Origin of the sequence: Pseudoxanthomonas sp. PXM01, from assembly GCF_014851815.1 — a bacterium.
In the GTDB taxonomy this organism is placed as follows: domain Bacteria; phylum Pseudomonadota; class Gammaproteobacteria; order Xanthomonadales; family Xanthomonadaceae; genus Pseudoxanthomonas_A.
This window is the reverse complement of sequence record NZ_JACVAJ010000004.1, coordinates 54,984-112,654: the sequence shown is the minus strand read 5'-3', so window position 1 is coordinate 112,654 and position 57,671 is coordinate 54,984. Positions and strand designations below refer to the sequence as shown.

The window sequence follows — 57,671 nt, the reverse complement described above, 5'->3', positions numbered from 1 at the left end:
GACCAGCGACCAGGGCGTCACGGTACGCATGGATGCCGTGGGCAACACGCGCATCGAGCAGTCCGGCGATGCCGCCAAGGGCCTGACCGCGGCAGCGCCGACCGTCGAGCGGCGCGTGGCGCAGGGTGAGGGCGGCTACGTGGTCGACTACGTCATCCGCAACGCCGGCATCGACGAGCGCGGTATCCCCGGTGTCCGCATCGCGTCGGTGGAAGGTCTGCTGATCGAGACCGATCAGTACGGCCGCTACCACCTGGCAGGCGTGTCGGGCGGCGCATGGGAGCGTGGCCGCAACTTCATCCTGAAGGTCGACCCGTCCACGCTGCCGTCCGGTGCCGAGTTCACCACCGACAACCCGCTGCTCCGCCGGATCACTCCCGGCGTGCCGGTGCGCTTCGACTTCGGCGTGAAGCTGCCGGAACAGGTGATCGAGGGTGGCAGCGAGCAGGTGGAGCTGGAGCTGGGCGAGGTGTTCTTCGCACCCGGCAGTGCCGAGGTCCGCGTGCAGTACCAGCCGGTGATCGAAGCGATGGCTGCCCAGGTGCGCAAGCACGGCGGCGGCGAGGTGGTGATCAGTGCCAACGGCGATGCCGAGGCCTTGGCGTTCGAACGCGCCAACGCGGTCAAGGCTGCACTGCTGGAGATGCTGGAACCGACCGTCGCGCAGGCGCTGGTGGTCAGCGTGCGCGGCAACGTCGACGATCCAGGTTCGCTGGTCGTCGGCGTGGATGAAGGCGGCGCGCTTCTTGGCACGGTGCTGTTCGACACCGACAAGGCGGCGATCCGTCCGGAGTTCGAACCGTTGCTGGACAAGGTGGCGGCGGCACTGGAGAAGCGGGGCGGCGGCAGCATCGCCATCGTCGGCCATACCGATGTGCGGGGTTCGCATGCGTACAACACCGCCCTTGGCATGCGCCGTGCAAAAGCGGTCTACGAGGCCCTTGCCAAGCGACTGAGCCCGGAGGTGCGCGCCAACGTTCGCGTGGAATCCAGTAACGATCCGACAGCCCCTGTCGGCGTGCGCAAGTGAAGGGGCGGATCATGAAGAAGCGTATGAAGATGAAGCTGCTGGACTACACGCTGATCGGACTGTTGGCGGGTGCCACCCCGGTCGCCGCTGCGCAGGCGCCTGTGCCGGCCCCGGCGAAGAACGGCCAGGCGGCGGCAACGGTGGAATGCGATGGCCAACAGTGCGCCGGCGAGGAGGGCCTGCTGTTCCGGCTGCGCACGCGCAGCTACGACAGGCCGGTCACCCAAGGCACGAGCGAGCAGTCCTCGTCTCCGGCCCTGCAGCCCGATCGCCGCGTGACCGTGGCGACCGAGCAGCCTGGCAAGGCGACGGCGATGGGCAAGTTCTCCATCGACCTGCCCGGCGGCGGCGCCATCTGGGCGACCGAGGATCCCACGCTCGGCCAGCCGGAGCTGTCGGTGTCCGCCCCGACGATCGTGTCGTTCGACGGCCAGCGCATCACCAAGCCAGTGCAGTTCTACGTGCGGGGCAACTACCCGGCCTTCATCAAGCGCCTGGAAATCTCGCTCTATCGCAGCAGCGATGCCGACCTGATCGAGCCGATCGCCACCGTGCCGCTGGATGTGGCCGGCGTGACCCAGGCCGATTGGGATGGCGCCCTGCCGGCCAGGTATCCGTTCCGCAAGGGCGACGAACTGGTCTACGTGCTGCGCGCCTACGGTGAGGGCGACAGCTTCGATGAGACCTATCCGCGCACGCTGCAGCTGGTCTCTCCGGAAGAGGCCGAGCGCGGCGCGAACCTGCTGCGCGACAGCGCCGAGCGTGCGCTCGGCACATCGTTGTCGAGCGAGCAGGCGCAGGCGCAGCGTCAGCTGGACGACGTGTTCTCCGGCAATGGGTTGCGTCAACAGAACATCCCGATGTACGGCTCCCGCATCCGCATCCAGGGCCGCAATATCCCCGACCGGGCGCAGCTGACCATCAACGGCGAACAGTATCCGGTGGATCTGGAGCGCAAGTTCGTCGCGGAGTATCTGGTACCGGTGGGCCGCCACCGCTTCGAGATCGGAGTGGGCGAGACCGGCAACGGTGGCGGCAGCGGACGGGCCGCGACGCACGCGTTGGACGTGGACGTGACAGGCCGCTACTTCTTCGGCGTCGGCCTGGCCGACGTCACCGTCTCGCAGAACAAGGTCAGCGGTTCGGGTGCCGCGTTCGCCAACGACACGCGTTACCAGGACGACGTGATCAGCGACGGCCGCCTCGCGTTCTATGGCAAGGCCAAATACGCCGGCAAGTACCTGGTCACGGCGCAGGCCGACACCACCCAGCGCGATCTCGAGCGACTGTTCGACGGCTTCACGAAAGCCGATCCCCAGGACATCTTCCGTCGCCTCGATCCGGACTTGTACTACCCCGTCTATGGCGACGACTCCACGACGTACCGCGACGTGGACACTATGGGCCGCTTCTACCTGCGCGTGGACTGGGACAAGAACCAGGCGCTGTGGGGTAACTACAGCACCGGCATCACCGGCACCGAGTACGCCCAGTACCAGCGCTCGCTGTACGGCGCAGCATTGAACTGGCGCTCCAATGCGACCAACCGCTGGGGCGATCCCGGCAGCGAAGTACGCGTGTTCGGTTCCCAGGCGGAAACCGCGCCGGGCCACAACGAGTTCATCGGTACCGGCGGCAGCCTGTACTACCTGCGGCACACCGACCTGTTGCCGGGCTCCGACGTGGTGACGCTGGAGATCCGCGACCTGACCACCGGACGCACCGAGAACCGCGTGGTCCTGCAGCGTGGCACCGACTATGAGATCGACGAACTGCAGGGTCGCGTGCTGCTGACGCGCCCGCTGGCGCAGATCACCCGTGAGAACGCGCCTACGCTGACCCGCGACACGCCGCTGGACGGTTTCGAGCAGCGCCTGATCGTGGACTACGAATGGGTGCCGTCGGGCTTCGATGCCGACGACATCACCGCCGGCTTCCGCGGCAAGCACTGGTTCGGCAATCACGTTGGCGTGGGGGCGACCTACGTGCAGGAGAACCGTGCGGGCGAGGACTACACGCTGGCGGCCGGCGATCTCACCCTGCAGGCCGGCAAGGGCACCTACATCAAGGCCGAGTACGCGCAGACCGAGTCGTTCGGCGCACCGGTGTTCTTCTCCGACAACGGCGGCCTGAGCTTCATCCAGCAGAACGACACCGCGCTGTTCCGCGAAGGCGACGCCAAGTCGCTGGAAGCGCGCGCCAACTTCAAGGAGCTGGGCTGGACCGAGCAGGACTGGAGTGTCGGTGCGTGGTGGCGCAACACCAGCGCGGGCTATTCCATCTCGCGCTATGACACCGGCCGTCCGGTCACCGAATACGGTGCCGAGCTGCTGGGCCAGTTCACGCCCAATCTGGGCCTGTACACGCGCTACACCCGCGCCGAGAGCGGGGTGGAAACGCTGACGCAGGCGCAAGCCACGCTGGAATGGCGCGTCAACGACGCCAGCACGTTCAGTGCGGAAGTCCGCCGCGTGGATCAGGAGGGCACCGCGGCCGATGCCGCCGGCACGCTGGGTGCGTTGAAGTACCTGCACCGCTTCGGCAGCTCGCTGGAGCTGTACGGTATCGGGCAGGTGACGCTGGACGACGATGGCGGCGAGTACGCCGACAACAACGCACTGACCCTCGGCGGCAAGTACCTGTACGGCAACCAGTCGTCCGTGGGCGCGGAAGTCACCACGGGCGACCGTGGCGAAGCCGCCACCGTCAACGCCGAGCATCGCCTGACCACGGAACACTCGATCTACGGCGCGTACACCTACTCGACCGATACCACCGACTACGATTCGGTGTTCAACCGCAGCGCCCAGAATGGCTGGACGCTGGGCCAGCGCTGGCGCCTGTCCAACCAGGTCAATCTGTACAACGAGAGCCAGTTCCTGAAGGAGCGTGATGCTTCCGGGCTGGCGCATACTTTCGGCATGGACTTCTATCCGGCCCAGGGTTGGAACATGGGGTTCACGCTGTCCGATGGCGAGTTGACCAACACGGCGGGCGGCAATGTCGATCGCCGTGCGATCAGCGTGTCGGGTGGTCGCACGTCGCCGGATACCGACTGGCAGAGCAAGCTGGAGTGGCGCGAGGACACCGGTGCCGAGCAGCGTGAGCAGTGGGTCAGCACGAACCGCCTGACGCACAAGTTCAACGAGAGCTGGCGCATCGCGGCACGGTTGAATTACGCAGACACCGACGATCAGCTGGATCCGCTGGCCAGCGCCCGCTTCATCGAAGGCAACGTGGGCTTCGCCTACCGTCCCTGGGACAACCAGCGCTGGGGCCTGTTCGGCCGTTACACCTATCTGTACGACCTGGCCACACTCGGCCAGATCGGCGGCGCGGACTACGACCAGAAGTCGCAGATCCTCTCGTTCGAAGGCGTGTACAAGCTGGACCAGCGCTGGGAATTCGCCGGCAAGCTGGCGCGCCGCGAAGGCGAAGTGCGCATGGGGCGTGGCACGGGCGTGTGGCTGGATTCGGCCACCACATTCGCGGCGGCGCAGGTGCGCTACGACCTGCGCACGCAGTGGCATGCCTTGGCGGAGTACCGCTGGCTCGACGTGGATGACGGTGGGTCGAAGCAGGGCGTCCTGCTGGGTGTCGATCGCGACCTCAGCAAGAACTTCCGTATCGGTGTGGGTTACAACTTCACCGACTTCAGCGACGACCTGACCGACTTCGACTACGACCACAAGGGCTGGTTCCTGAACCTGGTCGGCACGTACTGACGTCCGGTCCGGTCCGACGGCGCGGCGCCTCAGCGAGGCGCTGCGCCGCGAGAAGGCGCGTCATCGGGACGATGATCTGGGTGGGGCCCCGCCTGGGCCGCGTCCGGTTGATAGTCCCGCACCAGCGTCGCGCGGATCGTGGTAGTGCTGGCATGGCGCGCACCGAGGTGCCGACTGGCTTCCACCAGTGCGTCCTGCAGCAGGGTTTCGGCCTGACGCCGGTCTGCAACCGACGTCGGGCCGGCAAGGCGGGCGCGTTGCAGCAGCGCCTGCGCCAGCAGGTGCCGGGCACCGGGTGACGGCCAGTGACGCTGCCCGGTGGCGTGGATCACTTCCTGCAGCAGGCTGATCGCTTCGCGCAACGGGAGTGGCGCGGACATGGCAGGCGTCTGGTGGGCGAAGGCCAGCAACGCCATCGCCTGCTCCTCCTTCGCATCCAGTGTCGTGGGATGACGCGGACCCAGCGTGCTTTCCAGCAGCTGGACCGCCTGTCGCGAAAGGGCTGCGCCCTTGCCTGCGTCGTCGCGTGATGCGACGCGGGCCTCGAGCAGCAGCAACTGTGCGTACTCCGGGTGCCGGGCACCGTACGTGGCGAGGATGGCCTCGTGTGCCGCCTGCACGGCGGTGGTCGCGAGGGGGGTGTTGCCGGGGGTCCGCGAAGCGACGTCAAGCTGCAGGCGCAGGCTTCGTGCGGTATCGGGATGGTGCGGACCCAGACGCTGGCGACGCGCATCGAGCAGTGCGGTGGCCCGTTCGGAAGCTTCCGCATAACGCTCCCGGAGCATCAGCAGCGGGAGCATGGCTTCACTGACGCTCTCCTTCACGGCCGGCGCGCTTGCGTGCGCTGCGCGGGCCGCGTTCTGCAGCTCGATGTCCGCGGCCGCCAGGTCCAGTAGCTGGAGATGCCACTGTGCGCGCAGCACGAGCAGTTCCACCTGCATGTCGAGGGCGGTCTGCGAGGACGTGCCGGCGGCGCTGCGCTGTGCGAAGGCGAGTGCGTCGAATGCGGCGTCGTACTCGGACAATCCCCAGTGGGCGCGTGCCAACTCGACCAGCAGTCCGAGCGTGGAGGGGTCTGCGCTCGTCTGCGTGGATGTCGAGCGCTGCAGTCCCTGCGTGGCGACATCGCGTGCTTCCGCGTGGCGCGCCTGCAGATTGAGCAGCATGGCCAACATGGCCTGGGTGTCGGCATCGCCGGCCGCATCGTTCGACAGCAGGCCATGGGCTTCGCCCGCCAGCGCCAGGGCCTGTCGGTAGTCGCCCAGTGCTGCGTAGCTACGTGCCAGAGCAGCGAGCGCCCTCGCCTTGATGGCGGGGCTGGCATCCAGGGAAAGCGCGCGCAGGCCTGCTTCGGTCCTCCCCAGCAGATGGCGGGACGACGGGCGGGTGTCCGCCAGTCCCGACAAGGTCACGCTGCCGAGGGTCTGTTCGAACACGGAGGACACCGCCTGGGCATCGTGCAGCGTCTGTCGGTCCTGGCGATGCAGCCAGCCCAGCACGCCGGCGCCGGCGGTGCCCACGACCAGCACGCTGGCCGCCAGCGCGCTGGCAAGCGCGTTCCGTTGCAGGAAACGTCCGAACACATAGGTGCGCCGGCCGCCACGTGCCACCACCGGATGCCGCGTGAGCCAGCGTTCCAGGTCTTCAATCAGCGCATCGACGCTGGCGTACCGGTCCTCCGGCGCCAGTGCGACGGCCTTCATGGCGATGGCATCCAGGTCGCCCTGCAGCCGCTTGCGCAGGCGTCGTGGGTCCAGGCCGCCCCGTTTCCTCGCCAGTTCCGGTGAACTCGACATCGCCAGCGCGGACGGCGCGCGGGCAGGCATCGAAGGAAGTCCGATGAGGCTGGCATGCAGGGGAAGCAGGGGGCGGGGCCAGTCGCCGACGAGCAACTGGTAGAGCATCACGCCGATCGAGTAGACATCGCTGGCCACCGATGCCGCCGCACCCGACAGCACGTCCGGTGGTGTGTACCCATTGGACACGGCGATCCGTGGGGCCGCCGCGCCATGCAGGCTGCCGGTGACGGCCGACAGCCCGAAATCCACCAGATGTACGCGGCCGTCGGTCGACACCAGCAGGTTGCCGGGCTTGATGTCCTGGTGCAGCACGCCGTGATCGTGGGCATACCGCAGCGCCTGGCATGCCTGTAGCAGCAGGCGGATGCGCTCCGCGAGCCCGAGCCGCTGCTGGTCCGCCCACAGGTCCATGGCGGTGCCGTGCACGAGGCGCATCGCGAACCAGGGCCTGCCGTCGGCCTCGACGCCGCCATCCAGCAAGGGCGCGATATGCGGGTGATCGAGTTGCGCAAGGTGGTTGCGTTCGCGCATGAAGGCATCGATCAGCGCAGGCGACGAGATCTCCGCGCGCATGCACTTCAGCGCGACCTGCTTCTCGTACTGGCCATCGGCACGGCTGGCGCCGTAGACGGTTCCCATGCCGCCCGACCCGAGGACACGATCGATCCGCCACGGGCCCAGCCGGTTGCCCACGCGCGCCGATGCGTCATCGTCGTCGCCCTCCGTCGACACCTCGCCTAGGAGGTCGAAGGCCGCGACTTCGAGCGGATGGGTCGCCGCATCGGCGGACAGCAGGCGCAGCAGCGCATCGTGGAGGGCTGCGTCGCGATCCTTCAAGCGTGCGAGGGCGGCGGAACGCTGCGACGGCGCCAGGTCGACGTACTCGTCGAACAGATCCAGCGCACGGGCTTCCAGGTCGGACATCAGCGACAGTCGGTCAAGGGCAAGGACGTCGCGCACAAGGCAGGCGAGGCGGCCACGGACCCATTGACGCGAGGGTATCGCGCTTTCGCGGCGGGGTGCCTGAAGGCGGGAAAAGATGGCGCGCCCGGAGGGATTCGAACCCCCGACCAATGGCTTCGGAAGCCACTACTCTATCCGGCTGAGCTACGGGCGCACGGGACCGGCATTCTAGCCGCAAACCGGTGCGATGGCCCAGTTCCGCCTGTGCGACGCGTAATCCAGACGCGCAAGCCGGCCTGTTACCCTTTTGCGCATGGGATACGAGCGTTACGAAGAGGCCGGAGGTCCGCGTTGGCGCGAGCGCCTGGGCCAATACTGGAAACTGGTGCGCGGCGACCGCCCGATCGGCGTGCTGCTGCTGCTGTGGCCGACGTGGTGGGCGTTGTGGCTGGCCGCTGGCGGCATGCCGCCGTGGTGGACGCTGTTCGTGTTCACCGCGGGCGTCTGGCTGACACGATCGGCGGGGTGCGTGATCAACGACTACGCGGACCGCTGGCTGGATCCGCAAGTGGAACGCACGCGAGGGCGCCCGCTGGCGACCGGCGCGGTCTCGGGACGCGAAGCGCTGGCCGTGTTCGCGGTGTTGATGCTGGTCGCATTCGCGCTGGTGCTGACATTGAACCGGCTCACCGTCTGGCTGAGCGTCATCGGACTGTTCCTCGCCGCAAGCTATCCCTATCTCAAGCGCTACACCTATCTGCCCCAGGTGTACCTGGGTCTGGCATTCGGCTGGGGTATCCCGATGGCGTTCGCGTCCGTGCAGGGCGAAGTGCCGGCCGTCGCATGGGTGCTGTACGCCGCCAACATCCTGTGGGCCACGGCGTACGACACCTGGTACGCGATGGTGGACCGGGAGGACGACCTGCGTGCCGGATCCAAATCCACCGCCATTCTGTTCGGCGATCTCGACCTGGCCATCCAGGGGGTGCTGTATGCCCTGGTGTTCGTTGCGTTGTATCTGGTCGGGCGGCAGGCGGGGCTGGGCATCTGCTACTGGGCAAGCATGGGTATCGCCTCGTTGCTCGTCATCTCACAGTTCTGGATGGCGCGTCATCGGGAGCGTGAGGCGTGCTTCCGGGCCTTCCTGCACAACAATTGGGTGGGTGCGGTGGTCTTCGTCGGACTGGCGTTGGATCTGGCCCGCCGAACGGCGTAGCCCGTAGCCAACAAGGTGCGAATAGCGTGATACGGTTCACACTTGTTCGATGTGACAGCACGCAGCGCACGACATGGCAAAACAAGACAGGGGCACGGGAATCGCAGGGTTCCTTTCTGTGAGGTGTGGGCGCTGGATGGTCGGCGCGCTGTTGGCGGCATGCCTGGGCAACACCGCGGCGCAGACCGTGCGATGGGAGGATTACCGCGGCAACGACCGTGTCGGCACTGTCTATACCGGCCCGGTGGGCGCGCCGACGTTCGCCAACAACACCGGCACCGGCGCGGTCCGCCTGAATGCGCTGCGCGCGATCGCCGCCAACCCCGCCAATGCCGTGCGCACCGGCACGGCGGCCGACATCAACTACCGCGCGGCCGCCAACAATCTCTGCAACCTCGATTCGGCGGCCACCAGTGTCGCTTCCTGCAACCTGCAGGCGATGGGGCGCGTGTCGTATGCGCTGATCCAGTTCCCACAGGCGGGCACCTACACCGTCAGCATCGCGCACGACGACAACGTCGAACTCGGCTTCTCCAGCGACTACGCCAACACGGCCTACCGGACGGCCTCGTACGACATCCCGGTCGGCACGGTCAACGACTGGACCGCCAACGAGGACACGTACGTCAGCCTCGGCAGCTTCACCGCGGCCAACGCCAACAGCTGTGCGCTGGTGCGCATGTACTGGCTCAACCACGGCGGCATCAACCATGCGCGCCTGCGCTGGACGCTGCCGGGCAGCGGCACGCCGGCCATCATTCCGTCGACGGCGTTCCGCGACCCCGCCGCCGCGGCCAGCGCGACCGGCTGCAACGGCTCGATCACCGGCAACGGCACCACCATCACGCTGAACAAGGTGCTGGGTGCGCCTCGCGCCGATGCCGGCGACCAGTTCACCGTGCAGATCGGCACGACGTCGACGGCCGGCACGGTGCGCGAAGCCACTACCGCCGGCACCGGCACCGGGCAGCAGGCCAGCACGGGCGCGTTGGCGGTGACCACCGGCACGACCTACTACCTGCGCGACACCATGGCGGCCGGTAGCACATCGACGCTCGCGGGCGCGTACACGGCGGCGATCGCGTGCACGCGCAATGGCGCGGCGTTCACGCCGGCTGGAGCATCGCCGACGTGGAACGTCACGCCGGCCGCCAACGACCAGATCGTGTGTGCGATCACCAACACCGCGCGTCCGATCCTGCGGCTGCGCAAGGAGCTGCCCGATGGCCGTCTGCAGGCCGCGGACCAGTTCGCGCTTGCCATCGCAGGCGCCGGTGCGGGCGCCGGCGCGTCGGTGACGACAACCGGTGCAACCACCGCGCCGACGCAGGTGGCGATCGTCAGCCCGGCGACGGCGGGCACCAGCTACACCTTCTCCGAAGCCGGGGCGGGTGGCGCGAACCTGGCCGACTACACCACGACCTATGCCTGCACGAATGAACGCAGTGGCGGATCGGCGCCCACCGGCAATGGCGCCTCGTTCGCGTTCACCCCGGCCGCGGGCGACCAGCTGAGCTGCGTCTTCCGCAACGTGCGGATCCCGAGGACCGACCTGTCGATCACCAAGGCGGCCAGCCCTGCGACGGCGCTCTCCGGCAGCGTGGTGACCTACACGGTGACCGCCAGCAATCCCGGCCCCAGTGCCGCCAACGGCACGGTCATCCGTGATACCCCGGGTGCTGGCCTCAACTGCACGGATCCCGTCGGCACGGCGGTGTGCGCAGCGTCCGGCGGTGCGAGCTGCCCGGGAGCCACCGTGCCGGTCGCCAGCCTGACGGGGGCGGGCGTGACGATTCCGGTGCTGCCCGCGGGCGGCCAGATCGTGCTGACGCTGCAATGCCGCGTTACCGCCACCGGCCTCATGCCCTGAAGATGTGGTCGCGTGCGATCACGGCACACGGGCGCACACCCACGCATCCACGCGCCTGACACCCGCGCCGAGCAGGGCGCGGGCCGCTGCCTGCAGGGTTGCTCCGGTGGTCATCACGTCATCGACCAGGGCGACATGGCCGGGTAGCGCGGCCTGCGGCACGACCCTGAAGGCGCGGGCGACATTGCGCTGGCGCTGACCAGCATCGAGCTCGGATTGCGGTGCGGTCGCACGGACACGATGCAGCAGGTCGGGCCGCAAGGGCAGGGCGAGCGCGGCGGCGAGGGGGCGTGCCAACTCCAACGCCTGGTCATACCCACGCTGGCGTATCCGATGCGGATGCAGGGCCACGGGCACGATCGCGTCCGGTCGCGGCGCCGACGCCAGCGGTCCGGCCATCAGCTCCGCCATCAATCGCCCGGCCGCCAGGTCGCGATGAAACTTGAAGCGCGGCACCAGCCGGTCCAGCGGGAACCCATAGACGAACACCGCCCGCGTCTGCGTGAGCGCCGGAGGGCGCCGCAGGCACTCACCGCATTCGCCGTTCGCGGCCATCGGCAGGCCGCAGCGCAGGCAGCTTGTGAGGTTCCAAGGCAGCTGTTTCGTGCACGATGCGCACATATCGGCGCCATTGTGGCCGCGTTCGCGGCAGATCAGGCACCTCGGTGTAGACAGGGGCAAAAGGTGAGAACGCTGCCCTCGCTAGATCAGTGACTTACACACCTAACGTGGATGCCGCGAAAGCTCAAACCGGAGCCATAAGGCGAGATTTATCCGGATTTTCTGCCCATAAGTCGAGATTCCTTGATCTGCTCAGGCGGAAGCCCGCGCGTCAGCCGGAATTTCGCCGGATGTTTGGTTGAGCATGGCGTCGAGCATCACGTTCAGCGCTGTCGCTACCTCGGGCTGTGTGCTGACCAGCTCCATCATCTTCCTGCCGAGCACTTCCACCTGGGCATCCCCGCCCATTCGGTGTCGCACCAGCAACTTATGTGCATGTTTGCACACTTTGAGTGCATGCCCATCTAACCGCTTGAAGTGGCCCGCGGCGATTCGCGATACCTGCGACGGGTGCACGCCATTGTCGCGCGCTATGGCGCTACGCGACGCCAAGCGTTCGGCAATTACTGTGTTGAGCGCGGCTAGGCCGGTAGCACGATCCATATGGACATTGTGCAAATTTGCACGTAATATGCAAGCGTGCCTACAGAGGAGCCGCCCAGATGGCTGACCTTCGCTACCGCAGGGCCCGAAATCTCGCCGACTCCTACGGCCAGGTGTTCACGCCTGCAGTCGTGGCTGACCTTCTGATTCGGTCGCTCCCTGTGCCGGTCGACGGCGTTAGGTCACTTCTGGATTTGGGCGCGGGGCAAGGCGCACTCACTGACGCGGCCCATCGCGCGCATCCTGCAGCGAGGGCTACGCTGCTGGAACTAGATCCTGTCCTTGTGCGTGGACTCACGCAGAAGCCCAAGCGCAATCGACGTGTCGTGCAGGCTGACCTTTTGCAGGGTCAATGGCGGCCGGCCACGGCTCCCAGCTGGATCCTGTCCAATCCACCGTTCGGCCACATGGCCGTCACCGAGGAGCTGGCGAGCGAGGTTGCCCAGTCCGCGCTCGGTTTCGAGCCGGAAGGCACGTGGCTGCGCGGGGACGTCGCCTTCCTGGTCAAGGCGTGGAACATGGCCGCCAAGGGCACCAGCTTGGGCTTCATCGTGGCCTCGCCCATCCTGTGCGACCCGATCTACTCGGGTATCCGGAGCACACTGGCCCGCGAGATGGGCGAGTTGGTCGTAACCCAGCTTCCGGAGAAGGTTTTCGACCGCGCTCAGGTATGCGCTCACATGATTTCTGGGCGGAAAGCAGTTGCCCGCAAGCGGGGCATCGTGCTGCGCAAGGCGACCGTGGAAGGTGAGATCGTGGACGAGTTGGTGATCGATCAAGTCGCGGCGCGAGCCAGCCTGGATATCGACTATCACCGAACCATTGAGCGTCTGGGCGTGGATCTCTCACGCATGCGCGAAACCCTGTCCTCCGCCGGCGCGCTGATCACTCGCGGTAGCCGCTCAAATGCGGACTACAAGCGCTTGGGTCTGGAGGCCTTCCATACGACCGATCTGGACGTGCGTGGAGGCGATGTACACCTGACAGGCGGCGAACCCACCGGTCACCAGATTGCACGGGCTGGCGACATGCTGATTGCGCGAGTGGGAAGTCGCTGCATTGCTCGGCAGGCGCGCGTAGATGGCGGTGCGGGCCCCTACACCGACTCCGTCTATCGCGTGACAGTACCGCTGCAGCACCGCCAGCGTGTGTGGAAGACGCTATCCAGCTCCTTCGGAACGGAGTGGCGATTGGCGCACGCTGCTGGTAGCTGCGCCAAGCACCTCACGGTGCAAACACTGGCCTCAATGCCGCTGCTGCCCGCCTAAGCGAGCGTCACCGCAGCCAGTTCGGCTTCCTGAGATCCTTGGAGTGACCTCCGACTCGCCAGGGACGATCACGGCTGGGCTATATACAAGCTCCAGCGCGCTTGTGTTCAACCCAAAGCAGTGCCGCGGCCATACTACACATCGCCTACTGACGTCCGACCAAGTATCTGTGGATGACGCCGACGCCTTCGGTACCCCCTTCCTGGCGTACCGGAAAGTCATACTTCAGTCTGATGTTCTCTCGACAACAAGCGAACAAAGCCATTCCAATCGAGCTCGGCTTTGAGCCTAGAGGTGCAATGATGAGCCGTTCATCATCAGCTGTTGCCTGGAACGCGGCCTTCAGACACTCATAAGCTGCCTTGGGATTGTTGGCGCCAGCGAACGCGACCTCACACATTCTCTGCCTAATCAATTTCTCATGCGGCAACAGCGCGTGCATCTCCCATGTAGTTCGATAAGGGGGAACGCCAAAAACAAGAGTTGAGTGACGGATGAACGTTCCGTCATCGTCCTGCAGAATTCGGTCAAGGCGATCGGCCTCGAATCCTAAGCACGCAACGAGCCTACCGTGCTCGTCCTCTCTCAACTCACTCGCAAAGCCTGGAACCGATTTGATTCCACGGAACCGAGCCGCGAAGTTGAATGCAAGCTCCATGCCCACTGCATCGCTTGACGGTCGATAACGCTCTGGTTCCGCGTAGATGAAGCCCAGTTGGCGTGTATTGTGATCTGGTCTCAGGAATGCTGTTGTCAGCACCAGCATCTCAACGGCGTCTAATGAGGTCGCATCAAGAAGCAGCATGTTGCCTGGGAACGCTTCCCGGATGCCTTGCAGGTCGGATGCCCTAAAGGAGTTAGGACCGATCTGGATTCGGAACGTCTCCGGTTCGTAGCTAACTTCAAGCGTTTGATCTGCACTTGCACGCACGAGATCCAACGAGCGACGTCCACGATCATCGAACGGTGGAGCTGCAAACGCCCAATCAAAACGTTCGGGAGCGTGAGCTGCCCCTGGTGCCAGCTGGCGCATGTCAGAGAAGCTGATCATTCGAACAGATCTCTAGCACGGCCATGCGGCTCCTGGAGGCTGTCCCACTTTGAGATGTAATCCTTAAGAAGTTGTTCAAAGTGGCTATCTGAACCGGTAAATATCAGATTGACCTCACCGGCTTTTAGGCTGAGCTTTCGTCGCTTCCTATAGCTGATACCGAAGTGCGCGCTATAGATGGCATTTGGAACATAGTCGTGTTGTGCTAACGAAGAGTCGGCTTTGTTCTTCGTGTCGGTGTCTTCATAGAGGACGGACCAGATCTTGGCTTCTCGAAGTAGTGCCTTGGTCTCACTGGTCAGAGCTTCTTTGTCCGCACCATCAATAGAGAAGTGGTTAATCTCTGGTTCGCTAAGAGAGGCTCTGCGGTGGGCAGCTTGGAAAAGTCGTCCCAGTCTCTTGAGTATGGATTCAAGATCCCGGCCACGTAGTCCGAGATTTGCCACATCCTTCAGCAGTGCCGAGCTCGTGTCTTTGGCCGCGAGCGCTTGAGTTTCTTCCGGGACGAACTCGCTGCCGAAGGGCGCGTCCAGCTGGATGGTTGTTTCCAGCAACGCCGTGTGGCAGAACTCCATAAAGAAGCGAATATTGGGCGCTGCCATCTGACAGTAGCGATCGAAGCCTGCATAGAGAGGATTCGCGCGTAGCGGAAGTCCGTCGTACAGGTAGAACAGTGCGCCATGAAGATTGTTGCCGATCCAGTCAAAAAATGGATTCGCTCGGCCAAGTACTGGGTCATAAGCCTTAAGGTTGGCAAGCACATCCTTTGGACGCGGGGACTCGCGGTTGAGAAGGAAGCCAGCAACAACACTTGCTGCTGGCTGATCATTCCGCCAGAAATCATCTGGCTTCAGCTGATCATCTTTGTGCTTCTTGAGTCCGCGCACCACCACGTCACGCCATCTGCGCAACAAGGGCGCGTCCGCGCCAATGTTGGCCGCAATCTCGGAGGCATTCCTGCCTGGCAACAAGACGCTGGCAGCTTCGCGAATCGCCTGCCTGTACGATTCTGAGCGTCGCTCATCAAGTCTTGAGGGGTCACGTAAGCGATCAATGTCAAATGATGGACAGTGAACATCGACCTTCTTACTGAACTTCATGAGCAGAAGCTCTGCGGCCATGATTCTAAAGTCTGCGATCTCGCCGAGCCTTGATTCCAGATCTAGGGTTCGAATGTCGTGTGACTCGACTATCTGCTCATTTCCGTTGGTGACAAAGTCCTCGACAGAGTCTCGTCTCATTGCCACGCTGAACGAATAACGCGCCTTCGGATGCTTGACCAAATCGCAGATGATCCGCTGCTGAAACGGCTTCAGGTTCTCGAACTCGTCTACAAAGATGCGAATGAACAGACGCTGGAGCCGTTCATCTGCATCTGCCAGATCCTCCGCGAGCTCCGAAAGAGCGTCGTCGATTCGGAAGAAATCTGGCTCCCCTTTGTCTGGATTCTGCAACCAACGGCTAAGCTCGAATCGTCTCTTCTTGGCAAAGGCACGGAGCTGGCCATAGTTCTGGACCTCTGGCCCAAGAAGCGCGTTCACGCTTTCCGGGAGCGGACGCGATAGCAGATCTATGCCGCCGCCTGCAAGAGGGGCAGAGCTAAGCGATTCAACAAAGTAACCAAACTCTTCAAGAACAACTGCGGCGATGTAGTGTATGAACGCCATGCTCGCGCGGCGCTCGCTTCCGAGCCAATCGGGCTTGATGAGGTCGCAGAAGCCAGTATCAGTGCGCCAGTACAGCCCGATTCCTTGCCCGAAGATGACAGGATCGATGTCTCTCTTGCTGCGGCTCAGTTGCGTTCTATGAGAGAAGTACCTGAGAAAGATCGTCTTTCCGCAGCCTCGGCCCCCAATTACACGAACCGACTTCCTGTCGCGCTGTAGCGTTAGGCGATCAAAGAAGAATGGGACGATGAACTCATTCGTCACGTCCGCATCCAATAGCTCGGCACGGTTATTAACGAACTCGTCGACGATGTTTGTCGGATTCATGTAGTCGATCGCCTTCTTAGCGCCGAAGTAGCGGCGTCCACTGGTCACTTTCTGCCCAGTACGCCTTCAAAGTATTGTTTGGCGGTCTTCCTGGCAGAAGTACGGTGAGCTCAAGCGAGTGTGTGCCCTCGGCTCCTAGCGCCTTGGCTCGAATGAGCTCTTGATAGAACCTGCGCGCATCATTCGCACTATTGTAATGATCCCGACCCCAGGCGCCGGGAGTTGTCACGGACTCACTAAAAAATGCTGAGCTACCGCCAAGTGTTTCAACGGGTCGAACTTGTATCCGTGGGTTCTGTGCTTCAGTTGCCTGTATTCCAGACTCTGTCGCAAGTAATGGTACGTAGATGCATTCCGTTGTCGCAGGCAAGTTGGCTATGTTGTAGGCACGAGCAAACCTGTTGATCTGTGTGCCAGTACCTAGTAGGTCATCCAGCAAGATGAGCAGTCTAGGAGGATTGCGCCAGGCGTTCGGTGAATCGGCTCGAACAAAGAAAGGGTCCGCGATACGAGCCTGGATGCCAAATTCACGCAGGATTGATTCGCCACTGTTGCCGGGACGGGCGTCGATTCTTCGACCATCGACGGGCATGAATCGAACAGATGCTTGCTGCGCTTGAGCGGGTAACCTAAACGTGTCTTCCATTGCGCCGATGCAACGAAAGTTCCAAAGCCCTGATGAGCGAAGCAGATCGGGAATGATCACCTCTATGATCTGCCGATAACTGGATTTCTTCATTCGGTCGGTTCTAATGACCGATGCGCTCAGCATCTGCGCAGCAAGGTACTTTTCTTCTTCAGAGTTGAAGTTTCGCGTCCAGGCGTCGAAGGCGGTAGGCGTAACAATGTCTATGGCGCCCACAGCCACCAAGCTTCTAAATCTCTGAAAGACCTGCCTGGACAGACCTTCATAACCTCCTGGCACCTCAAACGCCATAACGATCCCCTTCCTTAGAGGTCAGACTATTCCACTTTGCAGCATGCCCCAAATGCGGAGTTCGGCACTAGGTTAGGTGGCGAACCCCGAGAAGCGCGATCTTAGGGTGGCGTCGCTCGGGTAACAAGTGAGCAAGAGCGCCCAGTGGCAAGTAGTTATCATCTCTGGATCTCCGGGCCTGATCAGTCCAAAGATCTGCGACGAAGCCGCTTTGCCAGATTCTCTCGGCATAGTTGGTCGGCCATGGCCTGCAGAAGATCGGTTGAGACCAGCTCCTCTGCATCTAGCGCGGGGGCCGTTTGGCTCCCTTCAGCTGCTTCCGCCGTTTCCTCGCTTGCCAGTTTCTCCAGAAAGGCCTCACGCCAGAAACGCGAGGCCAAAGCTTTCCCTCGCGGAGGCTGTTCGGCCCAGAGTGGGTCGTGTCCCGCAATTGCCTTTATCACACGATGAGCATTGGCGAGTTGGACGTGGGGGGCGGCATTGAGAAAACTCGCCAATGTCATCCTAGGCGAGCCTGTAAGCACTCGCCCTCGGGCGGCATGAAAGAGCGCACGCGCCTTTGTCACATCCTCTACCGCATATGGCCCGCCTGATACCGGAATATGGACCGATGGTAGATTCTGGGAGGCGAAAAGCCATTCAAGCAATTTGGGAGTGACGCCAAGAAAGCCAGCTGCATGCTCTGCCGACAGGCCGGCATGTTGGGAAGGGACAAGCCTGTCTAGTTCATTACGATGCAGCACAGCGATACCGGGACGCTTAGTACCGCCGCGAATGAACTTCAGATCGATAGCCTGCTGCAAGCCTGACAGCGAACAGCCGGTCTGAGTGGCGAGATCTTCCAGTCGGACCCACTCACGCTCCCAATCACGGCGCTCGCGCTTCTTCGTGGTGACGTCCGGCCGCGAATCCGCTTCCAGTGCTGGTTTTGGAGAGATCACGAACTGATCCGACTCCCCTCGACCAGCCGCGGCGATCGCTTCACCGATAAACGCCAGTTCTGGTATTGAGCGAAGGTCGTACTGGTGATCGTAGTACCAGTTATAGGCCTTCTGGCTACCGGGACCTTTGCCGGGCACCAGGGCTTTACCGTCTTGCAGGATTGCCTGCACTGCACCCAGTCCCTTCTTGAAGGCGTGCATAGCCCGGGCAACGACTTCCATGATCTCCTCTCTCATGCGCCGCTCGCCTATGGTCAGGCCTTGCTGCACGGCCACATGCTTATGCAGGGCGCGAATCAGAGTTAGAAAACTCCCCAGATCCAAACCCTCGAAGTGAGGCAAGGCCCGAGTGGGCTGCGCCACGGTCCTGTTCTCGAATAGCCGGGACCGAATGCCCTGCATGACCGCTCGCAGCTGATGCGAACAGGGCTCTGGTCGCTCGTTACACATCAAAAGCCACTGACATCGGCACACCCCAACACCAGGTCGCGCCATGGAGAGTCCCTTGTGACAAACTTCGCAGTGGTCGATCAGGGGCAGCCCGTGCTTTGCGCAGTGACTCATGCAGCGCAAATGCCAGCTTGCATCGAAGATTCCGTCCTCTTCCACACAGGCTGGACAGATGCGGTGATGGTCGAGCAGCAGCTCGCGCGCCTTGAGCAACTGGCCCATCACCCGATATCCCTCCGGCTCCTTGGTAATGGCCAGGCGCTGAGCTTGTTCCGCGGTCAACCCGGCTACTGTCTGCAACATCTGCTCCGAGCCGCCACGATTGATGAAATAGGCCGATTCACCTTTGGGCATGAACATGGTTGGCGACCGGTAACCATTGGCCTGAGTCAAACGCAGGACGTACCCAATGGCCGTCTCGCGGTCATTGGGTAAGGGCGTGGCCACCAACAGGCCACCCACCTGCGTGATAGCGCTAGCGCTCACGCCACCGCCCGAGCCAGCTCGCGCCGCACTGCACGCCGGCGCGGCGGCCTGGGCGACTGCAGAGTGCCCAGATGGGTCTGCAGGTCCGCCTCTTCGAGGGGGACGCGGGCGGCCAAGGCCATCGACTGCGCACACAAGTGGGCCGTAGTGGCCGGATCGAGAGTGCCCAGGAACGGACCCTGCTGGATGGGCGATTTCTCGGCGTACCAGATGGCGGTGGTGAAGGCATCGTGCAGGTCCTGGACACGGATCGCGGTGCGGTTGTCCCAAATGGCGTTCTTCGCGGCACGATCGAGCAGCTTGGACAACAGTCCGATCCGTCCGCCGGTGGCCAGATACATGCGCAGCGCCATGTCAGGGTTGGACAACTGCGGCAGCTCGAAGGGCGCCAGCTTCTCCTGAATGGCATGCAAGATCGAGCGGAACACCTTTTGCGAGTGCGGGTTGGTCCAGTCGTAGACCGGCACCTCAATGGTCGGATCGAAGCGATTGCTCAGCTGTTCGCTGCGGAAGATCAATTCCTTGGAGCTGGGCAGACCCACACAGATCAGACTGAAGGTATTGGGCTCGACCAAGGCCTTGAGCCAATCGGTGGTGCCGGCGAGCAGAGCGCGCTGACCCTTGTCGATCAGGTGCTGGAACTCGTCCAGGATGATCATCTTGGTCTGCGCTTCCTCCAGCAGCGTCAGCAGCCTGGCCAGCATGTTCGAGTAGGTACCCACCATCCACAGCGGGTCACCCAGTGCGCGCAAAAGCGCTTCCATCAATCCCTTGATGGTACCGCGCACCGGTGCCTGCACGTAGATCACCTCTTTGCGAAGCCCCTGATCGGTGCGTTCGGCGGGATAGCCGGACTCGAATTCTCGGAACGCGAAGGACTTGCCAGTACGCGAATAGCCCACGAAGTGCTTGCAGGCCGGCGTACTGGTGCTGGCCGTTTCCCTTAGCGTGCGGCGCAGCTCGCGCTGGATACCGGAATACGAGGGCGTAGCGATGCAGAGATTCTTGACGATATCCATGTGCTTCAACAGAGGCAGTTCGGGGTTGATCTGGGTGTTCATGCGAAAGCTTCCTTCTTGAATTGGTTGGCGATTCCGGCATCCAGTGTCAGCAACAGTTCGTCGGCGAACTCGGTGCTGGTACGGGCGGGCTGTGCAGGCGGCGAGAACGGAGCGGTAGGCACCTCAAGTCCCGGCGTGCTCTTGGACGACGGAGCGGACTTCTTGCGGGTGGGCTTCTTGGCTGATGCCGGGGCCGGCGCGGGCACTTCAAGCGGGTCCTGCCCTTTGAGCCAGCGATGCAGCTTGCTACGCGATTTGCCGGGGTTGAGCAGCATGTCCTGGGCAATCAGCTTGCGAATGCGCTGCTTGGCATCGGCCAAGCTGACGTTGTCCTGAGATTCCTCGGACAGCAGGTTGGCGTACTCGCGGCACTTGCGGTGCTGCCAGCGCGTCATGCCATTGGCATAGGCCGCATCCACGGCCGGAACCTTCAAGTACTCACCCGTGTCCGGGCACACGGCATAGAGGTAGCCCACGTCCTCGTCGTTGGTGATAACGCTGATGACGAAGCGATCTCCGTGCCGATGGCGAAGCGCGGCCAGTGCGTCGCTGTTGTAGAGCAAGCTATCGTTCTGCACACCCTGATGGCCCAATGTGCGCTTAAGCGGCTTGCCAAAGGACGCCTCCATGGACTCGGCAGAGTCAGGAAGATGGCGATCCACTTGCCCGATCAGCCGTGCCCACTTGGCTGCAGGCTTCTCGCCCAGGGCGCTGTGTCGACGCTGGTGGTAAAAATCCACCGTCCAGATCTTCAGCACACGATTCAACGATTCCAGAGTGATGACTGCGTGCTTGGCGCTGTCGTAGTCGCCCCGCTCCAAAACGTTGGAAAACGTTCGCCCCGGAATCTCGCTGAGCAGGTCGCTCATGACGGTGCGGAAGTAGCGCTCAATCTTGCCCTTGTACCAAGGTTGGCGCCGCGGACAGGTCTGAACCGTGGTGCCGAATCGACCGGTGGCGTGGTCCAGACTGAAGCCGTGAAACTCAAGGCCGTTGTCGACCACCAACGTGCGGATCACACCCCAAGCGGGCCAGGCATTGAGCAGATCGGGATCTTCATCCTTGGGCAACATCGCATGCCGCAGCGCCCGCATCACCGTCATGGCACTGGGATCATCGAAGCTGAGCGAATAGCCCAGGACCATGCGCGTGCACTCGTCCAGGATCACCGTCAGCCACGGACGCCCCAGTGGAAGGCCGGTCTGCTCATCGACAACGAACACATCCAGTCGGCAATGGTCGATCGACGCTCGTTCCAATGGCAGGGATGCCTGCTCGCCGAGCCCTGAGCTGCGGAACTTCACATCCGCAGACCGCTTGCCATAGCGTGCTGCCCAGACGTCGTAGGCAGGGATCTCCCTGATGCGGGTACGCAGACAGCTGTAACCCACCCGAGGCAGGTGTTCTGAGCTGATGCGCTGCAGGTTGGCAGCGTCAATGTGCTGGTTGATCGCGGCCAGCACGGTTTCCATGTTGCGTCGCTCCGGGGCCAGATACAGCTCTTGGATGCAGCGCTCGACCAGATCCTCCACCTCCGGATGCAGGCGACTTTCCCGGTTTCCCTTGAGTGCGACGCGATCCAGCAAGGCATTGATGCTCTCATCGCACTCGCGGTACTGCCGCCTCCAGCGAGACACCGAGCTGGCATGCGGAATACTCGGCATGAGCTCGCGTTCCGGCGCGCCCAGGCCCGTCCAGATCGCCTCGATCAACGGCTCAACCACCGCCCGTGTCGTGACCACCCCTTCCAGTCGCTTGACGAAATGCAGGCGTAGGGCGGCGAGCTTCTGCTGTGCTGGCGTTACTGCCGCCAGCAATGCATTGTTCAGAACACGCATCGCCGCCCGCGCACCCGAAGTGGGCTCTGCCAGGGACTTGAAGACCAGGCGCCCCTTCTTGTGATGACCGAGCAACTCGCCAAGCAGCAGTTCCTGGCGACGACCGTTGTCGGCGTTTTCGAACTCGATGCGCTCGTCTTCAAGCACGCGGGTAATGTGATGTCGCTGGCCATCGAGTTCGAAGCGCTGGCCCATCGTGAAGCTACCTACGCCCATAGCCAGCCCCCCTGTACAGGGGTGGTGAACACCGGGGTTTCCATACTCAGCTTCGTGCCGAAGTCCGCATGCAATCGGCCCCGCATCAGCTCGCTCGCCAGCGCGGCCGCCGTGGCTGGGATGTTCCAGCCGATCTTGCCGAGCGAGATGCCCTGCTGCTGGAAGACACGCTGGAAGACAACCAACCGCAGCTGATCGCCCACGGTCTGGCGTCCACGCTGGATCAGCGCCCACGCATTGGTCATTCGCTCGCGTTGGGGAAGGTCCTGCTCCGTGACCAGGCGATAGCCGATGCCCAGCGGAGCCAGCAACTCTGTGAGCTGCTGCGTGCGCCGCCGGCAAGCCGCGTCCACGTCCTTGGCGTACTTGAGCTCCAGAAACCAGGGTTTACCGCAGTAGGTGACGGCAAAGTCCGGGAAATGCCGGCTCATGCCCTTACCGCTGTCGAACTCCATTTGCACCGGCTGTTCGGCAAAGGCATCCACCAGGGGGCAGGCATCGAGCAGCAACGCCACCTGGTGTTCCAACGCCGACTCCAAGTGAACGGAGCGGCCCATCTTCAAACTAGTAAATCGATAGATCGGGCGCATCGCGGCGCGGCTGAGCAACTTGCGAGCCCTAACCTTGCCTTCTTCCGGCCACCACCAATACACGCCGGCAGCTAAATCTTCGGGGGGCGCCCAGCGAATTGGCGCCCGCGGAAACACGGGGCCACCGTGGCCCCAGTAGGAGTTATGTAGTGTCATTGGATCGTCCTGATCGGCTGGGGCTACCAGCCGAAGAAAAAGGATGTCGATCCGGGCAAAATCACGGTACTCCCCTGTTGACAAGGGGGTACGCGCACGCGTACGATTACTACATAGCCGCCAAGCTTATGCAGTAAACCGTGAGGCCAGACGAAAGTCTGGCCTTTCGCGTTTCCGGCCCGGGGAAACGTCAGTACGAGGCGGGCTATCTCATCATCTACTCCTTTGGTGGGATTGGGCTGCCGCTTCTCGGCGGCAGCGGGGTTGTGGACGTTGCAGCTTCGGTGCGGGCTATCCAGTCAGCTACCTCTCGGGTAGCTGCACACCAGCCCTTTCGGCCTTCCTGAAGGAAAAGCCTGACAGGCGCGCCATGACGTCGATGAGCCTGCCGAAACGCGTCCGCTGACGGATATCCCAGCAGTCCACGCAAGGTCCGGCCGCTCAAGACCGGCCCAAACTCTGTGAGCATCCAGCGCTCCAGTTCCTCGGCGCGCGCGGCGATGGTGTTCTCCCTCGTTGTCACGGACTGGCACGGATGGTTCGGTGTTGAGACGATAGAACGTCCCCGCGCGCAGCCATTGGCACACTCTTGAAAACTTCGTCTCCACAAGATGACCTCGATGTGGTAACGCCCATCACGGTGCCGCCCGAGTTTCATGTGGGCTTCTGGAGCAAGCCTTTGAAGCGCCCAGTGGCACTGGCGACTTTCGCCGCCGCTGCTTCGGCGACGGGCATCTGGAATCCCCACCAATTGGAGAAGGATCTGCTCAAGCGATCGGGGAGCTATCAGGCTGCCCAAGGCAAACTACGCCGACTGCTTCAGGGTATGCCCGCGGTGAAAGCCAACGTAGTGGCTATGCAGCTGGCCTTGCCGGGATATCCGATCGTCTACTGGGCCAATCACCCTATCTTCCACCTCTTGGAGACGGACATACACGGACGTGTGTTCGACCAGGTGCTGATGTATGCGCTCAATAGCGTGCCCGGCCCCTTACGCAAGCATCTATGGCCACGAAGTAAAAGCGAGTTGCCAGGCTCCGTAGACATGCACATCGCACCTTTGCCTGACGTAACGGCTCTGAGCAATGCCTTTACTGATCGATATGGCAGCAACAAGACGCCACCGCTCGCATCGTTGACGCTGAGCTTGGCTGCCAATCTGGAGGCTCAACGCGCACGCAACGGGAAGCTGGCTTCGCAGACCGCCTTTGACACTTGTGTCTCCTTTACAGCTGCAGCGCTGCTTCACCCGCCCTTGCTAGCGGCATACCACGATCTCAGTGAGGTGATGATGGAGCGTGTATGGAAGCCTGCTGATCTAGAAGATTTCGCGGAAACAAACAAGAAGCTATTGCCGCTGATGACAGACCAGCTCCAAGAGAAGGGTGAATTGCACTATGCGCCGGAACTTCTGGAGATTGCAGGCATCAAGTCAAAACCTAAAAAGGTCTCCAAGCGGTCCCCTCGCAAAAGAACGAGCGGGTAGCGGACATGAAGTTGCCATACCGCGGCTAGGATTGGATTGCCTGCTCGATGCGAAACCACGGATGATCATGAGACTGTCTGATTGATGTGGTTGGAAAGAAGGGCTGATAGGCCAGATAGTGTTCTAAGAAATGAACGCGACGAATGTCGTTGTCAGTTAGCGTGTACTCTCTCTCGCCATGCGCGAGCACCTTGAGAAGAAGTGGGAAAAGCACGCTGGCGTACGCTAGATGAGCGGCCAGAGACCAACCCAGTGGAACAGCACTTCGCTTGCCTCCATGGGCAGCCGAGCCCCTCGCCGCGCAGAAGTCTCTCGCCCACGCATCCATGAGCGTAGGTGACCTAGGCCTGATCTCGTCCCAACGCTTGCGCATATCGCCATCGTCTGGTTGCTGGGCAAGCAGCGGTCTAAGGTGAAGCTCAAGAGCATCACTGAAAGCATCCACTGTCACATTGATCTTCAGCAGTCGCTCGAACGCAGACTTCATCATCACCATCTCCGCGTGGAGGCCAGCATCCTGCGAATCGGTATTGGCCAAGTTGAACTCCAGTACAGAGTCGAGCCATCTGGTGCTGGGTGAAGACATGATCAGCTTGACGAGCTTGGCTTCTACTTCAATCACTTCCTTATGTACATGTAGCGGACAAGAAAAAGAAAACTCTCCTTCGCCCCAGCCGTTCAAAGAATAGCCATCTCGTCTCCGCGCGCTATAGGCAACGGAGCGCGACAAGGGGGCTATGACGAGGCGAAAGTTGTCCGAATTGCAGTAGACAGAGTTGGGACAGAAGAGGCGACGCCTCGAAAGGGCGCCGAAACACAGAGCTTCACGAGCTTGGGCTAAGCGATCGATGATCTGCGCGTCCAGCGGTTGACCAAGTTTCCAGTCATCTACCTCGATAAGCACAGCGCAATCGACGGGGGTGCCAGGATGGTCATGGTAGATGCTAAGCGCTTGGTCAAACTCATTCTGGCCCAAACCTCTAAGACGACTTGGCTTGTTCCCGCGCTCGAAAGCCGAGAGCCGAATTGGACCAAAGTCGCCCTTCCGGACGCCCATCAGCCATGGCAGGAATGCAAGTTGTGGGTATGTAGTGGTCGAGCTCTCATCCATAGGGACTCCCGTGCGCGTCTGCTTTACGAGCATACGGAAGTAGAGCGGTGGCTGCCTCAATAGACCATATGACAGGCTGCTTCGAGAGAGGCGGTCTCACCTCTTGAGACTGCCGCTCGTAGGATTTCGGCATGATGCTCCCTCCCTCCTGTCGCTGGGCCGACGCCGCCGATGGTGGCGCCTGTCTGTATCGAAATTATGGGTGTATTGCGAGTATCCAGCCGGACGGCACCACGAAGTTCAAATATTGGCAGAAGGAGTTTCACTTCAAAGCTGCCAGCGTAGCCCAAGCCAAACGGTTCATAGAGCGGTGGATCAACGCACGGAACAGCCCACGTGCCCATGAGTGTGCGCACTGGAGAAATAGGCACTTCAGAGCTGCGCAACGGGCGCCAAGCCAAAAGCGAACAACCGAAACGCAACACCTCAATGTCTTGAATGCGCAGTCTGGATCAGGCGGTTCGTCTTCCTGGATCGTCAAGATGAATGTCCTGCCAGACGAGTTCGATGCGATCTCGGATGTAGGACAACCCCTACATGTTTTCACCCAGTCGCCCGGCTTGAACGTGACAGCTGCTTCGTCGCATGCTTGGCTTGCCTAGCGCGGAACCAGTAAGGTCGCTCATCCGCGTCATGCGCCCCTTCGAGCAGGGGCGCCGGGCAAGACTTGGAGGATATGACAGCTACCGAGCGAGTCGTCTTAAGAGAACCGACGCTCTGTAATGTGCTGGCGATCCTCGGCAGTCAGGTCATCAATGTGGACGTATTGGCCACCTTCTGCGAGCGGAGGATTGATCAGGCTTACGGGTTGGGCTGCATGTTCTTTGGACAGACGCGGGGAGATCAAGCCCTGTACAGAACCATCACTCTCGATCCGCCAAAGCGCAACACGGAAGAATGTGCGTGCAGAAGGCGCGCCAGCAGGGCTTGGGAAGGTCATGTACCAGCCGTCGGCAGAGAGATACTGATAGGAAGCATCTGACATGATCATGGTCTCGTTTCGGGGGAGACCCATATAGCGGCATCGCGGTGCCCGTCTTGAACGACTCAGGCGTGACCAGCAACCTCTAGATGTTCAATATCCGGGAGTGGCATTGCGCATCGCATCGCCAAGCTGACGTCGGAGGGGTCGACGACTCTGCTCTTCCTCAGATAGGCGTTGGCAAAAGCCAGGCGCAGCAAGGACTTCATGGGTCTGACCGATCCTGCAGACCCGGCGAGCGTCTTCGCCGTGCGGAGTGGAAGCTCCGGCTCGAATCGCTTTCCCCAGGCCATCTGCTTCCTGAGATCTCGATAGATCGTCCCAGCAATCTTGACGCGCTCGGCGCCGGTGGGACTGGGTACATAGAACGTGTTCAGTCGGGAGAGAATCGGTACCGGAATCAGGGACAGGTAGTTAGCGGTGACGATCCAGTTGATGCGGCTCGCATCCAGTTGTACCTGCAGGCACGACTGATCACAGAAACGTTTGGCTGTCTCGACCTCAAGCAGCTGGTATAGCGCATTTGCCGGAGGATGCCTGGCGTCGCTTGAGGCCTTATCCAGCTCGTCGACCACGAACACCGGATTGGCCGTGTCACCTTGGACTAGCAGGTCGAAGACCTTTCCAGGGCTAGATGTGTAGTAATGCTGCTCCAGCCCGATGAGTGACATAGGGCTAGTTGCGCCCTCCATGCTGATCATGTCAAAGCCGGCACCCAACAGCTTAGCCAGGCGCATGGCAAAGTACGTTTTCCCTACTCCCGGATCGCCTGCCAGAAGCATAGGCGGTAGCTGGAAGCTGCCGTCACCCGCGACCTGAAGCGCCAGCATGCTCCTGACAGTGGCAATCACCTGTTTGAAGTTAGGCATCTGCTCTTCTAGCTCATCTAGCGCCTTGCCGAAACTGCGCGGCACCTCGACGAGCCGGCGCACACCAAGTGGTTGGCTCTTACGCAGAAGCGTCAGCATTGCCTCATAGTTCTTACGACGATCATTGTTTCGAGAGAGGCTTTGCATGCTGCTCTCTACCTGCTGCACGTCCTGTTCGCTATAGACCTGCACGGTGGGGCGCTGACGCCGGGAACGCTTGCGCAGGACAGGGGCTTCATGAGGTGCCTGCGGTACGTCAGGCGTTGATGTGGCTTGCGCATTGATCGGTGGTGGCGGGGCCGCTGGGGCGTTGGCCAGTTGCTCTGGTATCAGGACGAGGTAGTCACCAAACGTGTATCCGCTTGGGATCGGGTTCTTCGTTGTCATGGCTAACGAGGCAGTGAAGTTCAACTCAATTAGATCACTTCTAAAAACTCCTTGTGCCCCCGTTTATGGGATGAAATTTCACATCCAACATCACGTGACGTGATGTCATTGCACGTCATCTTCAGTTGCTTCTCTTGGATGGAATCAGCGCTTTAAAGCACGAGTTGGACGGTAGTTGTGCGCATGGCAATGCACTACAGTGCGCTTCGTGTCGGGTCGGGACCAGCTCGTGACCAGCGAAGAAGACAAGCCACTGACGGAAGCTGAGCAGGCAGCCTATGACAACTGGCTGAAGCAAAAAGTTGAAGCGGCGAGGAACGATCCGCGGCCATCGGTCCCGCATGAAGAAGTGCTTGCTGATCTGAACACGCTACTTGAAGCGTTGGCAGCGAAGAAATCAGAGCCTAAAGATGGCGCCTGAGAGGGTCGTACGTCGGCGCGACTTACTATCACGCTCCTAATGCAGTAGATCTGAGTCAGAGATCAAGGGTGAATCCGCTTGGCACAATGGTGCTGAACCAACCACCGACCATCCTTTGAAATACGCCTGCTGGCTCCGGTTGGAGAAGGGAGACCAGCATCATTCCCTCTAATGATGCAAATATGATTTGTGCAAGCTCGCCTTCCTGCATCCCAGTCGGCAGGCGTAGGTCTTGCTTGTGCCTGAGAAGAAGGCGTTGCAGCCACTCGACGTTCTGCTGCTTAAACCGTTCAAGCTCCTCTTTACAGGAACTCTCATGGATGAACCCTGGTACTCCTGAGCGTGCTTTCCTGTCATCCGTACGAACTGACGACGAGATGGCCCGAGCTACTACCGAAAGGGTGAGCAATGGCACCATCTTGTGCGGATAGTTGATAGGGTGAATGATCGCTACGTTGAGACCATTAGGATTCTTGGTACCAATGAACTCACTTCCCACGTTGAAGAGCCTTTGCCTCAACACGTCGGGCATGGGGGCAGTAAGAACCCGCAAGGTGAAGAGTCTTAGTGGCTCATTAGGCTGTGCTAGATGGGGGGCGCGAGACCAGCCTGGCGACTTCCAGCTTCTAACAACTCTCAGCGCAATCGCAGCGACCGCCATGAGGCTCTATGGATAACATCGAAGCCCACATAAACGACTTCGCGACTCGTAGCTTCCGCCATACAGCGGACATGGACTATGTGTCTGCACGTGCCGCATATCGTATGGAGCTATACCCTCAGTTCATGTGGGCGGGACTTCAAGCTATCGAGAAATATCTCAAGGCAATTCTCCTGTACAACCGGGTTCCTAAGCCGCAGAAGACGTTCCTCGGACATAGCTTGGCGGAAGCGATGGCATTGGCTGACAAGTCGTTGCCGTTCAAGATTCAGCTTTCGAAGCCTAGCCTTGAGATCATTGAGCATCTGGATACGTACGGTAGGTTCCGATACCTCGAAACTCCTTACCATGTGCATGATCGCGAGCTACTGAAGTTGGACAAGGCGGTTTGGGAGCTCCGCCCCTACTGTCGCGTCTTGAAGTACTCGATGGATGTTGGCGAGAAGAAAGTGGAAATGTTGGAGCCGCTGCTGGAGCAAATTCGGCGATCGAGGGATGATCCTTCTCAGCGCATCTCCGTCGCAGGGGGGCAACTGGAGAAAATTCTGGCCAAGAGGACACATCCGGCCAGGGCTACGCTAGTGTGGAAGAACATGTTCTTCAATGGGCATAAGCGCAAGCATGTGCTGTGGCGAAGCCGAACTCACTTCACAAATTCGCCTCTTTCTCTTAATCCTGACCTAATTGACGAGGTGCTGAAGTATGTTCATTTGCCAAAAGATGTCGTCAATGCGTACAGCCAGGAGCGTGACAGGCGCTTAAGGGGAGAGAAGAGGGGAGCCAGAGAATAGCCGCACGTGCGCGGAACATTGGCGCCGGCCCGGTTCGCGTGTTCGAAGAAAGAATCTCAATCGTAGCCAACGGAGGCTTTATGGCGACAACCATGTACTTCGAAGAGACAATCAAGGATCAAGGTGGAGAATCTTCAATGAACGTTGAGCTTGGTCGCTCATCCTACTACGCAGAGGACAGCATCTATCTTTCCGTAGACGGCAACGTAGTTATCATGGATCTGGCTACCGCGAAGCGATTTGTGGGCGCTGTCGTGGCGGTTGGTCACTATCACGGCTTGGTCGACTAGATGGGTGGCATCATGGACGATGAGCTAACTGAGGCGATAGACAAGGCTGACGCAGGACTGATTCCTTCCCCCTTTGGGAGAATCGAGATTGTGATACCTGGTGCGCCCGCATCCGTGCAAGCCAGCAAGGCTGTCCGGGATGGCTATCTGTCGGCGATCAGGACCAAACTTTCTCGCTATCAGTTCATTCTAACGGGACAGATTGTTCTTGAGATCACATGGCTGGTACCAGCAAGGAGTAGGTATGAGACTGATGCCAAGGCGGACATTGATAACTGCCTCAAGCCAATCATCGATGCTTTTGCCGGCCCCGCTGGGCTTTTCATCAACGACTGTCAGCTGAAGGGACTCTACATTTGTTGGCGTCACGCTGAATCCAGCGAAGAGCAACTACTCTTCCGGTTCGATTTTGACGCAGAGCAATGGAGCGAGCGAAAAGGACTCGCCTTCTTAAGGCTTGAGCGTGGTCTTTGTGTCCCGGTTAGCATTCTTTGGCCGCAAGCACTGCGTAGGGGCTGGGTTGAGCTGATGCGCGCCGGTGAGTCATTCAAGGAGAAAACTGAGGCGATGGGTGCTTCTTATCTCGCCTTAGCCGGAGTGACTGGGGGCGGCCAACCGTTTCACGTAACAAGGACTATCGGCTTTCCAGTGCTCTCAGCCGATGATTTCGTGCGTGGTGGCGAGTCCTAACGGTTCATTCAAGCCAACGCTGCTTTGCTGCGAGACTTAACCAGGGTGGCAGGTTTGCCATGAAAGAATTGCGTTTCCCTAAAGAGTTAACTGTGCTGTTTCATCTGGAAGGCAGTCGTCCGAAGACAACTTCTTCCGGAGCGCAGGGGCTTGACGACCTCGCTACGATCGAGAAGAACGGCGCTGAGCTGATCATGGTTACGGTACTGCTTGAAAGCCGCATGATCGAGGCGGTGAGCAGGCTTCTGTTCCGCAAAGCAGATGAAGTCCACAAGCCGCGAGAATTCTTTGTCGCGGAGATCATGGGGACATCCGACTTTTCATTTGCTTTCAAGCGTCGCGTCTTCACCCGGCTGCTGGAACATACCGGCGCCTTGGAAGCACGGGTCATCAAAGAGCTGAAAGCCGACCTCAACAAGGTTATGAACTGGCGCAATGCCTTTGCGCATGGAAGGGTGTTGCATGAGCAGGACGCCGGTTATCTCCTGCAGTACTACAGTGGAGGCCCGCAAGACCTGGTGCTAGATGATGCTTTCTTTGAGAAAGTTGAGAGCACTGTCCGAAACTGTCTGTATGTATGCAATGGGATCATCCAAGCTGCGCAGCGGGAGGCGTGAATGTTGGTTCAAGCTGAGCTTTTGAAGGTCAGCGCTATGTGGGTGCTGAATGATCCCTCGCTGCTAGTCAGTAAGAGGCATGCAGCTTAAGCTCCAGGTTGCCATGGCCGTGGATGAAGTGTACGTGCGGTCGCTAGTTCAATAGCAAGCCTTCCTGAAGGCTTATGGCATCGTCTGTAGCGCGAACTGGCGTGGCAACTGCAGCGACAACGCGGTCGCTGGCGGACTTTTCCAGTTGCTTAAGCGAGAGCGGATCAAGTGCAGGATCTACCTCGCACGTGACGAAGCTTGAGGAAGAGTGTTGGACTACGTCGGGATGTTCTACAACCCCAAGCGTTGTCATGGCTTCAAGCTAGGCGCGTCTCCTATAGAGGCCGAGCCGCAATGGGGATCTTCAGACTTCTGGGCGGCTACGAAAGCCGGGGAGAGTCAGTTCATAGCTCATTCTCAGACATGGTAAAGATCTGTTTCCCATCTACCTAATCAAGGAAAGCTCAGCTTGATGATTGAGACCAATTCCAGCCGCGGACGCGGCGCTTAGCATCAACTTGTAACTACTGATAACAGCTTGTTTCTTTGTGAACTGATCCGTTCTAGCGATGGATAGCTTTCCCCTAGCCTCGATAATTGATTCGTTATCGCCGGATTGGATGGCAGCAGCTAGCACACTCTCGGCAGCTTTCGTGATCTCAGCAGCTTCTTTGTAGACAAAAGTGGCACTATCGAAGTTAGATCTCGCGAGTTGGTAGTCAATGAGTGCTGTGTCGTCTTCGAGATCTTGTGCCTTTCGAGCCTGCGGATCGAGCATGTTCACAACGGCGGTCTTGAGAGCGGCGTTCTTCTCCGGCCCAAGTGCTTGACTCAAGTTAAGTAGAAACTGATTTACGTTTCGTGTTTCTGTAATGTCCACAACGAATGTGACAGGCATAGCTTTGATTAGCTGCATGTAGAGCTGTTCGGTCTCAAGATTGCTCCAGGCATCCCAGCTCTGCTCGTTGATGGGGGGCTCGATCGGAAGAGAGCCAGCCAGGCCGCACGGCGCCTCATCGGCGACTATATTCGACAAAGCTTGCGATTTCGCGGCCCCCTTCAAGCTGTTTGCGTGCCTCAATGCATACGCCAGTTTGCGTTGACACAGAGCCCTATAGCGCTCGAGATTTGTCTTTGTCTGTCCAGAGATTGGCGGGAGCGCCATCCATCCAGAAGTGATCTCTCCTTTCGGGTCACGATGCAGATCCTGACTTGGCAAGAATGGACCCGAGAATATCGCGCTGCTTAGTACTCTCTGTGAAGAGTCGCGCATTGAGAACGCTAGAGCCATCCCCTCAACCTTTCTACCCTTACGAAGTTGCTTGGGATAAGCGAGCTCGTAGAGATCCAGCCGATACGCTGATCTATCAGGAGATAGAACAAGGCCAAATAGTGCTTTGAAACTGTTGTCTGGGCCGCCAGTTACAAGAAGGCACTTATTGGAAAGCGCCCAGTCAAGATTGCCGAGTTTTGCGCTGAGAGAATAAGCTGATCCTGGGGCCATCGCCTGTGATGTTGTGGTCTTGTTGTCAACCCCAGAGGCGGATCTGAACGCTGCAGATAGGAATGCAAAGCCCGCATCAACCAGGACGGGAACTGCTGCTGTAACTAGATCAGCGCTCTCTCTCGTTGCTTGGTAGCCGCAATTCTGGTCGGAAGCTTCCACAATCGATGCGCGGAGCGCGCCAATCTGCATCGAGTTCGAGACCGTCCTTCCGTCACTGGTGACAGCTTGATCTTGTTGCTCTTCAGTTTCTTCGGTCTCTTCGGCCGATTTGGCGGGTTGTTCTTGTCCGCCATCTGCGGTTGATTGCGAGCCTCCACCTTGGGGTGGAGGCTTCGGCAGATCTTGAGCTAGGAGACTGAGCGGGAAAGCGAACGAGATAAGAAGTGTTGCAAGAGTATCGAACGTCCTCATTACTATGCTCCTTAGTTGTAATACTCACGAAGTCCGACTCTTAGTCGGCTGCCAGATATTGCGCCGTTAGCTCTATTGATGGCTTGTTTGCTCGTGTCAGACATGGACTTGGGGAAAGGACACTCTGCGCTCATAGTCTGATAAGGGCCTAGGTGCATCCCGAGTATCTTTACGCTGTCTCTTGAGGAGCTAGGATCGATCAACGGCGCTCCACTGAAGGATGTGACGGCTTGACATATGTGCGCCATGCAGTTCGCATCAACGCTGAATGCTGAGCACTCTAAACCAGATCCCCAGCCTATCGTCCCAACGGAGCTGGGCAGACTTTGTTTAGATTCCACAACTGCAGGTCCCGCGATCCAAGTGGGAGTTCGCATTGCCGTACTAATCACAAAATCAACAGCTGGTAAGTTTCCTACGGGCGATTGAGTTTCGAGCACTAGAAAATCTTCTTGTGCTTGGATACTCGTTTTGCCCGCGGAACCTTGGAAGAATGCCTGTCGGCGCTCAGAAACCTCCTCTCTCAGCAACACCTGCTCGTAGGGAGGCGTCAGCCTACGAAAGATGATCTGCCCAGATTGAAGTTTTGCGTGGTTTGGACTTTGCGAGCTAGCTTTTAGCTGCAAGTAGAAGCAATGGCGAGCAGTCATTACCCTTGTGGAACTGATAAAGAATCCACTGCAGAAAGCTGGTTCTTTTGATGGGGCTGCATACTCAAACACGCCCATAATCCGACGAGGGTCGGAGGATCTAATGAACGATGGTGTTGTTTCCTCGAGATCTATGTCCGCGATTGGAGTCATGCAATGCTTCACGTACTCCATCGCACTGAACTTTTCCTCCGGTGTGGCGAGTCGACCTAGCGCGTCTGAAATGCTCTTCTTGCGACCAAGATCGTTGGAAGCAACTATGCATCTGGGGTCGCCTTGGAGTTTTCCTCCGTGTCCTCCGCCTTTCGGCTGCTGCAGCTGAATATTGAAGGCCTTGAGAACGTCGGTCCCCACAATGCCTCCAATAGTGTGCTGGACCCTGGGATCGCCGCCTCTTGGCTGATCAATTACGAATTCCGTGGTGCTTAAATTCTTGGATAGAAGCTCTGAAGGTATCCCTTTTTTAATTTCTTCGAGGCTCACATCTTCAAATTGGTAGTACCGCGTAGAATCGTTCTTCCGAGTCGATAGCGCTGTCTGCAGTTCTTCATCCGCCGTAGTTGGCTCGCTGGGTAGGGCTACAAGAAGCTTGTCTTGACCGGACGGAAGTCGCTTCAGTGATTGGAGTAAAGAAGCAACTTCTTGATCGTTGAGCGGAGCGTCGTCCAGCTTCCAGCTAGCTAGTTTTGATTTCTGGGCCTCCGGCGCTGGGACTTGGGCATCTGCTCGCAGCAGGGAGGCCCCTAAGGACGCGATTAGAGCAACTGCAAATACGTCTCGCCAGTTCATTGGCAGGCTCCCGCTCAGTATGCCTATCCGCTAGAACGGGAATTGAAGGCCGAGGGGACATCAACTTTTATTTGATAACTAGAATTACGCCATGTAAATGCGCTTACTAAATTATGCGTCGTTGTGGGGGCTGGAAGTGTGTAGGCTTGAGAAACTGGGGATGGAGAAGGGTAATGCCAACATTTTTTGGCTGGTTGAAGGCTGGAAAGGAATTTGTGCAGAATCATTGGGTCTGGGCGCTGACGATCGCCAGCATGACGGCGATCCTGCTTTCGCCAGCAATCGGTAGCGATGAGCTAAAGGCGTCTGTTCGCACGATAGCCTCGGTTGTCCTCGCATCTGGCGTTGCGGGTGCCGTCATAAGATCAAGCACGTTCACCGAGATGTTCATCTCGAGAATCGTAGATGTTTTCTACGATGACAAACATCTCAAGTCCAGAAATGATCTTGCGCAGATATGTACTAGAACTTTGAATGCTTTGCTTGCTTCAGAGTCTCCGACTCTTCAGGGGGCTGTTGGAGCGGAGTTGCTCTCGGAGTATTTAGACTTCAAGCATGGTTACGTATACAAGGATTGGAACGTAATCATCAGAGTTAGGTCTTTCGATGCGGCGACCGGTTTGCTTGAAGTTGAAGAGACAGTTCAAGCCACAGTGATTCCTAGCCCGGGCCGCAAGTCGTTTGATTTCTTATGGTCGTGGCGTTCACCTCACACGCCTGCAGCCGGCGCTGAACTCACTTATTTGGAGATAGCTGATGAGCGAATTCCCAAAGAGAAGTTTGAGGCGAAGCTAGACGGCGACGGGGTGCTAAGGTCCAGCTATACCCATAATTTTGATGCTGAGGTCAAAGACTTCCTTCTAACGCGGCGCGTTGAGAAAAAAATCGAGCTGAAGCGAGATGCCGTCACTTCCTATAGGTTCATAGTTCCTTGTCTAGGAATGAGCATCTCGTTGGGGGAGTTTCCGCAAGACAAGCTCGTGCTAGTGGTTGATCGAGCGGGGCTCCCAAGAGCGTTTAAGCCTGACCGGGATCCGAAGGACAATTCCGGACATTGGTTTAGGCAAACCTACTCTGGGTTGATATTCCCCAGGCAGGGCGCTAATCTTCAGTGGTTCATAAAGCCGGAGGCTTTGCAATGAGCGCCACCGAAACGGTGTAACCCTTTGTTTTAATGGAAATTATTGCCAAGTGGGCATTCCTCCCGCTTGGCTTTCGAGTGTCTGACGGTAAGCTCGACACCAAATGCCCACCATGTTCAGGGTGGATAAGCCTCGTGCTTCGCGGTGAGCTACGAGCTGGCCAACGCTGTCAAAGGCGTAACAGGACGATACCTGCCTTATGGGGCTTAGTACTCCCCTTAAGGCTTCTAATCGCCTGCTTTTTGACCGAACTTACGGCTCGTCTTTGAGCCGATTCGTGCCATATGGCTCCAGAGGCCGGGGCCTCGTTCGCGTCTACCAGTAGCCCTAGCCAATCCAAGGAATTCTCGCCATATGGCCCCTCTGTTCTCGGCTTATGGCTACAAAAGACGCGCGTTATGTGTGGATCTACACTCGGAGCGAGCAGCAGGCGGGTGGCGTGCTGCCACCAGCCGTCAACTTTCGACGCATCCATGCGGTTGACAGGGCGAGGCCCGGTTTCCAGACTTCCCCGACTGTATTCCCCTGAGGTTGCGATGTCCGCTCACATTTCTTCGGTTGCGCCGGTCCTGCGCCATGACTGGCAGCGCGACGAGCTGCTCGCCCTGTTCGACCTGCCGTTTCCCGAGCTGCTGCATCGGGCCTCGACGATGCATCGCGCCCACTTCGACCCTGCCGAAGTCCAGGTCTCCACCCTGCTGTCGGTGAAGACCGGCGGTTGCCCGGAAGATTGCGCCTACTGTCCGCAGGCACAGCGCTACGACACCGGGGTGTCGGCGCAGAAGCTGATGGATGCCGACGAGGTGCTCGCCAAGGCGGCGCAGGCGAAGGCGGCAGGCGCATCGCGCTTCTGCATGGGCGCGGCCTGGCGCTCACCGAAAGACCGCGACATCCCGAAGGTCGCCGAGATGATCCGGGGGGTGAAGGCCCTGGGCCTGGAGACCTGCGCCACGCTCGGCATGCTGAGCGGCGATCAGGCGCACGCGCTGAAGGACGCCGGCCTGGACTACTACAACCACAACCTCGACACCGCGCCCGACTTCTACGGCGACATCATCCACACCCGCCAATACCAGGATCGCCTGGACACGCTGGAACACGTGCGCGACGCCGGCATGAAGACCTGCTGCGGCGGCATCGTCGGCATGGGCGAATCGCGCGACCAGCGCGCCGGGCTCCTGCAGGCGCTGGCCAACCTGCCGTCGCACCCGGATTCGGTGCCGATCAACCGGCTGGTGCAGGTGGCGGGCACGCCGTTGCATGGCACCACCGAGCTGGACCCGTTCGAGTTCGTGCGCACGATCGCTGTCGCCCGCATCGTCATGCCGGCGTCGATGGTGCGCCTGTCGGCCGGCCGCGAGGCGATGAGCGACGAACTGCAGGCGCTGTGCTTCCTCGCCGGCGCCAACTCGATCTTCTACGGCGAGAAGCTGCTGACCACCGGCAACCCGGACACCGAGCGCGATCAGGCCCTGTTCGCCCGTCTCGGACTGCGGCCGATGGCGGTGCAGGTGGAAAACGTGCACGACCATCACAGAACCGATGCCCCGGGCAGCGGTACGGTGCACGCAGACATCACCCGTTCCGAGCCGTCCTGCGGCCGGGCGGCGTAAGTCGGGGCAACAGGGGGCAGTACCGGACGAAAGGACGCTGGCGCGGCAACGCGGCCGGCGTGTCGTCGTCGCTGGCCGCCCGTCATGCGCCCCGGCGCCCCTTTCGCCAGGCCACGCCGATGACCCGCACCGACCTGCACGACCGCATCCTCGCCCAGCGCCAGCAACGCATCGCATTGGGCCGCCAGCGCACGCGCCGTACCGTCACGCGCCGTGATGGTGTCCGCGTCGAGGTCAACGGCCGCTGGCTGACCGAGTTCAGCAGCAACGACTACCTGGGCCTGGCGCAGCAGTTCGAAGTGACCAACGCGCTGCAGGATGCCGCTGCCCGCGAAGGCGCCGGTGCCGGCGCATCGCATCTGGTCAGCGGCCACCACGCGGCCCATGAGGGGCTGGAGCGCGACATCGCCGACTGGCTGGGCTATCCGCGTGCGCTGTTGTTCGGCAGCGGATTCCTCGCCAATCTGGCCGTCCAGCAGGCGCTGCTGGAGGACGGCGACGTCTGCGTACAGGACCGCCTCAACCACGCCAGCCTGCTCGACGCCACCCGACTGGCCGGCGCGAAGCTGCGTCGCTATCCGCACCTCGATCCCGAGGGCGCCTTGCGCCAGCTGAAGCTGCAACCCGAGGGTGCGGCGATGCTGGTCACCGACGGTGTCTTCAGCATGGATGGCGACAGTGCACCGCTGCGGTCGCTGAGTCTGGTCGCACGCATGCAGCAGGCGCTGTTCTTCGTCGACGATGCGCATGGCGTCGGCGTGCGGGGTCCCGAAGGCCGTGGCAGCGTGGCGGAAGCCCGCATGGGCGTGGCCGACGTGCCGTTGCAACTGGTTACCCTGGGCAAGGCGCTGGGCGGTTACGGCGCGGTCGTGGTGGGCGAGGAAACGCTGATCCAGCATCTGGCCGAAACCGCGCGACCCTACATCTACACCACCGCGATGCCGCCCGCGCTGGCGGCGGCGACCCGCGTGGCAGTCAAGCATGCGCGTCGCGACCAGTGGCGCCGCGAGAAGCTGCAGTCGCTGGTGGACCGCTTCCGCAGCGGCGCGCAGCGGGCCGGCCTGCAACTGATGGCGTCCGACTCGCCGATCCAGCCGGTGCTGTGCGGCAGCGATGGCAATGCACTGGCGTTGTCCGCCGCGCTCGACAGCGCCGGCTACCTGGTGCCGGCGATCCGCCCGCCTACCGTGCCCGATGGCAAGGCGCGATTGCGGGTAACGCTCTCGGCGCTGCATTCGCTGCAGGACGTGGACGGGCTGGTGACGACGCTGGCGCGTTCGTGGGATGCCGTGCAGCGCGTCCACGGCGCGGTCGCCTGACGGGATGCACGCGCCGCGATCCTGCATCACGCGGGATCGGCGACAATACGCGGCATGCATATCGAAACTCTTGGCAGTGGCCCGTCTCTGGTGCTGCTGCACGGCTGGGCACTGCATGGCGGGGTGTTCGCGCCGCTGGTGCAGCGGCTGTCCGGTCGCTACACGCTGCATCTCGTCGACCTGCCCGGCCATGGCCATAGCCGCGACAGCGACGTCGCGCTGTCGCTGGAAGCCACCGTCCAGGCCATCCTCGCACGCACGCCGCCGGCCGCTTGGCTGGCATGGTCACTGGGCGGTCTGTTCGCGTTGCATGCTGCCGCCTCGTCGCCGCAGGTGCGTGGGCTGGCGATGATCGCCGCGACGCCGCGCTTCGTGCGGAGCGATGACTGGCCGCATGCCGTGGACGCCAGCGTGTTCGCGCAGTTCGGCGATGATCTTCGCAACGACTACGCCGGCACGCTGGAACGCTTCCTGGCGCTGGATACGATGGGGTCCGAACATGCCCGCAGCGAACTGCGCACGCTGAAGCAGGATCTGTATGCGCGCGGCGAACCTGCGCCGGCCGCATTGCAGAGTGGCCTGCAACTGCTTGAACAGTCGGACCTGCGCGCTTCGCTGTCCCTGCTGTCCGTACCCAGCCTATGGCTGGCGGGCCGTCGCGACCTGCTGGTACCGTCGAAGGCGATGCGGGCAGCAGCGCAGATGGCGCCGGGCGCACAGTTCGTCGAGATCGCCGGCGGCGGACATGCGCCGTTCCTTGGGCACGCCGACCTCGTCGCAGCCGACGTCGATCGCTTCCTGCAGTCGTTGCCGCAGGATGTCGCCGCATGACTACCTTCGACCAGCGCCATATCCGCCGCGCGTTCTCGCGCTCAGCCGCGGGCTACGACGCGGCGGCGGCCTTGCAGCACGAAGTCGAGAAGCGTCTGATGGAGTCGCTGGACTACCTGACGTTGCGACAGGGTCAGGACGCAACGGATCCGAAGGTGGTGCTGGACGTCGGCTGCGGCCCCGCCCATGCGGCGGCCGCCATGCGCAAGCGCTGGCCAAAAGCGCAGGTCATCGCATTGGACCTGGCGCTGCCGATGCTGCGCGAAGCGAAGAAGCAGTCGGGCTGGTGGAAGCCGTTCCAGCGCGTCTGCGCCGACCTGCGCGCGCTGCCGCTGGCCGAGGGCAGCGTCGACGTGCTGTTCTGCAACCTGAGCCTGCAGTGGGTGGATGATCTGCCGGCCGCGTTCAACGGGTTCCGTCGCGTCCTGAAGCCCGGTGGCCTGCTGGTGTGCTCGACATTCGGCCCGGAAACGCTGCAGGAATTGCGCGATGCCTTCGCGCACGTCGACGACACGCCGCACGTCAGTCCGTTCCCGCCGATCGCGCAGTTCGGCGACGCGTTGATGCTGGCGGGGTTCCGCGATCCGGTGCTCGATCGCGACCGCTTCACGCTGACCTACGACGACCTGCCCGCCTTGATGCGCGAGCTGCGTGCGATGGGCGCTACCAACGCGCTGCAGCATCGTCGCCATACCTTGACGGGACGGGCACGATTCGCCGCCGCGGCGACCGCTTACGAGCCGCTGCGTCGCGAGGACGGCAAGCTGCCGAGCACGTGGGACGTTATCTATGCGCATGCGTGGGCGCCGCCGCCGGGTGCGCCGATCCGGGGGCAGGGCGAAGACATCGCGACGGTACCGCTGTCGAGGATTCCGATCCGACGACGTGGCGAATAATTGCGCGGGAGGCGGCGTCAGCCGCCGACCTGGCGGATCCAGTCCTGCAGGTTGTAGTAGTTGGTGACGCGTGCGATGCGGTCGTCGCGGATGTCGAAGAAGGCGCCACCCGGCAGCACGTAGGTCTGTCCGTTCGCCGGAGGCAGGCCTTCGTCGGTGTGGTGGTACTCGCCATGCACGATGTATTCGGCAGCCGCATGCTGGCCGTCCTGCGTGACCAGCACCACGATGTCGCGCAGCTGTTCGCGGTAACTGGCGTTCATGCGCCCGAGAAAGGTCGCGAAGGCCTCGCGGCCGGTTTCGCGCGCGCCTTGGTTGAGATCGTGCACCACGTCGTCGGTCAGCATGGCCAGCATGCTTTCCCAGTCGCCGCGGTTGAAAGCGGCGTAGTAGTTGAGGACGAGCTCGGTGGCGCGGTCCTGCCGGCGCGTGCCGTCGATCTTCATGCGGATTCCCGGGGGGTGGACGACCCCACGATCATACGCCACGCCGTCAACGCGGCAGTCGGTCGCGATGGAAGAAATAGACTTCCTGCAGCAGGAAGCGCCAGCGCGTGGCGAAGCTGCGGAAACGGCTGGTCGGCGTGGGCGAGCCGACCGAGCGGATACCCAGGTCGCGGCTGATGCGCAGTGCGCGCGCCATGTGCAGCGGATCGCTGACGATGATGACGGAGTGCAGCTTGTGCTGCTGCATCAGAATTCGCGCCTGCCGCAGGTTGTCGTGCGTGTTGCGCGAGAGCGACTCGATCAGGATCGCCTTCTCCGGCACGCCCTGGCGCAGCGCATAGCGGCGCGCGACCTGCGACTCGGAGAAGCGTGCGCCGGTGCCGCCATAGCCGCCGGTGAAGATCAGCGTCGGCGCCAGGCCGCGCTTGTAGAGGTCGATGCCGTGGCGGATGCGTTCCTCGAACACCGGCGACGGCTTGGCGTCGTAGGCCGCCGCGCCGAGCACGATGATGGCGTCGGCTGGCTGGGCGTCGTCGCGCTGGCCCACCCAGATGATGTAGGCCGCCACGCCGGCCAACCAGACCACGGCAAGCAGCAGCAGGCGCCAGGCCCAGCCGACGACGCCGCGTTTGGATTTGCGCCGGTGTGCGTTCATGCCGCGCGCTCCCACGGCAGGGCATCCAGGTCGACATTGCCACCGGATAGCAGCACGCCGACCCGTTGGCCCGCGAATCGCTCGGGTGCCTGCAGGACCGCAGCCAGCGCGATCGCCGAGGACGGTTCCACCAGCAGCTTCAGGCATTGCCACAGCAGGCGCATGGCGACGAGCGTGTCGTGGTCCGGGACGGTGACGACGTCCACCCGGTGCGTCTGCAGGAGATCGAAGTTCGGTTCGCCCAGGGTGCCGCGTAGGCCATCGCAGACCGTGTCGGGCACGAACTCGACGCGGCGCACGCCCGCGGCGAGGGATGTCGCGGTATCGGCCGCACCTTCCGGCTCGGCGCCCACGATGCGACAGCCGGGAGCCGTGGCGGCGGCGGCGATCGCGGTGCCCGACAGCAGCCCGCCACCCCCGACAGGGGCCACGAGGGCTTCCAGCGGCCCGTGCGCATTGATCAGCTCCAGTGCCGCCGTGCCTTGGCCGGCGATCACGTGCGGATGGGTGTAAGGATGGATCAGGGTGGCACCGGTGTCGGCCTGCACGCGGGCGGCGGTGGCTTCGCGGGCGTCGATGGTCGCCGCACACGTGTGCAGGTGCGCGCCGTAGCGGGCGATGTTCGCGAGCTTCGCCGCGTTCGCGCCCGCCGGCACCACGACATGGCAGGCGATCCCGCGGGTCCGCGCCGCCAGCGCCAGCGCTGCGCCGTGGTTGCCCGACGAGTGCGTCACCACGCCACGTGCCGCCGAGGCATCGTCCAGCGCCCACACCGCATTGCAGGCTCCTCGGAACTTGAAGGCGCCCGTCCGCTGCAGCGGCTCCGCCTTGAAATGGAGCTGGCAGCCGGCCATCGCGTCCAGGGCGCGGGAGCGCAGGACGGGGGTGGCATGGGCATGGGGGGCGATACGGGCGGCAGCGGCGAGGACGTCGTCGAAGGTGGGCAGAGGCATCGGCATGCGGAAAGGTTAGCAGCGCATCGCCCCCCGCTGAACCTCCGCCAGCGGACGCTCCGCCTCTCCCGCCATACCGGCCGGGTTAAGCACGGATTCAATGCGCCGCGCCGATGCTGCAACGGCAGAGTAACGGGGGTTCCGCCATGAAACGTTCATCTCTCTTGACCATCGTGTTCGCCAGCCTCGTCCTGGGAGGTTGCGCGACGTACGACTATGTCGGCGACACCGCGCCGGGCGGCTACTACCACGGCCGGCCGAGCACGCAGTATTCCGATCCGTACGGCGGCTACTACGGCGGCAGCGTCTACGGCAGCTATGGCCACGGTTACGGCTACGGCGGGCCCTATCGCTACGGCAGCTACTACGGTTATCCCTACTACGGCTATTACGGGTCGCACTACCCGTATTACCCGCCCCGCCCCCCGCGGCCGGGCGACAACAATCCTCCCCCCAAGCCGCCGCCGACAGGCGGGAGCGGCAATCGCCCGCCGCCGTGGCGTGATCCGACCGGTCGTTGGCGTGAAGGTGGCGCGCAGCCCATGGTTCCGGGCCGGCCGGCGCAGGTGACGCCGTCGCCCAGCCAGCCCCGGGTGGGTGATGGCGGCTACCGTCCTCCACGCGTGACCTCCTCGCCGTCGATGCCGCGTGCGGTCGAGCGGCCCCGCAACATGGAGCGGGCGGCCCCGCCGCCGCGGGCGGAGCGCGCCGCCCCACCGCCCCGGATGGAGCGCCCGGCACCGCCGTCCCGTCCCATGCCACGGGACGATGGCGGTAGTCGCCAACTCGAACGGTGATCCGCGCCACCTGACCGTCCGTCGCCATTCCCCCACCGCTGACGCGGTTGCGAACCTCGGTTGACCGGTTGCGTCGCTTTCTGACGTAAGCGGCAATTGAAGGTTCAATGTCGACGTCCGGTGGGGAAATCTGGATCCCCCCTGTTCCGGCCCCATCGGGCGTCGGCGCCTAACGAAAAAGCCCGGCTTTGCCGGGCTTTTTTCTTGCTCTGGTATCCTGCGCGCATAAAAAAGGGGCCGGTAGTCCCCCGACTACCGGCCCCCGGCATCCCCGGCGTGCGCATGGCTGGCCCCTGTTCCAATTACCAACCCGGCGCCCCTGGTCGCTTGCCACGACGGGTGCATGGGAATAGAGCAGGAAGCGTGCCAACTTTGCCGGATTGCCATGCCGGATCCCGTCTTCCGTACCCGCGCCTCCACAGGCCTTCGCCACCAAACCTTCCCCATGCGCTCCAGCTTCCACCACTACGACGTCATCATCATCGGCGGCGGCCATGCCGGCACCGAGGCCGCGCTGGCTTCCGCGCGCGCCGGTGCGCACACGCTGCTGCTGACGCACAACGTGGAAACGGTGGGCGCGATGAGCTGCAACCCGGCCATCGGCGGGATTGGCAAGGGTCATCTGGTAAAGGAGATCGACGCGCTGGGCGGCGTGATGGCGTGGGCGGCCGACCGTGCCGGCATCCAGTGGCGCACGCTCAACGCGTCGAAGGGCCCGGCTGTGCGCGCGACGCGCTGCCAGGCAGATCGCGCGCTCTACCGCAGCGCCATCCGCCGCGCGGTGGAGGCGCAGCCCAACCTGACCCTGTTCCAGGCGGCCGTCGATGACCTGGTCATCGAGAACAACACCGTCCGCGGCGCCGTCACCCAGACCGGCCTGACGTTCCATGCGCCGGCCGTCGTGCTGACCGCAGGCACCTTCCTCGCCGGCAAGATCCACGTCGGCGAGACGCAGTACGCCGCCGGCCGCGCCGGCGATCCGCCCGCGACCGCACTCGCGCAGCGGTTGCGCGAAGGCGCCTTCGTCGTCGATCGCCTGAAGACCGGCACGCCGCCGCGGATCGACGGGCGCTCGCTCGACTATTCGGTGATGGAAGAGCAGCCCGGCGACGATCCGCTGCCGGTGATGTCGTTCATGGGCAGCGTCGCCGACCATCCGCGCCAGGTCTCGTGCTGGATCACCCACACCAGCGAGCAGACCCACGAGATCATCCGCGGCGCACTGCACCGCTCGCCGATGTACTCCGGCCAGATCGAAGGCATCGGCCCGCGCTACTGCCCGTCGATCGAGGACAAGGTGGTGCGCTTCGCCGAGAAGGCCAGCCACCAGATCTTCGTCGAGCCGGAAGGCCTCGACGTCGCCGAGATCTATCCGAACGGCATTTCCACCTCACTGCCGTTCGACGTGCAGCTGGCGCTGGTGCGCAGCATCCGCGGCATGGAAAACGCGCACATCACGCGCCCCGGCTATGCGATCGAATACGACTTCTTCGATCCGCGCGGACTGAAGGCATCGCTGGAAACGAAGGCCGTCGCCGGCCTGTTCTTCGCCGGACAGATCAACGGTACGACGGGTTACGAAGAAGCCGCGGCGCAGGGCCTGCTCGCCGGCCTCAACGCGGCGCGGTTCGTGCAGCAGAAGGACGCGTGGTCGCCGCGTCGCGACGAGGCCTATCTCGGCGTGCTGGTCGACGACCTGATCACGCACGGCACCAAGGAGCCGTACCGCATGTTCACCAGCCGCGCCGAATACCGGCTGCAGCTGCGCGAGGACAATGCCGATCTGCGGCTCACCGAGACCGGCCGCTCGCTGGGCCTGGTCGACGACCCGCGCTGGCAGCGCTTCGACGCCAAGCGCGACGCCATCGCACGCGAGACCGGCCGCCTGCGCGCGCTGTGGGCCACGCCCGCCAATGCGCTGGGCCGTGAGGTCGCCGACACGCTCGGCGTGCAGGTCAGCCGCGAGACCAACGTGCTCGACCTGATCAAGCGTCCGGAGCTGGACTACGCGAAGCTGGTCGCCGTGCCGTCGATCGGACCCGGCGTGGACGATGCCCAGGTCGCCGAGCAGGTCGAGATCGGCGTGAAGTACGCCGGCTACCTCGATCGCCAGCGCGACGAGATCGAACGCCAGCAGCGCAACGAATCCACGCCGATCCCAGCTGGTTTCGACTTCGCTGCCGTGCGCGGCCTATCGGCCGAAGTGCAGCAGAAACTCGACCGCGTGCAGCCCGAGACCATCGGCCAGGCGCAGCGCATTCCCGGCATGACACCCGCCGCCATCTCGCTGCTGCTGGTGCATCTGGAGCGTGCGCGGCGCACGCGCGTGGCGTGATCGGCGAGAAGCACCTGTAGGAGCGACGTAAGTCGCGACCGTAGACGCCTAGCCGAGCTGGAGCTCGCCTCTGCTCGGAATGCTGGAACGCGTACGGTCGCGACTTACGTCGCTCCCACAACAAGCGTCACTCAACGCCGGGATGCCTCGCCTCCCACGCCGCCAACTGCTCGCGATAGTGCTGCAGCTGCTCCGCGTACAGGTCGTGCACGCAGATCGGGCAGCCGCTGTTGCAGCAGTCGCTGGGCAGCGGTGGCTCGGGTGCGATCGGTCGCGGGTCGTCGTCGGGGGCGAGCAGGGTATTCACGTGGTTGCCTACGGAGGGTCAGACGCCTGTCTGACGTCGCCGACGCCATGGCAGGGGAAGGCCCAGCGTGAAGAGGCCGAGGAAGGCGAGCCGCTGTGACAGCGAGTCGATCGGCGCTGCATCCCTAGCCATCGGGTCGGCGCTTTCGTTTTCCAATGCCAATGCACCTTCGGCCAGTTGCGAGATCAACGCACGCGCTTCCTCCGCCTGTTCGCGCAGGACGCGGATCTTCACGCCGCCGAGCGCTTGGCGCATGTACCAGTCGTTGATCGCCTGCTGTTCGTCGGCCAAGTAGGCATCAATGCCTTCGGCCGTCAGGCGTCCGTGCACGATGCGGGCTTCGAGCGGATCGAGGAAGCTGGCGACGGTGACGAACATGCTCAGCGGACGCCCATTTCCTTCAGCAGATGCGGCGCCGGGTAGACCTTGCCCATCAGCCAGCGCAGGTAGCGCATGTCGACGTGGACGGCGCGCTTGTAGCGCGGGTCGAACATCCAGCTGGCGCTGACGGATTCCCAGTTGCTGTCGAAGTTCAGGCCGATCAGTTCGCCGCGCGCATTGAGCACGGGCGAGCCGGAGTTGCCGCCGGTCGTGTCGAGATTGGTCAGGAAGTTGACCGTCTGCGTCTTCAGCGCCGGATCCTCGGTGCCGGCGAAGTCGCCCTTCGCGATGGCGTCGAGCAGCGGCTTCGGCGCATCGAACGGCACCTTGCCGGTGTTCTTCTCGACGATGCCGGCCACCGTGGTCACGGGCGTGTATCGGATGCCGTCGCGCGGGGAGAAGCCGTCGACCTTGCCGAAGCTCACGCGCAGCGTGCCGTTGGCGTCCGGGTACAGCGCGCGGCCCTGCTGCGTACGCCAGGCGAACAGGGCGCGCATGTAGGCCGGTCGCAGGCGCAGCTGCTCGCCTTCGCGTGTCTTGCGTTCGTTCTCCAGCGTCAGCTGCACGGGAACCAAGGTCGCCGCCAGCGCGATCAGTGGATCGGAGGCCAGCGGCTTGCCTTCGCGCGCCGCCGCAAAGCGCGACAGCCGTTCGGACTCGTCGCCGAGCTTCGTGCCGGCGTACAGCGTGTCGAGCGCCCGTTCCAGGGCGGCCGGTGTGCGGCCGAACGCGGCATCGAAGGCGGGCAGGCGCTGTGCGTCCGGCAACTGCTGGTAGCGGGTCAGCAGGACGGTGAGCAGCGCCTTTTCGACCTCGGGTGCGTAGCGGCGCTGCACCTGCTTCAGGATGCCTTCGATCATGGCGTGGTCGCGCGTCTGGAAGCCGCTCTCGCGCTCGGCGTCGGGCTTGGCGGACTCCACGCGCAGCCGCTCCAGCGTGATCGCGGTGCGCATCAGCTGCGACTGTGCGCCGAACAGGTTCAGCAGCGGCTCGCGTTCGCGTACGGCCGAGCCGCCGGCGATCGAGGCGGCCAGCGCGTCGATGTCGCCGCGTTCCTTCGTCGCGGCTTCGGTGGCGAGCATGCTGCGCTCGTCGTCGGCGCGGACACGCACCGCATCGCTGCGGCGCAGGCCTTCCAGTTCGCCGGCGGCGCGCTTGCGCTGGTTTTTCAGCGACTGCAGCTGCGCGGCATAGCGCGTCTTCGCGTCGGCATCCTTCGCGCCTGCGGCTTCCACCACATCGATCAGCTGGTCGAACACCGCCACGCGGGTGGGCAGCGTCCAGGTGATCTGTTCTTCGAACTCGGCGGCCGTGCGATGGCGATAGGTGATGCCGGGGTAGCCGGCGAGCATCGCGTAGTCGCCGGCTTTGGGACCATCCTTGGCGAGCGCGAGATGCGCCGGCGCGGCGTACGGCACATTGTCGGGGCTGTAGGGCGCGGGCTTGCCGTCCTTGCCGACGTAGGCGCGCAACAGGGTGAAGTCGCCGGTATGGCGCGGCCACATGAAATTGTCGATCTCGTCGCCGTAGTTGCCGATCGCGCGCGTCGGCGCGTAGGCCAGGCGGATGTCGCGCAGTTCCAACTGGGTGATGCGGTAGAAGTCGGTGCCGTAGTACATGTTGGCGACACTGCAGCGCACGCCGCCCTCGGCCTCGCACTCGGCGACGATAGCCTTGCTGGCGCGTTCCACCGCATCGAAGTAGGCGCGCCCGGTCTTGCCGGCGGTGTCTTTCAGCACCGTATCCGTGACCTTGTCGTAGCCGACGGTGACCAGCACGCGGAAATCCGGATTGGCCGGCAGTTCGCCCGCACGGTCGGCGGCGATGAAGCCGTCGTCGATCAGGTTGTGCCCGGGCTTGCTGTTGTACTGGATCACGCCATAGGCGACGTGGTGGTTGGTCAGGATCAGGCCGTCCTGCGACACGAACGCACCGGTGCCGCCGCCGGCACGCACCACGGCGCTCAGCGGCGCGGCGGTGACGTCGGCGAGCGTCTTCGGGTCGCCCTTGAAGCCGGCCTCGCGCAGCGTCTTGCCCAGCTGCGGCAGTTGCGACGGCATCCACATGCCTTCGTCGGCGTGGGCGGGCAGGGACAGGGCGACGCCCAGGGCAAGGGTTGAGATCGGGAGTCGACGGCGCATGGTCAGGATCCAGCGGAGAAGAGGGGACGATATCGGGCGCTCCCCGATGCGGCAATGACGATCTGTGTCGCGTCGTCCATCACGGCGCGTCGCCGAGAAAGCGCCGCCAGCGTTGTGCAGCGCGAAGGAGGGAGGCGTGTTCGGCATCTTCCAGCGGGCGTAGCGGATCGAACACCACATCGCCGTCGGCGACGGCGCGCTTCCATGTCGCCGCGACGCGGCCGCCGACGATGGCGGTGGCGGCCACGAGTCCGTTGACGCTGAACACGCGTCGCGTCTGCGCGGCATCCAGTACCGGGGTGCGGTCACGGTAGCCGATCAGGTATTCGTCGAACGCGGGCAGCACGTGCACGGCCCGGGATCGCGACGGCGCGGGCGCATCGGACCGCCACCACCATGTGATGCCCTCGCAGGTTTCCTGCTCGACGGCGGATGAGGCGAGCGTCAGCGCCTGCCGTGCATCCTTCTGCGTCAGTCCCGACCACCACGCGAGATCGGCGGCGGTCGCAGGCCCATGGCCCTGCAGATAGCGTAACGCGAGGCGATGCAGCGCTTCGTCGCGCGCGAGTGCTGCAGCTGGCGGCACCCAGGCATCCATCAGCACGAACGTCGGCTGCTTGCCCAGGCGGGGTCCGTGACAGATCACGCTTTCGTGCGCCAGCCAGTTCAGCAGATGAAGACCACGCTGGTCGCGGCTGACGATGCCGGCGGCATCCATGCAGGCGTAGAGGTCGGCGCGTGCCATCGGCGTTCCGGTGGACAAGGCACGTTCCACCACGCGCTGGCCACGCGCCAGCGTCGTCGCGTCGAGGCCCAGCTCACGGGCGATGCGTCCGGCGTTCGCGGCCTGCACGCGCGGCGCGAGCAGCGCGACCATCCAGCGCACGTCCTCGCGCGCCAGCAGGTGCAGCGTGCCGCGCATCGGCCAGGTGCGCACGATCTCGCCGCGGGCGATGGCGCCCTCGACATCGGCCTGCGTCGCGTCAGCCGTGCGCAGGCCGACCGCCCACAGCGCGGCGTGGTAGTCCTGGGACTGCATCGCGGCCATGTGCCGTACGGCGTCGGCGGGCGACGAACCGAGTGGCGCGTTGATGCCTTGCGCGCGCAGGCGGTGCGCCGTCAGCGACGGCAGCACGCCTACTTCTCCTTGCGCCAGTTGATCGAGCCGCGTGTCTCGGTGGTGCTCGACTCGATTTCCACGTCGAAGCCCTTGCGCAGCAGGTACTTCAGCGTGACCGCCGAGCCCGAACCGACCATCGAGACGCCGTAGCTGACGTAGAGCTTCGGCGAGAGGTACTTGCCCACGCCGAACACCGAGCCGCCCAGCGTGCGCGACTCCAGCACGCCGGCATCGTCCAGGCCGATCTTCGCGCCGAGCTGGGAGGCCAGCAGGCCAGCGCCGGCGCCGAGCGCGGACGAGGCCGCGTTGATGCGCTGGCTCTCGTCGCTGCTGGCGGTGTTGAGCGAGCGGCCCAGGACCAGGTAGGCAAGCGCTTCGGATTCGGCCATCGCCGGATTCGACCACACGCGTGCGCGCGGCTGGCTGGCGCGGCCGGTGACATCGATGCCGGCGGTGACGCCCGCACTGACCACTTCGCGCTCGGCGCGGATGTTGATGCGCGGATCGGAGACGGCGTTGTTGCTCCACGCCAGTTCGCCACGGGTGATGCGCAGCTTCTGGCCATAAGCCTCGTAGCGGCCGTCGACATCGAGGCGGCCGGTCGCCAGCATTTCGCGGCCCGGTTGCGAGCGCACATGCAGGGTGCCGGCCAGCGTGCCCTCCAGGCCGTAGCCCTTCAGCTCCACCTTGTCGCCGACCTTGAGCGCGAGGTCCAAGTCCAGCCGCGAACTCGGCGCACGCTCGGGGTCGACGGGATCGAGGATCACCACGTCTTCCGACGCGGAGACGCCGCTGTCGAGTTTCTCCACGTCGATCGTGGCGGACGGGATGCCGACCTCGCCGCGCACCTGGATGGTGTTGTCGGCGAAGCCCACCTGGATGTTCGGCGAGGCGACCGCACGCAGGTCGGTGGTGTCGGAGACCAGCACGTTGTCGCCGCGCACCTGGAACTGCAGCGGCGTGGTGTCGTTGTTCCAGCCCAGCGTGCCGGCCACGTTGAGCACGCCGCCGGTGCCGGTGCCGCCGGTGGACGACACCGTCTTCATGCTGCCGTCGATACGCGCGCTGCCGTCGGACAGCGCGACCAGCTCGGCGCCGCCATCGGTCAGCGACACGCCGAGCGCCGGCAGTTCGCCGGTGAACTCGGTCAGCGTGGCCTCACCGCTCAGCAGTGGGTGGCCGCGCGTGCCGGCGACGCCGATATGGCCGGCCAGCTTGCCTTGCGGGCGCACCAGGTCCGGCGAGAACAGCTCCATCCAGAACAGGCGCGAGTTGTGGAAGTACAGGTCGCCCTTCAGCGGCGCGAACGCATCCCAGCCGGTATTGAAGGTCGCATCGACATAGCCGTCGCCCTTGAAGCCGGTGCCGAGGCGGCCCTGGATCCGCTGCGGAGTGAAATCCACATCGAGGGTGAAGTTGTCGTAGCGGATGATCTCGCCGCGCGCGGTGGTGCCCATCTTCAGGCCGCCATCGAGCGAGGCCAGATGCACCTCGCCCTGCCAGGCGTTGCCGGCCGGGCGCAGCGTCGCATCCAGCGTGAACTCGCCGCGCAGCGTCAGCGGACGACCATCGGCCGGCGGCAGCCACGGTTGCACCAGCGCCAGCGACAGCGCTTCGCCGCGCACTTCGAGTCCCTGGCGCGGCCAGTTGGCGCTGGCGCAGAGCGCACCGCCGATGTCCGAACCGAGGCAGCTTTCCGACAGCGTCCAGTTGGCGCCGTTCTGCGCGAAGCGGGCAGGCTGCCGCAGCGTCCACGGATTGCCCTTGGACGGTGCGATACGCAGCGCGTCCAGCGAGCCCTGCCAATTGGCACCGCGCTTTTCTACCGTGCCCGACAACGCGACCGCGCCCATGGCATTGCGGGCGTCGCCGTCGAAGCGCAGATCTTCCACCGCGCCACGCGCATTGAGGGTCACGTTGTCCAGCACGGTGCCGACATCCACCGCACTGCCCTGCAGGGCGAGATCGCCGTCGCCGCTGCGCCACGGCAGGCGCCCGCGCAGGCTCAGCGTGCCCGCGCTCCAGTCGTTCCAGCGCAGGTTCTCGCCGCCGAGGTCGGCGTCGATGTTCGGTGCGGTGCGTGCGCCGGTGAGATTGACCGTGCCGGCCAACGTGCCACTGGCCTCTGGCAGCAGGTCCGCCAGGTTCAGCGGACTCAACGCGGCGTCCACGTCCAGCGTGTCGCCGACCTTGCCATTCGCGGTGACGCGGCTGCCGCCGAGCGACAGCGCGAGATCGCCCGAGCCGTTGTTGCCGTCCAGGGCGAACGTGCCGCGCGCATCCAGCGGGCGATCGCGCAGGCGGCCGGTGAGTCTCGGGACATCCAATGTGCCTTTGAACAGGCCGTCCTCGCGCTGCTGTCCCTTCGAGGCCAGCTCGCCGGACACGTTGCCGTTCCAGCCTGCCGCGAAATAGCCGGGATCGAATCCGGCCAGCGTGGCGGTGACATCCCAGTCCAGTACCGGCGACCAGCCGACGGTGCCGGTGGCATCCAGCGTGCCGGTCGGCATGGTGGCGCGCAGCGTCTTCACCTGCGCGCGCTCGGCGTTGCCGCTGCCATCGAACTCCAGCACGGCGCTGTCGTCGCCGCGCGTCAGCGTGGCCTTGCCCAGCGCTGCCCATGCCTCCAGCTTGCCGGCGACGCCGAAGTCGCCCTCGGCGCCGATCATGCTGTCCGCCTCGGTGCCCCAGCGCAGGCCGCGCGCGTTGACGGCGAAGCGGAACTCGGGATTCTCCGGCACGGTGAAGTCGGCACGGCCGCGCAGCGAGGCGTAACCATCGAACGCGCGGATCGCCAGCGGCTCCACGGTCAGCACTTCGCCATCGATGCGTGCATGCGAGGGTTCGATGACGACCGCGATATCGCCCTGCTGCACGGTGCCCTGCAGGTCGGCAGCGCCACCGGCGCCCTTGGCGACCAGGTCGAACGACACCGGCGTGCTGTCGTCCATCACGCCGAGCAGTGAAAGGTCCAGGGCTTCGCTCTTCGCCGCGAAGTTCCACGTCGGTCTCGTCTCGCCGCGCAGGGTGAGCGTCGCCCGCAGCGGCGCGGGCGCGGCGCCGGACACGCCGACATTCATGCGTGCGCGGTTGCCGCGCGCCACCAGCCCGATGCGGGCCGGCGTGCGTCCGAGCGGGGCGGGGAACACGCCGGTGGCCGTGAGGTCGGTCGCGTAGCCGTCGCGCGGCGCGTAACTGCCGTGCACCCCGAAAGCGCCACGATCGCTGGCGATGGCCAGCTTCTCGGCGATCACGTAGCCGTTGCCGATATCGATGCCGCCGCTGGCATGCGTGATGTCGATGACCGGCTGGCCGCTCTGGCGGACCAGGAAGCGGTCGATCTCCAGCCGGTCCGCCTGGATGGCCAGCGGCATCTCGATCTGCGGCAGCAGGTCGGGCCAGTGCGGCAGTTCGAACGGCTCGTCGCTTTCGGGCACGTCGAGCATCGCGCCGCGCAGTTTCAGCACGTCCAGGCGCAGGCGCTTGCCGAGCAGCGGACGCAGGTCCGGCTCCAGGTAGACCTCGTCGGCGGTGAAGCGGATCTTGTCCCAGCGGAAGTCGACGCCGCGCAAGGTCAGCGGGCCGGCGATGGGTCCCTCCGCTTCGCGGTAGTTCAACGAAGCGTCCGCCGGCAGGCGTGCCTTGATCTGCGCCAGCAGCACGTCGCGGCCCGCGACGGTCTGCAGCAGCCAGTACAGGCCGATGCATAACAGGACGGTGAGGATGCCGGTGCCGATCGCGCTGCGGATCGCCAGCGTGCGCATGCGTGCCTTGCGGCGCGCGCGCAGTTCGGCGATGCGCGCGTCGCGCTCTTCGGGCGTGAGGTTGTCCGGGAGCTTGTGCTTCCTCACAGATCCGTCCCGATGTTGAGGTAGATCTGGAAGCTGGAATCCGGGTCGTTGAGGCCATGCGCCACGTCGAGCCGCACCGGTCCCACCGGCGAGCGCCAGCGGAAGCCGATGCCTACGCCGGTGCTCAGGTCGGGACGCGTACCGTCGAAGGCGCTGCCGGTGTCGACGAAGACGGCGCCGCCGAACGGTCCGCCGTTCGGATACAGCTCGTACTCGACGCTGCCGGTCAGCACGTTCTTCGCACCCAGCGCATAGTCGCCGCGGCGCGGGCCGACTTCGCGCCAGGCGTAGCCGCGGATGCTGCGGTCGCCACCGGCGAAGAAGCGCAGCGACGGCGGCATCGCCACCAGCGAGCTGGTGAAGGTGTGTCCGTACTCGCCGCGCACGATCAGCGCGCTGTTGGTCTTGTAGCGCTGCGACCACCGCGCACGCATGTGGAACTGCATGAAGTTGGCGTCCGACCCCGCGCCGTCCACGCCGCCGCGCAGCAGGATGGAGCCGGCCAGCTGGTCGGGTCGGTTCGAACCCACCGGCGAGTTGGTGTAGTCCGCGCGCAGCGACGGGTAGGTGAACGTGGCGTACTGCACGGTGGTATCGGGCAGGCCGGTGAGCGGATCGTTCTCGACGTAGCGCCAGCGTTCGCGCAGCGCATGGATCGACGCGACCGCCGTCCAGTCCTCGCTGACCTGGCCGCTGCGACTGCCGGTGAACTCGACATGGCGCAGGTCGATGTAGTCGGTCTGCTCATCGCTGGCCTGTACGCCGACGGTGTACCAGCCGTCCAGCCACTTGAACGCCGGGATGCGGTACTGCGTCAGCAGCGTCTTGCGCTTCTGCGCGTAGTCCAGGTGGGTGGACAGCTTGTGTCCGCGCGAATTGACGTAGCGACGGTCCAGGCCCAGCCGGATACCGGGACCACTCTCGGTGCCGTAGCTGAGGCCGGCGGTGTAGATGTCGCGCTTGGCGAGCTCCAGGTTCACGTCGATCGGCACGCGGCCGTCCTCGGCCTTGTCGGGATTGGCCTGGATGTCGATGCTGGAGAAGTAGTCCAGTCCCACCAGCGACTCGCGCAGGCGATCCAGCTTGCCCTGGTGGAAGTAGCTGCCTTCTTCCCAGTACACCAGCTTCTCCAGCAGGCCGGGATCGAACTTGTCCTGGTGGAAGGTGGTGGCGCCCATGTCGTAACGGATGCCGCTGACCCAGCCCAGTGCGATGTCGGCGGCGTGGTCGGCGCGCGTGACCTCGACGCGCCGGTGGGTGAAGTCGGCATCGAAGTAACCGCGATCGGCGAGGCGCCGCACGATGGCCAGCTTGCTCGCCTCGTAGGTGGTGTGGTCGAAGACGTCGCCGACATCCGGTGCGAACGCCGCCAGGTCTTCCTTGAGGTAGCGGTCGTCGCCACCCTCGCCCTCGATGGAGAGGTCGCGTTTGCGCACGCGTACCGGTTCGCCGAGATCGACACGCACGGTCACCGTCAGGCGTTCGTCCTCGGCGCCCTCGGTGCGGGGCGCGTCGAGGGTGACGGTGGGCGAGTAATAGCCGAACGGCTCCAGCGCTTCGCGCGTTTCAGCGACGGCTTCGCCCAGCAGGTACTCCAGCCGCGATTCGCCCAGCCGCTTGCCCAGCGAGTCGTTCAGCGACAGCGCGGCGTTGATGTTCTCGACCATCAACTCGTCGTCCAGCCCTTCGACCTGCACCTTGTCGACGATGGCCGCGGCCCAGGCCGGAGCCGTGGCGGCGAGCAGGACGACGAAGGTGGCGAAGCGGGGGAATCGACGCATGCGGGGAGGATACCCGGTGCAGGTTAAGCAGGGTGAAGGGGTGCGCGATCACGCAGCGCATCGTTCACGGAAGCCTTCGATCATCGCGATGCGCTCCTTCCCCCGCGCGCGGGGGAAGGTTGGGATGGGGGCAAAGGCGACACGACACAGACGAGGGTTCTGTGAGCGAGCCCTGCATCGCGCTTGCCCCCACCCCAGCCCTCCCCCGCAAGCAGGGGAGGGGGCGCATGGCGAGGACGTCAGTTCGACAGATGCTCGATCGCCGCCACCGCACGGAAGCGATCGGCCAGGCGCTTCAGCAGGGCCAGGCGGTTGGCGCGCACGGCCAAGTCGTCGGCGTTGACCATCACGCCATCGAAGAACGCATCGACCTGCGGGCGCAGGCGTGCGAGGTGGTTCAGTACGGTCACGTAGTCGTGGTGGTGCAGGGCTTCGTCGGTCTCGCCGAGTACGGCTTCCACCGCTTCGGCCAGTGCGCTTTCGGCCGGGTCGTTCAGCAGCGTGCGGTCGATCGCGTGCGGGATGGCGATGTCGGCCTTCTTGAGGATGTTGCCGATGCGCTTGTTGGCGGCAGCCAGTGCTTCGGCCTCCGGCAGCGTGGCGAAGGTCCCGATGGCATCCAGGCGCGTGTCGAAGTCGTAAAGCGAGGCCGGCTTCAGTTCCGCGACCGCGGTGAAGTGCGCGGCCGGCACGCCCTTGTCGGCGTAGTAGCTGCGCAGGCGGTCGAGGATGAAGTCGTAGAGGTCGTTGGCGATCGAGCCAGACTCCAGGAAATGCAAGGTCTGGCCTTTCTCGGAGAAGAACTTGCTGAGATGCGTAGCGACCCAGCCTTGTTCAGCACTTGCCGCATCGGCGACGGAGATCCCGGTGCCTTTGAAATGATCCTTGACCTTGCTGGCGTCCTGCGGACTGGTTTCGGCGATGGCGAGCGATGCTTGGCCCACGGCGGACGCGAGCAAGGTCTTCAGGTCCAGATTGAACCCACTCTCGATCACCGTCCTCGCCAACCCCAGCGCATTACGGCGCAAGGCAAACGGATCCTTGTTGCCGGTCGGCTTCAACCCCGCGGCGAATCCACCGGCGAGCGTGTCCAGGCGCTCGGCGATGGCCAGCACCTTGCCCAGCGGCGACAGCGCGATGTCGTCGCCGGCGAAGCGCGGCTGGTAGGCCTCGTCGATGGCCAGCGCGATCTCTTTCGGCTCGCCGGCGGCGATGGCGTAGTGGCGGCCGGCGATGCCCTGCAGTTCCGGGAATTCGTTAACCATCCGCGACTGCAGGTCGTTCTTCGCCAGTTCGGCGGCGCGGCGCGCCTGCGCCGGATCGGCGCCGATCTGCGTGGCGATGGTTTCTGCCAGCGCGGCCACGCGCGCGACCTTGTCGGCCACGCTGCCCAGCTTGGCCTGGTAGGTGACGGTCTTCAGGCCGTCGCCCATCGACGCGAGGCCCTGCTTCAGGTCTTCGTCGAAGAAGAACTTCGCATCGGCGAAGCGCGGACGGATCACGCGCTCGTAGCCCTTGCGCACTTCCGCCACGTCCTGCGACTGGATGTTCGCGATGCCGATGAAGTGCTCGGTCAGCTTGCCGCCGTCGCTAAGCACCGGGAAGAACTTCTGGTTGATCTCCATCGTCTCGATCAGCGCTTCCTGCGGCACGGCCAGGAACGCGGACTCGAAACTGCACAGCACCGCCGCCGGCCATTCGGTCAGGCAGACCACCTGTTCCAGGTTGTCGTCGGTGACGCGCGCGCTGCCGCCGGCCTGCGCCGCGGCCTTCTGCACTTCATCGACGATGCGCGCGCGGCGGGCATCGGGATCGACCAGCACCTTCGCGCCTTCAAGGGCGAAGACATACTCGTCGGGAGTGTTGATCCACACCGGCTTGTCGTGCTCGAAGCGATGGCCGCGGCTCATCCGGTCGGACGTCACGCCCAGCACCTCGGCCGGCACCACGTCCTTGCCCAGCAGCAGCACCAGCCAGTGCACCGGCCGCGCGAACGCGTAGTCGTGGTCGCCCCAGCGCATCGGCTTGGGGATCGGCATGCCGGCCAGCGCTTCGCGCACGATCTCGGCCAGCAGGTCGGCGGTCTTCGCGCCGGGCTTCACCGCGCGATGGACGAAGCGTTCGCCCTTGCCGTCGGTGGTGCGTTCCAGCTGCGTCCAGTCGATGCCGGCTTTGGCGGCGAAGCCTTCCAGCGCCTTGGTCGGCGCGCCGTTCGCGTCCAGCGCGATGTTGAGGTACGGGCCGAGCACTTCGGACTTCTGCTCCGGTTGCTCCACGTCCACCGCCGGCAGCAGCACCGCCAGGCGGCGCGGGGTGTACAGCGGCTTGGCGTCGCCACGTTCGAAACCGATGCCACGCTTCTCCAGCGCCGTGGTCACGCCATCGAAGAAGGCCTGCGCCAGGCCGGGCAGCGCCTTGACCGGCAGCTCTTCGGTGCCCAGTTCGATCAGCAGGGAGGAGGTCTGGCTCATCTTCAATCCTTCGCGGGGGCCGCGGCACCGGGAACCGGCGCATCGAACGGCACGTAGTACTTCTGCAACACCGGCAACGCCTCGTAACGCGCGACGCGCGCGGACAACGCCGGGAATGCATCCAGGTCGAACGGCACCGCATCGCGCACATAGGTGCAGAAACAGGCCAGGGTGATGTCGGCCAGGCCGATGCGCTCGCCGACCAGCCAGTCGGCATCGCCCGCTTCCACGCAGGCGTCATCCAG

45 protein-coding genes, 1 tRNA gene and 1 pseudogene (2 of these 47 cut by a window edge) are annotated in these 57,671 nt (G+C 63.2%); 19 read left to right on the top strand and 28 right to left on the bottom strand.

The genetic code is table 11. The features are described from left to right. On the top strand, positions 1-1,030 hold the 3' portion of the coding sequence (locus IB230_RS19600; protein ID WP_343227372.1) for an OmpA family protein. Its footprint begins 2,780 nt before the window's first position; 1,030 of the gene's 3,810 nt are visible here — the last part of the coding sequence; its start codon lies off the left edge, out of view; the stop codon is at positions 1,028-1,030. An 11-nt stretch (positions 1,031-1,041) separates the two neighbouring features. Then, positions 1,042-4,755 (top strand): hypothetical protein, encoded by a 3,714-nt coding sequence (locus IB230_RS19595; protein WP_225589699.1) that lies wholly within the window; start codon positions 1,042-1,044, stop codon positions 4,753-4,755. Positions 4,756-4,784: 29 nt separating this feature from the next. On the opposite strand, the gene IB230_RS19590 is transcribed toward IB230_RS19595, so the two are convergent. Both IB230_RS19590 and IB230_RS19585 read right to left on the bottom strand, forming a co-directional pair. After that, positions 4,785-7,478 (bottom strand): serine/threonine-protein kinase, encoded by a 2,694-nt coding sequence (locus IB230_RS19590; RefSeq protein ID WP_192274556.1) that lies wholly within the window; start codon positions 7,476-7,478, stop codon positions 4,785-4,787. A gap of 116 nt (positions 7,479-7,594) precedes the next feature. Then, a tRNA-Arg gene (locus IB230_RS19585) sits at positions 7,595-7,671 on the bottom strand. Positions 7,672-7,770: 99 nt separating this feature from the next. On the opposite strand from IB230_RS19585, the gene ubiA reads away from it, so the two are divergent. Together ubiA and IB230_RS19575 are read left to right on the top strand one after the other, a co-directional pair. Further along, the gene (gene ubiA / locus IB230_RS19580) at positions 7,771-8,673 is read left to right on the top strand and encodes a 4-hydroxybenzoate octaprenyltransferase (protein ID WP_192274555.1); all 903 of its coding nucleotides are present in this window, start codon (positions 7,771-7,773) and stop codon (positions 8,671-8,673) included. Positions 8,674-8,809: 136 nt separating this feature from the next. Continuing rightward, the gene (locus IB230_RS19575; protein ID WP_192274554.1) at positions 8,810-10,543 is read left to right on the top strand and encodes a DUF11 domain-containing protein; all 1,734 of its coding nucleotides are present in this window, start codon (positions 8,810-8,812) and stop codon (positions 10,541-10,543) included. A gap of 18 nt (positions 10,544-10,561) precedes the next feature. Here the strand turns inward: IB230_RS19575 and IB230_RS19570 are convergent, their stop codons facing one another. Both IB230_RS19570 and IB230_RS19565 read right to left on the bottom strand, forming a co-directional pair. Next, positions 10,562-11,224, bottom strand: a complete 663-nt coding sequence (locus IB230_RS19570; RefSeq protein WP_192274553.1) for a ComF family protein — start codon at positions 11,222-11,224, stop codon at positions 10,562-10,564. A gap of 132 nt (positions 11,225-11,356) precedes the next feature. Next, on the bottom strand, positions 11,357-11,707 hold the full coding sequence (locus tag IB230_RS19565; RefSeq protein WP_192274552.1) for a hypothetical protein: 351 nt from the start codon (positions 11,705-11,707) through the stop codon (positions 11,357-11,359). Between the two features lie 59 nt (positions 11,708-11,766). Here IB230_RS19565 and IB230_RS19560 point away from each other — a divergent pair, with 59 nt between their 5' ends. Continuing rightward, on the top strand, positions 11,767-12,975 hold the full coding sequence (locus tag IB230_RS19560) for a methyltransferase (protein WP_192274551.1): 1,209 nt from the start codon (positions 11,767-11,769) through the stop codon (positions 12,973-12,975). 145 nt (positions 12,976-13,120) lie between these two features. Here the strand turns inward: IB230_RS19560 and IB230_RS19555 are convergent, their stop codons facing one another. From IB230_RS19555 to IB230_RS19525, 7 genes are all read right to left on the bottom strand, one after another. Beyond that, the gene (locus IB230_RS19555; RefSeq protein ID WP_192274550.1) at positions 13,121-14,026 is read right to left on the bottom strand and encodes a hypothetical protein; all 906 of its coding nucleotides are present in this window, start codon (positions 14,024-14,026) and stop codon (positions 13,121-13,123) included. Then, positions 14,023-16,020, bottom strand: a complete 1,998-nt coding sequence (locus IB230_RS19550; protein ID WP_192274549.1) for a hypothetical protein — start codon at positions 16,018-16,020, stop codon at positions 14,023-14,025. Before IB230_RS19550 ends, IB230_RS19555 begins: the two co-directional genes overlap by 4 nt. 16 nt (positions 16,021-16,036) lie before the next feature. Then, entirely contained in the window at positions 16,037-16,957 is a 921-nt protein-coding gene (locus tag IB230_RS19545; protein ID WP_192274548.1) for a hypothetical protein, read from the bottom strand. A 182-nt stretch (positions 16,958-17,139) separates the two neighbouring features. Next, complete coding sequence (locus tag IB230_RS19540) at positions 17,140-18,795, bottom strand: TniQ family protein (protein WP_343227374.1); 1,656 nt, start codon at positions 18,793-18,795, stop codon at positions 17,140-17,142. Positions 18,796-18,830: 35 nt separating this feature from the next. Next, positions 18,831-19,895: a TniB family NTP-binding protein gene (locus tag IB230_RS19535; RefSeq protein WP_192274546.1), complete on the bottom strand. Its 1,065-nt coding sequence runs from the start codon at positions 19,893-19,895 to the stop codon at positions 18,831-18,833. Then, on the bottom strand, positions 19,892-21,928 hold the full coding sequence (locus tag IB230_RS19530; RefSeq protein ID WP_192274545.1) for a DDE-type integrase/transposase/recombinase: 2,037 nt from the start codon (positions 21,926-21,928) through the stop codon (positions 19,892-19,894). The genes IB230_RS19535 and IB230_RS19530 overlap by 4 nt, the downstream gene beginning before the upstream one ends. An 11-nt stretch (positions 21,929-21,939) precedes the next feature. Further along, positions 21,940-22,557, bottom strand: a complete 618-nt coding sequence (locus tag IB230_RS19525) for a hypothetical protein (protein ID WP_192274544.1) — start codon at positions 22,555-22,557, stop codon at positions 21,940-21,942. 727 nt (positions 22,558-23,284) lie between these two features. On the opposite strand from IB230_RS19525, the gene IB230_RS19520 reads away from it, so the two are divergent. Beyond that, positions 23,285-24,181, top strand: a complete 897-nt coding sequence (locus tag IB230_RS19520; RefSeq protein ID WP_192274543.1) for a hypothetical protein — start codon at positions 23,285-23,287, stop codon at positions 24,179-24,181. A 25-nt stretch (positions 24,182-24,206) separates the two neighbouring features. Here IB230_RS19520 and IB230_RS19515 read toward each other — a convergent pair whose 3' ends face one another. From IB230_RS19515 to IB230_RS19505, 3 genes are all read right to left on the bottom strand, one after another. After that, positions 24,207-25,292, bottom strand: a complete 1,086-nt coding sequence (locus IB230_RS19515) for a hypothetical protein (protein ID WP_225589697.1) — start codon at positions 25,290-25,292, stop codon at positions 24,207-24,209. A 700-nt stretch (positions 25,293-25,992) separates the two neighbouring features. After that, positions 25,993-26,277, bottom strand: coding sequence for a hypothetical protein (locus IB230_RS19510; protein WP_192274541.1), 285 nt, complete (start codon positions 26,275-26,277; stop codon positions 25,993-25,995). A gap of 62 nt (positions 26,278-26,339) precedes the next feature. Further along, the gene (locus IB230_RS19505; protein ID WP_192274540.1) at positions 26,340-27,530 is read right to left on the bottom strand and encodes an AAA family ATPase; all 1,191 of its coding nucleotides are present in this window, start codon (positions 27,528-27,530) and stop codon (positions 26,340-26,342) included. A gap of 229 nt (positions 27,531-27,759) precedes the next feature. On the opposite strand from IB230_RS19505, the gene IB230_RS19500 reads away from it, so the two are divergent. Next, positions 27,760-27,951 (top strand): antitoxin, encoded by a 192-nt coding sequence (locus IB230_RS19500; RefSeq protein ID WP_192274539.1) that lies wholly within the window; start codon positions 27,760-27,762, stop codon positions 27,949-27,951. A gap of 55 nt (positions 27,952-28,006) precedes the next feature. Here the strand turns inward: IB230_RS19500 and IB230_RS19495 are convergent, their stop codons facing one another. Beyond that, positions 28,007-28,483: a hypothetical protein gene (locus tag IB230_RS19495; protein ID WP_192274538.1), complete on the bottom strand. Its 477-nt coding sequence runs from the start codon at positions 28,481-28,483 to the stop codon at positions 28,007-28,009. Between the two features lie 137 nt (positions 28,484-28,620). Here IB230_RS19495 and IB230_RS19490 point away from each other — a divergent pair, with 137 nt between their 5' ends. The 5 genes and pseudogenes from IB230_RS19490 to IB230_RS19810 form a co-directional block, all read left to right on the top strand. Beyond that, a complete protein-coding gene (locus IB230_RS19490; RefSeq protein WP_192274537.1) occupies positions 28,621-29,403 on the top strand; it encodes a HEPN domain-containing protein in 783 nt (260 codons plus the stop codon). An 80-nt stretch (positions 29,404-29,483) separates the two neighbouring features. Beyond that, positions 29,484-29,693, top strand: coding sequence for a hypothetical protein (locus tag IB230_RS19485; RefSeq protein ID WP_192274536.1), 210 nt, complete (start codon positions 29,484-29,486; stop codon positions 29,691-29,693). A 12-nt stretch (positions 29,694-29,705) separates the two neighbouring features. After that, complete coding sequence (locus tag IB230_RS19480) at positions 29,706-30,383, top strand: RusA family crossover junction endodeoxyribonuclease (protein ID WP_192274535.1); 678 nt, start codon at positions 29,706-29,708, stop codon at positions 30,381-30,383. A gap of 59 nt (positions 30,384-30,442) precedes the next feature. Then, a complete protein-coding gene (locus tag IB230_RS19475; protein WP_192274534.1) occupies positions 30,443-31,000 on the top strand; it encodes a hypothetical protein in 558 nt (185 codons plus the stop codon). Positions 31,001-31,145: 145 nt separating this feature from the next. After that, positions 31,146-31,460: pseudogene (locus IB230_RS19810) on the top strand (hypothetical protein); the annotation flags it as partial. Between the two features lie 15 nt (positions 31,461-31,475). On the opposite strand, the gene IB230_RS19470 reads toward IB230_RS19810, so the two are convergent. Both IB230_RS19470 and IB230_RS19465 read right to left on the bottom strand, forming a co-directional pair. Continuing rightward, positions 31,476-32,948 carry a hypothetical protein gene (locus tag IB230_RS19470; RefSeq protein ID WP_192274533.1) on the bottom strand — a complete coding sequence of 491 codons (1,473 nt, stop codon included), beginning with the start codon at positions 32,946-32,948 and terminating at the stop codon, positions 31,476-31,478. 11 nt (positions 32,949-32,959) lie between these two features. Continuing rightward, positions 32,960-34,387 carry a hypothetical protein gene (locus IB230_RS19465; RefSeq protein ID WP_192274532.1) on the bottom strand — a complete coding sequence of 476 codons (1,428 nt, stop codon included), beginning with the start codon at positions 34,385-34,387 and terminating at the stop codon, positions 32,960-32,962. 254 nt (positions 34,388-34,641) lie between these two features. Between IB230_RS19465 and IB230_RS19460 the strand changes: the two genes are divergently transcribed. The 5 genes from IB230_RS19460 to bioC all read left to right on the top strand — a co-directional run bounded on the left by IB230_RS19460 (position 34,642) and on the right by bioC (position 40,188). Then, positions 34,642-35,529, top strand: coding sequence for a hypothetical protein (locus tag IB230_RS19460; protein WP_192274531.1), 888 nt, complete (start codon positions 34,642-34,644; stop codon positions 35,527-35,529). 536 nt (positions 35,530-36,065) lie between these two features. Next, positions 36,066-37,142 carry a biotin synthase BioB gene (bioB, locus tag IB230_RS19455; RefSeq protein ID WP_192274530.1) on the top strand — a complete coding sequence of 359 codons (1,077 nt, stop codon included), beginning with the start codon at positions 36,066-36,068 and terminating at the stop codon, positions 37,140-37,142. Between the two features lie 119 nt (positions 37,143-37,261). Further along, positions 37,262-38,461: an 8-amino-7-oxononanoate synthase gene (bioF, locus tag IB230_RS19450; protein ID WP_192274529.1), complete on the top strand. Its 1,200-nt coding sequence runs from the start codon at positions 37,262-37,264 to the stop codon at positions 38,459-38,461. A gap of 54 nt (positions 38,462-38,515) precedes the next feature. Then, positions 38,516-39,292 (top strand): pimeloyl-ACP methyl ester esterase BioH, encoded by a 777-nt coding sequence (gene bioH / locus IB230_RS19445; protein WP_192274528.1) that lies wholly within the window; start codon positions 38,516-38,518, stop codon positions 39,290-39,292. After that, the gene (bioC, locus tag IB230_RS19440) at positions 39,289-40,188 is read left to right on the top strand and encodes a malonyl-ACP O-methyltransferase BioC (protein WP_192274527.1); all 900 of its coding nucleotides are present in this window, start codon (positions 39,289-39,291) and stop codon (positions 40,186-40,188) included. Before bioH ends, bioC begins: the two co-directional genes overlap by 4 nt. Before the next feature lie 17 nt (positions 40,189-40,205). On the opposite strand, the gene IB230_RS19435 is transcribed toward bioC, so the two are convergent. From IB230_RS19435 to IB230_RS19425, 3 genes are read right to left on the bottom strand one after another with little or no spacing between them, the layout of a single operon-like run. Next, positions 40,206-40,634 (bottom strand): ketosteroid isomerase-related protein, encoded by a 429-nt coding sequence (locus IB230_RS19435; RefSeq protein WP_192274526.1) that lies wholly within the window; start codon positions 40,632-40,634, stop codon positions 40,206-40,208. 46 nt (positions 40,635-40,680) lie between these two features. After that, a complete protein-coding gene (locus tag IB230_RS19430) occupies positions 40,681-41,289 on the bottom strand; it encodes a YdcF family protein (RefSeq protein ID WP_192274525.1) in 609 nt (202 codons plus the stop codon). Further along, positions 41,286-42,248, bottom strand: coding sequence for a pyridoxal-phosphate dependent enzyme (locus tag IB230_RS19425; RefSeq protein ID WP_192274524.1), 963 nt, complete (start codon positions 42,246-42,248; stop codon positions 41,286-41,288). The genes IB230_RS19430 and IB230_RS19425 overlap by 4 nt, the downstream gene beginning before the upstream one ends. A 140-nt stretch (positions 42,249-42,388) precedes the next feature. Between IB230_RS19425 and IB230_RS19420 the strand changes: the two genes are divergently transcribed. Both IB230_RS19420 and mnmG read left to right on the top strand, forming a co-directional pair. Then, positions 42,389-43,039 carry a hypothetical protein gene (locus IB230_RS19420; RefSeq protein WP_192274523.1) on the top strand — a complete coding sequence of 217 codons (651 nt, stop codon included), beginning with the start codon at positions 42,389-42,391 and terminating at the stop codon, positions 43,037-43,039. Between the two features lie 445 nt (positions 43,040-43,484). Further along, a complete protein-coding gene (mnmG, locus tag IB230_RS19415) occupies positions 43,485-45,374 on the top strand; it encodes a tRNA uridine-5-carboxymethylaminomethyl(34) synthesis enzyme MnmG (protein WP_192274522.1) in 1,890 nt (629 codons plus the stop codon). A 127-nt stretch (positions 45,375-45,501) separates the two neighbouring features. Here the strand turns inward: mnmG and IB230_RS19410 are convergent, their stop codons facing one another. The 8 genes from IB230_RS19410 to IB230_RS19375 form a co-directional block, all read right to left on the bottom strand. Beyond that, positions 45,502-45,681 carry an oxidoreductase-like domain-containing protein gene (locus IB230_RS19410; protein WP_192274521.1) on the bottom strand — a complete coding sequence of 60 codons (180 nt, stop codon included), beginning with the start codon at positions 45,679-45,681 and terminating at the stop codon, positions 45,502-45,504. Between the two features lie 18 nt (positions 45,682-45,699). Then, the gene (locus tag IB230_RS19405; RefSeq protein ID WP_192274520.1) at positions 45,700-46,059 is read right to left on the bottom strand and encodes a DUF2007 domain-containing protein; all 360 of its coding nucleotides are present in this window, start codon (positions 46,057-46,059) and stop codon (positions 45,700-45,702) included. A gap of 2 nt (positions 46,060-46,061) precedes the next feature. Continuing rightward, positions 46,062-48,209, bottom strand: coding sequence for a S46 family peptidase (locus IB230_RS19400; protein WP_192274560.1), 2,148 nt, complete (start codon positions 48,207-48,209; stop codon positions 46,062-46,064). 73 nt (positions 48,210-48,282) lie between these two features. Continuing rightward, positions 48,283-49,338, bottom strand: a complete 1,056-nt coding sequence (locus tag IB230_RS19395; RefSeq protein ID WP_192274519.1) for a winged helix DNA-binding domain-containing protein — start codon at positions 49,336-49,338, stop codon at positions 48,283-48,285. A 2-nt stretch (positions 49,339-49,340) separates the two neighbouring features. Then, positions 49,341-53,174, bottom strand: coding sequence for a translocation/assembly module TamB domain-containing protein (locus IB230_RS19390; RefSeq protein WP_343227371.1), 3,834 nt, complete (start codon positions 53,172-53,174; stop codon positions 49,341-49,343). Further along, on the bottom strand, positions 53,171-54,955 hold the full coding sequence (locus tag IB230_RS19385; RefSeq protein WP_192274518.1) for an autotransporter assembly complex family protein: 1,785 nt from the start codon (positions 54,953-54,955) through the stop codon (positions 53,171-53,173). Before IB230_RS19385 ends, IB230_RS19390 begins: the two co-directional genes overlap by 4 nt. 239 nt (positions 54,956-55,194) lie before the next feature. Next, on the bottom strand, positions 55,195-57,426 hold the full coding sequence (gene glyS / locus IB230_RS19380) for a glycine--tRNA ligase subunit beta (RefSeq protein WP_192274517.1): 2,232 nt from the start codon (positions 57,424-57,426) through the stop codon (positions 55,195-55,197). A 2-nt stretch (positions 57,427-57,428) separates the two neighbouring features. Then, a protein-coding gene (locus IB230_RS19375) for a glutathione S-transferase family protein (RefSeq protein ID WP_192274516.1) crosses the window boundary here: on the bottom strand, positions 57,429-57,671 show its final stretch. Its footprint extends 414 nt past the window's final position; the window shows 243 of its 657 coding nt (coding positions 415-657); the start codon falls outside the window, past its right edge; it ends in the stop codon at positions 57,429-57,431.

Bases quoted from the DNA above. Each gene is read 5' to 3' on its own strand.
- IB230_RS19595 (WP_225589699.1), top strand. From the start codon at position 1,042: ATGAAGAAGCGTATGAAGATGAAGCTGCTGGACTACACGCTGATCGGA.
- IB230_RS19590 (WP_192274556.1), bottom strand. From the start codon at position 7,478: ATGTCCGACCTGGAAGCCCGTGCGCTGGATCTGTTCGACGAGTACGTC.
- ubiA (WP_192274555.1), top strand. From the start codon at position 7,771: ATGGGATACGAGCGTTACGAAGAGGCCGGAGGTCCGCGTTGGCGCGAG.
- IB230_RS19575 (WP_192274554.1), top strand. From the start codon at position 8,810: ATGGTCGGCGCGCTGTTGGCGGCATGCCTGGGCAACACCGCGGCGCAG.
- IB230_RS19565 (WP_192274552.1), bottom strand. From the start codon at position 11,707: ATGGATCGTGCTACCGGCCTAGCCGCGCTCAACACAGTAATTGCCGAA.
- IB230_RS19560 (WP_192274551.1), top strand. From the start codon at position 11,767: ATGGCTGACCTTCGCTACCGCAGGGCCCGAAATCTCGCCGACTCCTAC.
- IB230_RS19555 (WP_192274550.1), bottom strand. From the start codon at position 14,026: ATGATCAGCTTCTCTGACATGCGCCAGCTGGCACCAGGGGCAGCTCAC.
- IB230_RS19550 (WP_192274549.1), bottom strand. From the start codon at position 16,020: ATGAATCCGACAAACATCGTCGACGAGTTCGTTAATAACCGTGCCGAG.
- IB230_RS19545 (WP_192274548.1), bottom strand. From the start codon at position 16,957: ATGGCGTTTGAGGTGCCAGGAGGTTATGAAGGTCTGTCCAGGCAGGTC.
- IB230_RS19535 (WP_192274546.1), bottom strand. From the start codon at position 19,895: ATGAACACCCAGATCAACCCCGAACTGCCTCTGTTGAAGCACATGGAT.
- IB230_RS19530 (WP_192274545.1), bottom strand. From the start codon at position 21,928: ATGGGCCAGCGCTTCGAACTCGATGGCCAGCGACATCACATTACCCGC.
- IB230_RS19515 (WP_225589697.1), bottom strand. From the start codon at position 25,292: ATGGATGAGAGCTCGACCACTACATACCCACAACTTGCATTCCTGCCA.
- IB230_RS19510 (WP_192274541.1), bottom strand. From the start codon at position 26,277: ATGTCAGATGCTTCCTATCAGTATCTCTCTGCCGACGGCTGGTACATG.
- IB230_RS19505 (WP_192274540.1), bottom strand. From the start codon at position 27,530: ATGACAACGAAGAACCCGATCCCAAGCGGATACACGTTTGGTGACTAC.
- IB230_RS19495 (WP_192274538.1), bottom strand. From the start codon at position 28,483: ATGCCCGACGTGTTGAGGCAAAGGCTCTTCAACGTGGGAAGTGAGTTC.
- IB230_RS19490 (WP_192274537.1), top strand. From the start codon at position 28,621: ATGGATAACATCGAAGCCCACATAAACGACTTCGCGACTCGTAGCTTC.
- IB230_RS19485 (WP_192274536.1), top strand. From the start codon at position 29,484: ATGGCGACAACCATGTACTTCGAAGAGACAATCAAGGATCAAGGTGGA.
- IB230_RS19480 (WP_192274535.1), top strand. From the start codon at position 29,706: ATGGACGATGAGCTAACTGAGGCGATAGACAAGGCTGACGCAGGACTG.
- IB230_RS19475 (WP_192274534.1), top strand. From the start codon at position 30,443: ATGAAAGAATTGCGTTTCCCTAAAGAGTTAACTGTGCTGTTTCATCTG.
- IB230_RS19470 (WP_192274533.1), bottom strand. From the start codon at position 32,948: ATGAGGACGTTCGATACTCTTGCAACACTTCTTATCTCGTTCGCTTTC.
- IB230_RS19465 (WP_192274532.1), bottom strand. From the start codon at position 34,387: ATGAACTGGCGAGACGTATTTGCAGTTGCTCTAATCGCGTCCTTAGGG.
- IB230_RS19460 (WP_192274531.1), top strand. From the start codon at position 34,642: ATGACGGCGATCCTGCTTTCGCCAGCAATCGGTAGCGATGAGCTAAAG.
- bioB (WP_192274530.1), top strand. From the start codon at position 36,066: ATGTCCGCTCACATTTCTTCGGTTGCGCCGGTCCTGCGCCATGACTGG.
- bioF (WP_192274529.1), top strand. From the start codon at position 37,262: ATGACCCGCACCGACCTGCACGACCGCATCCTCGCCCAGCGCCAGCAA.
- bioH (WP_192274528.1), top strand. From the start codon at position 38,516: ATGCATATCGAAACTCTTGGCAGTGGCCCGTCTCTGGTGCTGCTGCAC.
- bioC (WP_192274527.1), top strand. From the start codon at position 39,289: ATGACTACCTTCGACCAGCGCCATATCCGCCGCGCGTTCTCGCGCTCA.
- IB230_RS19435 (WP_192274526.1), bottom strand. From the start codon at position 40,634: ATGAAGATCGACGGCACGCGCCGGCAGGACCGCGCCACCGAGCTCGTC.
- IB230_RS19430 (WP_192274525.1), bottom strand. From the start codon at position 41,289: ATGAACGCACACCGGCGCAAATCCAAACGCGGCGTCGTCGGCTGGGCC.
- IB230_RS19425 (WP_192274524.1), bottom strand. From the start codon at position 42,248: ATGCCGATGCCTCTGCCCACCTTCGACGACGTCCTCGCCGCTGCCGCC.
- IB230_RS19420 (WP_192274523.1), top strand. From the start codon at position 42,389: ATGAAACGTTCATCTCTCTTGACCATCGTGTTCGCCAGCCTCGTCCTG.
- mnmG (WP_192274522.1), top strand. From the start codon at position 43,485: ATGCGCTCCAGCTTCCACCACTACGACGTCATCATCATCGGCGGCGGC.
- IB230_RS19405 (WP_192274520.1), bottom strand. From the start codon at position 46,059: ATGTTCGTCACCGTCGCCAGCTTCCTCGATCCGCTCGAAGCCCGCATC.
- IB230_RS19385 (WP_192274518.1), bottom strand. From the start codon at position 54,955: ATGCGTCGATTCCCCCGCTTCGCCACCTTCGTCGTCCTGCTCGCCGCC.
- glyS (WP_192274517.1), bottom strand. From the start codon at position 57,426: ATGAGCCAGACCTCCTCCCTGCTGATCGAACTGGGCACCGAAGAGCTG.